Source organism: Streptomyces sp. NPDC050703, from assembly GCF_040654435.1.
Classification (GTDB): domain Bacteria; phylum Actinomycetota; class Actinomycetes; order Streptomycetales; family Streptomycetaceae; genus Streptomyces.
In genome coordinates this window covers 1-56626 of sequence record NZ_JBFAHX010000029.1, presented here as the reverse complement: position 1 = coordinate 56626, position 56626 = coordinate 1, and the positions used below count along the sequence as shown (strand labels likewise).

General features: G+C 73.4%; 52 protein-coding genes (1 of these 52 cut by a window edge). 24 read left to right on the top strand and 28 right to left on the bottom strand.

Going from position 1 to position 56626, the window contains the following annotated elements; all coding sequences use genetic code 11:
* Positions 1-1665, bottom strand: partial view of an AMP-binding protein gene (locus AB0I16_RS24735; RefSeq protein ID WP_363251717.1) — the 5' portion only. It extends 45 nt beyond the left edge of the window; the window shows 1665 of its 1710 coding nt (coding positions 1-1665); the start codon lies at positions 1663-1665; the stop codon falls past the left edge of the window.
* Between the two features lie 198 nt (positions 1666-1863).
* On the opposite strand from AB0I16_RS24735, the gene AB0I16_RS24730 reads away from it, so the two are divergent.
* Positions 1864-2694, top strand: a complete 831-nt coding sequence (locus tag AB0I16_RS24730; RefSeq protein ID WP_363251769.1) for a LuxR C-terminal-related transcriptional regulator — start codon at positions 1864-1866, stop codon at positions 2692-2694.
* A 250-nt stretch (positions 2695-2944) separates the two neighbouring features.
* Here the strand turns inward: AB0I16_RS24730 and AB0I16_RS24725 are convergent, their stop codons facing one another.
* Positions 2945-4084, bottom strand: a complete 1140-nt coding sequence (locus AB0I16_RS24725) for a winged helix DNA-binding domain-containing protein (protein WP_363251716.1) — start codon at positions 4082-4084, stop codon at positions 2945-2947.
* A gap of 253 nt (positions 4085-4337) precedes the next feature.
* Between AB0I16_RS24725 and AB0I16_RS24720 the strand changes: the two genes are divergently transcribed.
* From AB0I16_RS24720 to AB0I16_RS24695, 6 genes are all read left to right on the top strand, one after another.
* Positions 4338-5498, top strand: coding sequence for a magnesium and cobalt transport protein CorA (locus AB0I16_RS24720; RefSeq protein WP_363251715.1), 1161 nt, complete (start codon positions 4338-4340; stop codon positions 5496-5498).
* Between the two features lie 189 nt (positions 5499-5687).
* Positions 5688-6521 (top strand): CPBP family intramembrane glutamic endopeptidase, encoded by an 834-nt coding sequence (locus tag AB0I16_RS24715; RefSeq protein ID WP_363251714.1) that lies wholly within the window; start codon positions 5688-5690, stop codon positions 6519-6521.
* Positions 6521-7714: a histidine kinase gene (locus AB0I16_RS24710; protein ID WP_363251713.1), complete on the top strand. Its 1194-nt coding sequence runs from the start codon at positions 6521-6523 to the stop codon at positions 7712-7714. The genes AB0I16_RS24715 and AB0I16_RS24710 overlap by 1 nt, the downstream gene beginning before the upstream one ends.
* A complete protein-coding gene (locus tag AB0I16_RS24705) occupies positions 7711-8370 on the top strand; it encodes a response regulator transcription factor (protein WP_363251711.1) in 660 nt (219 codons plus the stop codon). Before AB0I16_RS24710 ends, AB0I16_RS24705 begins: the two co-directional genes overlap by 4 nt.
* Before the next feature lie 194 nt (positions 8371-8564).
* On the top strand, positions 8565-9869 hold the full coding sequence (locus AB0I16_RS24700; RefSeq protein ID WP_363251710.1) for a phosphatase PAP2 family protein: 1305 nt from the start codon (positions 8565-8567) through the stop codon (positions 9867-9869).
* Positions 9870-10124: 255 nt separating this feature from the next.
* Positions 10125-10595 (top strand): SPW repeat protein, encoded by a 471-nt coding sequence (locus tag AB0I16_RS24695; RefSeq protein WP_363251709.1) that lies wholly within the window; start codon positions 10125-10127, stop codon positions 10593-10595.
* A 90-nt stretch (positions 10596-10685) separates the two neighbouring features.
* Here AB0I16_RS24695 and AB0I16_RS24690 read toward each other — a convergent pair whose 3' ends face one another.
* Positions 10686-11711 carry a DNA topoisomerase IB gene (locus AB0I16_RS24690; RefSeq protein WP_363251708.1) on the bottom strand — a complete coding sequence of 342 codons (1026 nt, stop codon included), beginning with the start codon at positions 11709-11711 and terminating at the stop codon, positions 10686-10688.
* Between the two features lie 141 nt (positions 11712-11852).
* On the opposite strand from AB0I16_RS24690, the gene AB0I16_RS24685 reads away from it, so the two are divergent.
* Entirely contained in the window at positions 11853-12329 is a 477-nt protein-coding gene (locus AB0I16_RS24685; protein ID WP_363251768.1) for a DUF5709 domain-containing protein, read from the top strand.
* 108 nt (positions 12330-12437) lie between these two features.
* Positions 12438-14972, top strand: coding sequence for an ATP-dependent Clp protease ATP-binding subunit (locus AB0I16_RS24680; protein ID WP_363251707.1), 2535 nt, complete (start codon positions 12438-12440; stop codon positions 14970-14972).
* A 27-nt stretch (positions 14973-14999) separates the two neighbouring features.
* Here AB0I16_RS24680 and AB0I16_RS24675 read toward each other — a convergent pair whose 3' ends face one another.
* From AB0I16_RS24675 to AB0I16_RS24665, 3 genes are all read right to left on the bottom strand, one after another.
* A complete protein-coding gene (locus AB0I16_RS24675; RefSeq protein WP_363251706.1) occupies positions 15000-15308 on the bottom strand; it encodes a hypothetical protein in 309 nt (102 codons plus the stop codon).
* 8 nt (positions 15309-15316) lie between these two features.
* On the bottom strand, positions 15317-16975 hold the full coding sequence (locus AB0I16_RS24670; protein ID WP_363251704.1) for a catalase: 1659 nt from the start codon (positions 16973-16975) through the stop codon (positions 15317-15319).
* 109 nt (positions 16976-17084) lie between these two features.
* The gene (locus AB0I16_RS24665; RefSeq protein ID WP_363251703.1) at positions 17085-17243 is read right to left on the bottom strand and encodes a hypothetical protein; all 159 of its coding nucleotides are present in this window, start codon (positions 17241-17243) and stop codon (positions 17085-17087) included.
* 136 nt (positions 17244-17379) lie between these two features.
* Here AB0I16_RS24665 and AB0I16_RS24660 point away from each other — a divergent pair, with 136 nt between their 5' ends.
* The 4 genes from AB0I16_RS24660 to AB0I16_RS24645 all read left to right on the top strand — a co-directional run bounded on the left by AB0I16_RS24660 (position 17380) and on the right by AB0I16_RS24645 (position 20120).
* On the top strand, positions 17380-18189 hold the full coding sequence (locus tag AB0I16_RS24660) for an SDR family oxidoreductase (protein WP_363251702.1): 810 nt from the start codon (positions 17380-17382) through the stop codon (positions 18187-18189).
* A gap of 295 nt (positions 18190-18484) precedes the next feature.
* Positions 18485-19099, top strand: coding sequence for a nucleotidyltransferase family protein (locus AB0I16_RS24655; RefSeq protein ID WP_363251767.1), 615 nt, complete (start codon positions 18485-18487; stop codon positions 19097-19099).
* Positions 19096-19350 carry a hypothetical protein gene (locus AB0I16_RS24650; RefSeq protein WP_363251701.1) on the top strand — a complete coding sequence of 85 codons (255 nt, stop codon included), beginning with the start codon at positions 19096-19098 and terminating at the stop codon, positions 19348-19350. Before AB0I16_RS24655 ends, AB0I16_RS24650 begins: the two co-directional genes overlap by 4 nt.
* Positions 19347-20120 (top strand): metallophosphoesterase, encoded by a 774-nt coding sequence (locus AB0I16_RS24645; RefSeq protein WP_363251700.1) that lies wholly within the window; start codon positions 19347-19349, stop codon positions 20118-20120. The genes AB0I16_RS24650 and AB0I16_RS24645 overlap by 4 nt, the downstream gene beginning before the upstream one ends.
* A 3-nt stretch (positions 20121-20123) precedes the next feature.
* Here the strand turns inward: AB0I16_RS24645 and AB0I16_RS24640 are convergent, their stop codons facing one another.
* The 4 genes from AB0I16_RS24640 to AB0I16_RS24625 form a co-directional block, all read right to left on the bottom strand.
* Positions 20124-20924 (bottom strand): glycosyltransferase family 9 protein, encoded by an 801-nt coding sequence (locus AB0I16_RS24640; protein WP_363251699.1) that lies wholly within the window; start codon positions 20922-20924, stop codon positions 20124-20126.
* Between the two features lie 44 nt (positions 20925-20968).
* Positions 20969-22021 carry an NAD-dependent epimerase/dehydratase family protein gene (locus AB0I16_RS24635; protein ID WP_363251698.1) on the bottom strand — a complete coding sequence of 351 codons (1053 nt, stop codon included), beginning with the start codon at positions 22019-22021 and terminating at the stop codon, positions 20969-20971.
* 64 nt (positions 22022-22085) lie between these two features.
* On the bottom strand, positions 22086-22832 hold the full coding sequence (locus AB0I16_RS24630) for an SDR family oxidoreductase (protein WP_363251697.1): 747 nt from the start codon (positions 22830-22832) through the stop codon (positions 22086-22088).
* A 526-nt stretch (positions 22833-23358) separates the two neighbouring features.
* Entirely contained in the window at positions 23359-23490 is a 132-nt protein-coding gene (locus AB0I16_RS24625) for a hypothetical protein (RefSeq protein WP_363251772.1), read from the bottom strand.
* On the opposite strand from AB0I16_RS24625, the gene AB0I16_RS24620 reads away from it, so the two are divergent.
* Positions 23432-24688 carry an MFS transporter gene (locus AB0I16_RS24620; protein WP_363251696.1) on the top strand — a complete coding sequence of 419 codons (1257 nt, stop codon included), beginning with the start codon at positions 23432-23434 and terminating at the stop codon, positions 24686-24688. The genes AB0I16_RS24625 and AB0I16_RS24620 overlap by 59 nt on opposite strands.
* A gap of 25 nt (positions 24689-24713) precedes the next feature.
* Here AB0I16_RS24620 and AB0I16_RS24615 read toward each other — a convergent pair whose 3' ends face one another.
* The 13 genes from AB0I16_RS24615 to AB0I16_RS24555 all read right to left on the bottom strand — a co-directional run bounded on the left by AB0I16_RS24615 (position 24714) and on the right by AB0I16_RS24555 (position 38455).
* Positions 24714-25751: a glycosyltransferase family 9 protein gene (locus AB0I16_RS24615; RefSeq protein WP_363251695.1), complete on the bottom strand. Its 1038-nt coding sequence runs from the start codon at positions 25749-25751 to the stop codon at positions 24714-24716.
* Between the two features lies 1 nt (position 25752).
* Positions 25753-27165 (bottom strand): D-glycero-beta-D-manno-heptose 1-phosphate adenylyltransferase, encoded by a 1413-nt coding sequence (gene rfaE2 / locus AB0I16_RS24610; protein ID WP_363251694.1) that lies wholly within the window; start codon positions 27163-27165, stop codon positions 25753-25755.
* Positions 27162-27809, bottom strand: a complete 648-nt coding sequence (locus AB0I16_RS24605; protein WP_363251693.1) for an SIS domain-containing protein — start codon at positions 27807-27809, stop codon at positions 27162-27164. The genes rfaE2 and AB0I16_RS24605 overlap by 4 nt, the downstream gene beginning before the upstream one ends.
* Before the next feature lie 100 nt (positions 27810-27909).
* Positions 27910-29214: a glycosyltransferase gene (locus AB0I16_RS24600; RefSeq protein WP_363251692.1), complete on the bottom strand. Its 1305-nt coding sequence runs from the start codon at positions 29212-29214 to the stop codon at positions 27910-27912.
* Entirely contained in the window at positions 29211-30176 is a 966-nt protein-coding gene (locus AB0I16_RS24595) for a glycosyltransferase (protein WP_363251691.1), read from the bottom strand. The genes AB0I16_RS24600 and AB0I16_RS24595 overlap by 4 nt, the downstream gene beginning before the upstream one ends.
* Positions 30173-31294 carry a glycosyltransferase family 9 protein gene (locus AB0I16_RS24590; protein ID WP_363251690.1) on the bottom strand — a complete coding sequence of 374 codons (1122 nt, stop codon included), beginning with the start codon at positions 31292-31294 and terminating at the stop codon, positions 30173-30175. Before AB0I16_RS24590 ends, AB0I16_RS24595 begins: the two co-directional genes overlap by 4 nt.
* Positions 31291-31983 (bottom strand): HAD-IIIA family hydrolase, encoded by a 693-nt coding sequence (locus tag AB0I16_RS24585; RefSeq protein WP_363251689.1) that lies wholly within the window; start codon positions 31981-31983, stop codon positions 31291-31293. Before AB0I16_RS24585 ends, AB0I16_RS24590 begins: the two co-directional genes overlap by 4 nt.
* On the bottom strand, positions 31980-33068 hold the full coding sequence (locus AB0I16_RS24580; RefSeq protein ID WP_363251687.1) for a glycosyltransferase: 1089 nt from the start codon (positions 33066-33068) through the stop codon (positions 31980-31982). Before AB0I16_RS24580 ends, AB0I16_RS24585 begins: the two co-directional genes overlap by 4 nt.
* Entirely contained in the window at positions 33068-34729 is a 1662-nt protein-coding gene (locus AB0I16_RS24575) for a carbamoyltransferase C-terminal domain-containing protein (protein ID WP_363251686.1), read from the bottom strand. Before AB0I16_RS24575 ends, AB0I16_RS24580 begins: the two co-directional genes overlap by 1 nt.
* A gap of 151 nt (positions 34730-34880) precedes the next feature.
* A complete protein-coding gene (locus tag AB0I16_RS24570) occupies positions 34881-35843 on the bottom strand; it encodes an NAD-dependent epimerase/dehydratase family protein (RefSeq protein WP_363251685.1) in 963 nt (320 codons plus the stop codon).
* Positions 35844-36253: 410 nt separating this feature from the next.
* Positions 36254-36601, bottom strand: a complete 348-nt coding sequence (locus AB0I16_RS24565; protein ID WP_363251683.1) for a DUF6479 family protein — start codon at positions 36599-36601, stop codon at positions 36254-36256.
* A 276-nt stretch (positions 36602-36877) separates the two neighbouring features.
* A complete protein-coding gene (locus tag AB0I16_RS24560; RefSeq protein WP_363251682.1) occupies positions 36878-37075 on the bottom strand; it encodes a hypothetical protein in 198 nt (65 codons plus the stop codon).
* Between the two features lie 174 nt (positions 37076-37249).
* On the bottom strand, positions 37250-38455 hold the full coding sequence (locus AB0I16_RS24555; RefSeq protein WP_363251681.1) for an acyltransferase family protein: 1206 nt from the start codon (positions 38453-38455) through the stop codon (positions 37250-37252).
* An 842-nt stretch (positions 38456-39297) separates the two neighbouring features.
* Between AB0I16_RS24555 and AB0I16_RS24550 the strand changes: the two genes are divergently transcribed.
* From AB0I16_RS24550 to AB0I16_RS24515, 8 genes are all read left to right on the top strand, one after another.
* Positions 39298-40848: a pyridoxal-dependent decarboxylase gene (locus AB0I16_RS24550; protein ID WP_363251680.1), complete on the top strand. Its 1551-nt coding sequence runs from the start codon at positions 39298-39300 to the stop codon at positions 40846-40848.
* Positions 40849-40857: 9 nt separating this feature from the next.
* A complete protein-coding gene (locus AB0I16_RS24545; protein WP_363251679.1) occupies positions 40858-42435 on the top strand; it encodes a hypothetical protein in 1578 nt (525 codons plus the stop codon).
* Between the two features lie 46 nt (positions 42436-42481).
* Complete coding sequence (locus tag AB0I16_RS24540; RefSeq protein WP_363251678.1) at positions 42482-43108, top strand: hypothetical protein; 627 nt, start codon at positions 42482-42484, stop codon at positions 43106-43108.
* Positions 43109-43157: 49 nt separating this feature from the next.
* On the top strand, positions 43158-43967 hold the full coding sequence (locus tag AB0I16_RS24535; protein ID WP_363251676.1) for a hypothetical protein: 810 nt from the start codon (positions 43158-43160) through the stop codon (positions 43965-43967).
* Between the two features lie 26 nt (positions 43968-43993).
* The gene (locus tag AB0I16_RS24530; protein WP_363251675.1) at positions 43994-44428 is read left to right on the top strand and encodes a hypothetical protein; all 435 of its coding nucleotides are present in this window, start codon (positions 43994-43996) and stop codon (positions 44426-44428) included.
* A 36-nt stretch (positions 44429-44464) separates the two neighbouring features.
* Entirely contained in the window at positions 44465-45043 is a 579-nt protein-coding gene (locus AB0I16_RS24525) for a hypothetical protein (protein WP_363251673.1), read from the top strand.
* Positions 45044-45125: 82 nt separating this feature from the next.
* Positions 45126-45926, top strand: coding sequence for a polysaccharide deacetylase family protein (locus AB0I16_RS24520; RefSeq protein ID WP_363251672.1), 801 nt, complete (start codon positions 45126-45128; stop codon positions 45924-45926).
* Positions 45927-46013: 87 nt separating this feature from the next.
* Positions 46014-46466, top strand: a complete 453-nt coding sequence (locus tag AB0I16_RS24515) for an SRPBCC family protein (RefSeq protein WP_363251671.1) — start codon at positions 46014-46016, stop codon at positions 46464-46466.
* A 15-nt stretch (positions 46467-46481) separates the two neighbouring features.
* Here the strand turns inward: AB0I16_RS24515 and AB0I16_RS24510 are convergent, their stop codons facing one another.
* From AB0I16_RS24510 to AB0I16_RS24490, 5 genes are all read right to left on the bottom strand, one after another.
* Positions 46482-47633 carry an XdhC/CoxI family protein gene (locus tag AB0I16_RS24510; RefSeq protein ID WP_363251670.1) on the bottom strand — a complete coding sequence of 384 codons (1152 nt, stop codon included), beginning with the start codon at positions 47631-47633 and terminating at the stop codon, positions 46482-46484.
* A gap of 75 nt (positions 47634-47708) precedes the next feature.
* Positions 47709-49166 (bottom strand): NCS2 family permease, encoded by a 1458-nt coding sequence (locus AB0I16_RS24505; protein WP_363251669.1) that lies wholly within the window; start codon positions 49164-49166, stop codon positions 47709-47711.
* A gap of 233 nt (positions 49167-49399) precedes the next feature.
* Positions 49400-51781 carry a xanthine dehydrogenase subunit D gene (gene pucD, locus AB0I16_RS24500; RefSeq protein ID WP_363251668.1) on the bottom strand — a complete coding sequence of 794 codons (2382 nt, stop codon included), beginning with the start codon at positions 51779-51781 and terminating at the stop codon, positions 49400-49402.
* 2 nt (positions 51782-51783) lie between these two features.
* Positions 51784-52401: a (2Fe-2S)-binding protein gene (locus AB0I16_RS24495; RefSeq protein ID WP_363251766.1), complete on the bottom strand. Its 618-nt coding sequence runs from the start codon at positions 52399-52401 to the stop codon at positions 51784-51786.
* The gene (locus tag AB0I16_RS24490; RefSeq protein ID WP_363251667.1) at positions 52401-53291 is read right to left on the bottom strand and encodes an FAD binding domain-containing protein; all 891 of its coding nucleotides are present in this window, start codon (positions 53289-53291) and stop codon (positions 52401-52403) included. Before AB0I16_RS24490 ends, AB0I16_RS24495 begins: the two co-directional genes overlap by 1 nt.
* Before the next feature lie 329 nt (positions 53292-53620).
* On the opposite strand from AB0I16_RS24490, the gene AB0I16_RS24485 reads away from it, so the two are divergent.
* A complete protein-coding gene (locus tag AB0I16_RS24485) occupies positions 53621-55360 on the top strand; it encodes a PucR family transcriptional regulator ligand-binding domain-containing protein (RefSeq protein WP_363251666.1) in 1740 nt (579 codons plus the stop codon).
* 237 nt (positions 55361-55597) lie between these two features.
* Positions 55598-56359, top strand: a complete 762-nt coding sequence (locus tag AB0I16_RS24480; RefSeq protein ID WP_363251665.1) for a hypothetical protein — start codon at positions 55598-55600, stop codon at positions 56357-56359.
* Positions 56360-56626 lie beyond the last annotated feature (267 nt).

Below are 56626 nucleotides of genomic sequence, written 5' to 3'. Positions count from 1 at the left end.
GGTCGCCTCGCGCAGCTCGATCCGGCGGATCTTGCCGGACACGGTCTTGGGCAGCGTCCCGAACTCCAGCCGACGCAGCCGCTTGTACGGGGCGAGCGTCGCCCTGGAGTGCTCGAAGAGCAGCTTCGCCGTGTCGGGGCCGGGTTCATACCCCTGGGCGAGCACCACGTACGCCTTGGGCACCGCGAGGCGTACGGGGTCCGGGGCGGGGACCACTGCTGCCTCTGCCACCGCCTCGTGTTCCAGGAGCGCGCTCTCCAGCTCGAACGGGGAGATCTTGTAGTCCGATGCCTTGAAGACGTCGTCGGACCGGCCGACGTAGGTGATGTAGCCCTCGGCGTCGCGCGAACCGATGTCGCCCGTGCGGTAGTAGCCGCCCGCCATGGCCTCCGCGGTGCGTTCGGGGTCGCCGTGGTAGCCGGCCATGAGGCCCACGGGGTCCGTGCCCAGGTCGAGGGAGATCTCGCCCTCGGCGCCCCCGGGTCCGTCGGCCACCGGCTCTCCCGTGACCGGGTCGAGGAGTACGACGGTGTAGCCGGGCGTCGGGCAGCCCATGGAGCCGGGCTTCAGCGGCTGTCCCGGCGGGTTGGCGACCTGTACGGCGGTCTCGGTCTGGCCGAAGCCGTCGCGGATGGTGACACCCCAGTCGCGCCGTACCTGCTCGATGACCTCGGGGTTCAGCGGCTCGCCCGCGGCGACGACCTCGCGCGGCGGGGTGCGCAGCTGCGTCAGGTCGGCCTGGATGAGCATGCGCCACACGGTGGGCGGCGCGCAGAACGAGGTCACTCCCGCCCGGTCCATCTCCGCCATGAGCCGTCCCGCGTCGAAGCGGGAGTAGTTGTGGATGAAGACCGTGGCCTCGGCGTTCCACGGGGCGAACAGGTTCGACCAGGCGTGCTTGGCCCAGCCGGGCGAGGAGATGTTGAGGTGGACGTCGCCGGGCTTGAGGCCGATCCAGTACATCGTCGCCAGGTGGCCCACGGGGTAGGACACGTGGGTGTGCTCGACGAGCTTGGGGCGGGCGGTGGTGCCGGAGGTGAAGTAGAGCATCAGGGGGTCGCCGGCGTGAGTGACGCCGTCGGGCTCGAAGGCGTCGGAGGCGTCGTCGGCACCTTCGTACGAGGTCCAGCCGGCGCCGTGTCCGCTGCCGCCGCCCCCCACCACGACGCGTGTGTAGTCGCCGGGCACGTCGTCGAACTTCGCGGTGTCCTCGGGGCGTACGACGACATGGCGGGCCCGGCCGCGGTCGATGCGGTCGCGGAGGTCCGCGGGACCGAGCAGCGGGGTCGCCGGGATGACGACGGCGCGCAGCTTCATCGCGGCGAGGGCGATCTCCCACAGCTCGGACTGGTTGCCGAGCATCACCACGATGCGGTCGCCCGCCCGTACGCCCTGTTCGCGCAGCCAGTTGGCGGCCCGGTTCGAGCGGGTGGACAGGTGTGCGAAGGAGTGGCGGACCTCGGTGCCGTCCTCCTCGACGATGTGCAGGGCGGTCCTGTCGTTGCCTTCCGCGATGACGTCGAACCAGTCCAGCGCCCAGTTGAACCGCTCGGGCCGGGGCCAGGCGAAGCCCTCGTAGGCGGCGGCGTAATCCTCTCTGTGCCGCAGCAGGAAATCCCGTGCGGTACGGAACTGCTCCGTGGCGCTCGTCCCGGTCGTCGTCATGCGCACCCCTGCCGTGTGGTTCTGTGGTTCTCGCGGTGTTCTGCGGCTCTCGCCGTGTTCTGTGGTCCGCGCCGCGCTCTGCGGTTCTGCGGTTCTCGCCGTACTCATTGCCCGGCGCTGCTGGACATCGTGTAATTCGTGAGGCAGGTCTCACCACCCCCGAACGGGGGTGTCGCGAGGTGAAAGGGCGAGCGCGTGGTGGCTGACGGCGGCGAGACGGTGGAGATGCGGAACGCTCTGCTGCGGCTGCGCCGCGCCACGGGCGTCCCGGTGGCCTTCGGCGGACTGCTCGAAGGGCAGCGGCACGTACGGATCGGGGAGCTGAGCGGCACGGGGACGCCCGCGCTGTGCGGGCTCGCGGTCTCCACGGGCGCCGGCCTCGGCGGCAAGGCGGTCGCCCTGTCCCGGCCGTGCGCCGTCACGGACTACAGCGTGTCCCGGCACATCAGCCACGAGTACGACTCGGCGGTCGAGGCGGAGGGGCTGCGCTCGGTGCTGGCGGTCCCCGTGGTCGTGCGGCGGCGGGTGCGGGGCGTCCTGTACGGGGCGCTGCGCACCGCCCAGCCGCTCGGTGACCGGACCCTGTCGGCGGCGGTGGCGGCCGCGCGTGACGTGGAGCAGGCGCTGGTGGTCCGCGACGAGGTGCGGTCCCTTCTCGCGGCGGCGCGGGAGCCGGTCGCGGGTCCCGGGGCCTGGGAGCAGGTCCGCGAGGCACATGGCGCGCTGCGTGGCCTGGCTCCGCGGATCGTGGACCCGGCGCTGCGCGCGGAGTTGCTGGCGGTGTGCGGGCGCCTGGAGTCGGCGACGGTACCCGCGGCTGAACGGTCGCGTCCGGTGCGGTTGGCTCCGCGCGAGGTGGACGTGCTGGCCTGCGTGGCGGCGGGGGTCACGAATGCCGTGGCGGCGGAGCGGCTGGGGGTGCGGCCGGAGACGGTGAAGGGGTACCTGCGGTCGGCGATGCGGAAGCTCGGCTCGCACACCCGCCTTGAGGCGGTGGTGGCGGCTCGGAGGGCGGGACTGCTGCCGTAGCCCCGCCCTCCGAACCGCCGGGGCCGTCACTGCCGCCGTGGCCCCCTGGGGGGCCTACGGCGTGTTGCGAAAGTGGCGTCGTCCGCCCGGCGGGCGGGTCCGGCGGCGTCCGGTGCGTGCGATCGCACGGCGGAGGGCCGCCCCGGTACCGGTGGTACCGGGGTGATCCCGACAACGCCGCGCGTGTGCGTGCCAGGCGTCGCCGGACAGGCGGGACTTTCGCCACACGCCCTAGGTTTCGCAACACTCCCTAGGTGATGACGGTGCCGAAGCGGATGTCGTGCGCGGAGGACGCCTCGGCGATCCGCGCCAGCATCACCCCGGCCTCCTCGGTCACCGCGTCCCGCTCGCCCCGGCCCAGCTTCCGGAACGGCTCGATCGTCAGCACGGCGCTCCCGTCCCTCGGCTCCTCCGCCAGCCGCCAGACCCCGGCGAGGAACCCGTCGACCAGGAAGGTGCAGAACGCGACGTTCCCCTTCCATGTGCGCCCCTTGTACTCCGGAGGGATCACGCGGGCCCGGTCCGCGTGGGAGAGGAGGAGGTTGTCGAACTCGGGGAGGAAACGGGGCGGAGCCGGCGTGTCCGCGGGCGGGCGGGGCGCGTCCGGCAGGTCGAACAGCTCCACGCCGTTCGCGTCGCGGAAGGTGCGCAGCCGGGGCCGCAGCCGCTCGAACACCTCCCGGAGACGGGTGAGCCGTGCCCAGGTCTGCATGTCCTTGACGGAGGCGGGCCCGAAGGCCGCGAGGTACCGCAGGACGACGGCTTCGGGGAGGGGCGGCTCGGCACTTGGGGGCGCGTCGCCGCCCAGCCACCGCTCGACCGTGGTCAGAGCCACCTGCCCGCTGCGCCGCCAGAGCCCCCGGGGGGTCACCTGCACCAGCGGCAGCAGGCACCGCGCGGCGACCGCGAGGGACTGCGGGTCGGCGTCGGGCCACCGTACGAGCAGGGTCTCCCGGAGCTGCTTCATCGTGCGGGGCTCCTCCTCGACGGCCGCGCGCGCGAGCGCCGCGAGTTCCGGGAGGTCGACGCCGACGAGACCGTGCCGGAACCCGGCGAGCTCCCGCTCCCGCGCGTCCTGCACGAAGGGACGCAGCGTCAGCGCGTCCTCGGCCGTGTGCAGATGGATGGTGGAGCGCATGGTGACCATGCGGACCAGCTCGCGCGAGTCCAGGAGCGCCGAGAGCTCCGTGGGGTCGAAGTCGGCCAGGCGCGCGGCGAGGGCGTAGTAGGGCGGTCTGACGTTCTGCGCCTGGAGGCCGACGAGGTGGCTGACGGCACCCTCGACGGAGAGGCCGCGGGAGCGGCGCAGGAGGAGCTGCCGGTCGAGGGTGGCCCGGTTGAGCGCACGGGTGCCCAGAACGGGAACACCACCACCCCGACGGCCCACCACGCCCCCACCCGCCCCCGGGCCCCCACCCGCCCCCGCACCTCCGACCGCCTCCACGCCCCCACCCGCCCCCGGGCTTCCACTCGTCCTCGTCATGGCGCCACGGTAGCCAGCCCTGCGGACAGATACGGTCCGCGAGGCGGCATTCCGGGGGTGTGCCGGGCCCGGCCCGGTGTCGTCCGGCGTGTATATCCTGCGCGAGGGCAGGGCGGCACGCGCCACGGCCCGTACGACGGTCGGGCCGGAGGTGACGCACATGGCGGAGCGTCGGGCGCGCCCCGCGCCGGGTGCGCGGAAGCACGCGTGGCGGCGTACGGCCCGCCCCGGTTCCGCGCCGCCGCCCGAGGAGGCGGAAGCGCCAGGCCCGGCACTGCCGGGTGACGCGCGGGACGACGCGGCGAGCGTCGTACAGGCGGCCCTGTACCGCGACGGAGTCCGCGTGGCGACGCCGTCCTCCCTCGCGGACACCTTCCGGGAGCTGCGCGAGCAGCGGGACGGGATGGCGTGGATCGGCCTTGCCCGCCCGACGGAGGCCGAACTGCTGTCGCTGGCCGCGGAGTTCGACCTGCACGAGCTGGCGGTCGAGGACGCGATGGAGGCCCACCAGCGCCCGAAGCTGGAGCGGTACGGCGAGACCCTCTTCGTCGTCCTGCGGGCGGCCCGGTACATCGACGCGGCCGAGGAGGTCGACTTCGGCGAGCTGCACGTCTTCGTGGGCCCCGACTTCCTCATCACGGTCCGGCACGGCGCGGCCCCCGACCTGACGGCGGTCCGCCGCCGCATGGAGGACTCCCCCGGCCTGCTGGCGCTCGGCCCCGAGGCCGTGCTCTACGCGATCCTCGACGCGGTGGTCGACGGCTACGCCCCCGTCGTCGCCGGCGTCCAGAACGACATCGACGAGATCGAGACCGAGGTCTTCCGCGGCGACCCCGCGGTCTCCCGGCGCATCTACGAACTCTCCCGCGAGATGGTCGAGTTCCAGCGCGCCACCCGCCCACTGGTCGGCATGCTGCACGCCCTCATGGCGGGCTTCACGAAGTACGGCACCGACGAGGAACTCCAGCGCTACCTACGGGACGTCGCCGACCACGTCACCCACACCAGCGAACGCGTCGACGGCTTCCGCCAGGCCCTCGCCGACATCCTCACGGTCAACGCGACACTGGTGACCCAGCAGCAGAACGCGGAGATGCGGGCGCTCGCGGAGGCGGGCTTCGAACAGAACGAGGAGATCAAGAAGATCTCGTCATGGGCCGCCATCCTGTTCGCGCCCACCCTGGTGGGGACCATCTACGGAATGAACTTCGACCGCATGCCGGAGCTGGGCTGGGCGTTCGGCTATCCGTTCGCGATCGTCCTGATGGGCATCGTCTGCGTGAGCCTGTACTTCGTCTTCAAGCGGCGGGACTGGCTGTGACGGCGGCGGTACGGCCGCGGTGCCGCACCGCGACCGCCGCCGGAGGGCGCCGGGGCGGCTGTCCCCCGTGAGAGCTACGGCCAAGTGTCCTCTGTGAGGTGACGATTCCCGGTCCCGGGCTGCCTAGCGTTCGGTGCAGCCGCGGCGCCTTCGCCGCGGGCCGGACGAGGAACCGAGGGAAGAGTCGTCATGAGACTGGTATGGCAGGTCCTGGCCGTGGTCGCGGTCGTCGCGGCCGGTGGGCAGTGCGCCACCGCGGTGCAGGACAACCCGTGGCTCTCACTGCTGGTGGGCGGCCTGACCGTCCTGCTCTCCCTGTACGTCTACCGGTGGGTCGTGGGGCGCACCGAACGGCGCCCGGTCACCGAACTGGCCCAGGAGGGCGCCCGGGGGGCTCTCCTGCGGGGCCTGGTCATCGGCGTCGCCATGTTCGGCTGCGTCATCGCCAACATCGCCTTCCTCGGCGAGTACGAGGTCCACGGCTACGGCTCGCTGACCGGAGCGATCGGCCTGGCCGGGTTCATGGCGGGCGCCGCCGTCACGGAGGAACTGCTCTTCCGCGGGCTGCTCTTCCGGCTCGTGGAGCGGGGGCTCGGCACGTACCTCGCGCTGGCGCTGTCCAGCGTGGTGTTCGGCGCGATGCACCTGTTCAACGAGGACGCCACCGTGGTCGGTGCCCTCGCCATCGCCATCGAGGCCGGCGCCATGCTCGCCGCCGCGTACGCGGCCACCCGCTCCCTGTGGCTGCCGATCGGCCTGCACTTCGGCTGGAACTTCGCGGAGTCCGGCATCTTCGGCACCGCGGTCTCGGGCACCGGCGACACCCACGGGCTCCTCGACGCCTCGACGTCGGGCGCCGCGTGGGTCTCCGGCGGCGAGTTCGGACCCGAGGCCAGTGTGTACGCGGTGGTGTTCGGTGCGCTGATGACGGTCGCCTTCCTGTGGCTGGCGCGCCGCCGCGGCAACATCGTCCCCCGGCGGCGTGCCGAGCGCGGTGACGCCGTGGCTACACTCGCGCGGTGATGAGCCTTCAGGGGGCCGGCCAGGTGTGGCGCCGGCTCGACGTCACGGTCCGCGACCTTCCGCTCGCGCTCCTGTTCCTGGTCGCCTCGTTCCTGCCGGGACTGCGCGGCCAGGGCACGGAGTTCGGGGACCTGCCGGACCGTCCCTTCGACGCGCTCGCCCTCGGGGCACTCGCCCTGGAGTGCCTGCCGCTCGCGGTGCGCCGACGGTGGCCGGTCCTCTGTCTCACCCTGGTGGCCTGCGGTTTCGCCCTGGACCAGCTGCGCGGCTACCACTCGGCCGCGGGCACCGCGCTGCCCGTCGCGCTGATCAGCACGGGGTCCCGTCTGGAACACCACCGGCGCGCCACCATGATCCTGCTCTCCGTGGCGTACGTGCCGCTGGCCGTCGCGCTCGCCCTGCTCGGTTCGGGCGGTGAGACGCCGACCGGGTTCGTGACGTTCTACCTGGTCCTCGCCGCGGCCTGGGGGGCGGGCGCGTGGCTGCGCGCCACCCGGATCAGGGAGGACGAGCGCCGCGAGCTGGCCGCCGCGGAGATCCGCGGCGCCGAGCGCGCCCAGATCGCCCGCGAGCTGCACGACGTGGTGACCCACCATGTGACCGCGATGGTCGTCCAGGCCGACGCCGCCCGCTATCTGACGGCCGTGCCGCAGCGGCTGGAGCAGTCCCTGACCGCCGTCAGCGAGACCGGCCGCCGCGCCATGACGGACCTGCGGCATCTGCTCGACCTGCTCAACCCCGACCACGGCTCCGGCTCCGCCACCGCCACCGGCACCGGCACCGGCACCGCGGACGTCAGGGCACCGGCCGTCGGCCGGGTCCTCACCCTCGTCGAGCAGACCCGCAGGGCCGGGCAGCCGGTGGACTTCACCGAGCAGGGCACACCACCGGCGTCGACCGGCAGCGCCGACCTCGTCGCCTACCGGGTGGTGCAGGAAGCCCTGACCAACGCCCTCAAGTACGCTCACGGCAGCCGGACTTCCGTCGAGGTGCGGCACGGAGAGAGGGAGATCACCGTGGAGGTCACGACCGGCGGGACCGGCTCGCGCACCACCGCCGCCGTCGGAGGCGGCCGGGGGCTGGCCGGTCTGCGCGAACGCGTCGGCGTCCTGGGCGGCGAGTTCAGCGCGGGCGGCGGCACCGACGGCGGCTTCACCGTACGGGCCCGCATCCCCGCCCGCAGCGCCTCGTGAGCGCACCGATCCGGGTGCTGGTCTGCGACGACCAGATGCTGATCCGCACCGGTCTCGTCACCATCATCGACGCGCAGCCCGACATGGAGGTGGCGGGTGAGTGCGGGGACGGCCGGACCGGCGTCGACCTCGCCCGCGAGCTGCGGCCCGACGTCGTCGTGATGGACATCCGCATGCCGGTCCTCGACGGCCTCGAAGCCACCCGCCTGCTGGCCGGCGCGGCGGTGACCCGGCCGGTCAAGGTCCTCGTGGTGACCACGTTCAACCTGGACGAGTACGTCTACGAGGCCCTGCGCGCCGGTGCCAGCGGCTTCCTCCTCAAAGACGCGCCCCCGGACCGGCTGCTGCACGGCATCAGGACCGTGGCCTCCGGCGCCGCGCTCCTCGACCCGGACGTGACCCGCCAGCTCCTCGGCCGCTACGCCACCCGCATCCGCCCCGCGCAGGGCGCCCCCCGCGACCTCCCGCTCACCCCCCGCGAGCTGGAGGTCCTGCGCCTCATCGCGGACGGCCTCTCCAACAGCGAGATCGCCGCGGCCCTCGTGATCAGCCAGGAGACCGTCAAGACGTTCGTCTCCCGCATCCTCGCCAAGCTCCAGCTCCGCGACCGCGTCCAGGCCGTCGTCTACGCCTACCGCCACGGCCTGGCCACCTGACGGCCGCCGTACGGGTGTGGCGGACGCCGCAGGCGCGGCGGCACCGGCGCGGGCGAAACGCCGGGAAGGCACCCGCACTGCTCCGTTAGCATGATCTGGCTCACGAAGGTCACCTTGTTCCGACATCTAACACATCGGCCAAACAGTTGATATCTATGGCATCGCGAATATTTTCGCGGGAGAAGTACACAGACATGGTCACCGCCTGGCGCCGGCCGCGGGCGATGCTGTGGACCGCGGTCGTCGTGGTGGGGCTCGGTTTCCTCGTCGCGCTGGAGATCGCCGCGCGCCACTACGGACTGCCGGGCCCGATCGCCAACCAGGCGCGCGAGGTGATCTTCGCGCCCAAGTCGGGCCCGCTGCTCTACGCCAGCATGGCGTTGATGATGGTGGTGCTCACCTGGCGGCAGCGGTTCATCGCCGCCGGTGTCGCGGTCGGCATCGACGTCGTCTTCTTCCTGGTGCGCTGGGCCGTCGACGCCAAGATGATGTTCGGCAACGGCGCGCTGTGGGTGATCATCGGCGTCGCCGTCATCGCCCTCACCCGCCGCACCGGGGCGGAGCGCGTCCTGCTCCTGAAGGGCGTCGGGCTCGGGCTGCTGCTCGTGGCCGGCCGCAAGACCGGTGACACCTGGCTGCTCATCACCTCCAAGACCCGCCCCCAGGTGCTCGACCAGTACGTGGGGACCGCCGACCACGCGCTCGGGAACCCGTCGTGGGTGGTGGGGCGCATGGTCGAGGCCACGGGTCCGGTCGGTGAGCACGTCCTCGACTACGTGTACATCCAGCTCGCCGTGGCCGCGGTCGTCGTCGCCCTGTACCAGCTGCGGAACGTGGCGACCGAGCGCCGCTTCCCCGGCCACCACCTGGTGCGGACCTTCCTGGTCATCGGCCTGCTCGGCCCGGCCTTCTACATGATCTACCCGGTGGTCGGCCCGATCTTCGCGTACGGCGCCGACGGCGGGCAGTTCGCGACGGCCGACCTGTGGCCGGACGTGATGCCGCCGCTGAGCACCCCGGAGCACATGGGCTTCAACGAGATCACCCCGCGCAACTGCATGCCGAGCCTGCACACCGCGTGGGCCACCACGATCTTCATCCACTCCCGCAAGGGACCGCGCCTCCTGCGGTTCGCGGGCACGTTCTGGCTGATCGCCACGCTCGGCGCCACGCTGGGCTTCGGCTACCACTACGGCGCGGACATCATCGCGGGCGTCGTGTTCGCGTTCACGATCGACGCGGCGATGCGCGCGCTCGACCGCGGCTGGGACCGCTCGGCCGTCCAGCTGGTCGCCTACGGCGCGGCGGTCTTCACCCTGCTCCTGCTCTCCTACCGCTACCTGTCGATGACGATGGCCGAGCACCCGTACGTCTTCGGCCCCCTGATGGTCCTGTCGATGGTCTCGGTGATCTACGGCTACATGCGCACGACCAGGCTCTGGGACCCGAAGCTCGCCCCGGCCCCCAAGCCCGCGGAGGCGCAACCCGAGATGGTGTGAGCGGAGAGCCGCGGACGGTTGGGCCGGAAGGGGGAATCGCCCCCTTCCGGCCCTTGTTCCTGCCGCCTGTCCGCCATACGACAAGCCGGACTTACCCGGGTATTCTGGACGCACGGCGGCGGGGGTTTCCGCCCGCCCCGCGTCCTGGTTCGGCCGTGTGACGCCGTCGTGGCGTCGGGTCCGCGGCCCTGTCCGCACCACAGAACCACCTAGCTGGAGGTGGACGCAGTGACAACCTCTCCCAGGTCGCCGTCCATGGAAACGCACCCCGACATCGTCGACATGCGGGCCCGCCACGAGAGTGCCGAGCGCATGGCGAGCACGCCGAAGGTGCAGGCCATCGACACGATGGCCGTCCTGACGGGTCTCTATCTGGCTGCCTCGCCCTGGATCGTGGGGTTCAACGGCCTCACGCGCCTGAGCGTCGTCAACCTGATCGTGGGCATCTCCTACGCCCTGCTGATGAGCGGCGGCTTCGGCCGGGCCTACGACCGGACCCACAGCATGGCCTGGGCCGCCTGCGCGCTGGGGCTCTGGACCATCGTCGCGCCCTGGGTCGTGGCGGGTGACCAGAGCACCACACGGACCGTGGTCAGCAATGTCATCACCGGCGCCGTCGCCACCCTGCTCGCCCTGGCCGCCGCCATGGCCGCCAAGAAGGCGGAGTCGCGGGGCGGGACGGGCCACGCCCGGCGGAGCGGCTCGTTCCGTGCCGGTGCCCACTGATCACGATCGAGGAGTGACACGGCGGGAAGTACGCCACCGCGCCCCACGGCCACCACACCGCGGGGCGCGGTGGTCCTCCGCTGCCACCGGTCACGCCAGCAGTCTCCGTACCGCCTCCTCGATCGCCCCCTGGGTCGCCGGGTGGCCGAAGACGGCGCCGTCGCCCAGGTGGTCCAGGTCGCCGGCGATCGTGCGGCCCTCGTCGAAGAGCTCGATGACCCGGGGGTTGATGTACGAGGCGCGGCACACCGCGGGGGTGTTGCCGAGGTACTCGCTGACCTCGCGGACCGCCCGGGTGACGGCCCGTTTGCGCGCGGCCCTCGACTCGTCGGCGATCCGCTCCGACACGGCGAGGGCGACCGCCGCGAGGACGGTGGCGTGCCAGGTGCGGAAGTCCTTGGCGGAGATGTCGCGGCCGGCGCTCTCCCGCAGGTAGGCGTTGAGTTCACCGGCGTGGATCTCGTGCCAGGCGTCGCCGTCCCGGTAGGCGAAGAGCCGATCGCCACCGCCCTTCCTGCGCAGCAGCGAGCGCAGGACCGTGCAGGCGGGCGGGTCGGCGAGCGCGCGGGTCTGCGTCTTCGCGTACTTCGCCGGGTACGTGAGGCAGACCTCGCCGGAGCGGCAGGTGGCGTGCTCCCTGAGCAGGGTGGTCAGCCCGTACGTGCCGTTGTCCCGCCGGTAGGACTCGTTGCCGATGCGGAAGAAGCCGAGGTCGAGCATCCGCACGGCGCAGGCGAGGACCCGTTCGCGGCTGAGCCCGCGCCCGTCGAGGTCCCGGGCGACCTGTGCGCGCACATCGGGGAGGGCCGCGGCGACGTCGAGCACGTGGTCGTGTTTCGCCGCCTCCTGCTGCTCGCGGAAGCGCGGGTGGTAGAGGTACTGGCGCCTGCCCGCGGCGTCCGTGCCGACGGCCTGCAGGTGGCCGTTGGGCCAGGGGCAGATCCACACGTCCCGCCAGGCGGGCGGGATGACGAGCCGCCGCAGGCGCTCCTTCTCCGCGGGGTCGGTCACGGGACGGCCCGAGGCATCCTTGTAGCGGAATCCCCGGCCCGAACGGACGCGGGTGATCCCGGGACCGTCGATGTGGCTCGTCCGCAGTCGCCGCTTCTCGCCCATGGTCCAGAAGTGCCCCGAAAGCGGGTGATCAGACCGTGGAAGGGGGCGTTTGGCCCAGTCCGCGGCGGGCACTCCGAGTATTTGCGCGCGACGATCAAAGGGCGAAGCGCGATGTCCACGACCCCCCAGCGCGAGGCAGTGATGAGCGACCAGAACATGGCGGACGACGCCTACCAGCCCACCGGCGGCAACGAGGAGCAGGAGGACGCGACTCCGCTGGACCTCCAGGACGCGGTGGACGAGCGCACCTACGACGACATGCTCGACGAGGGCTACTCGCCGCCGGAGAAGCCCCTCGGCGTCGAGAAGACGGGTACCACGGCCCGGGAGCAGCACGAGGGCGAGACGCTCGACGAGCGGCTCGCGCAGGAGGTGCCCGACACGGAGCCGCCGGCCGGTGACGGCGTCGGCGACCTGCCCGGCGGTGAGGGCGAGCCCGTGGACCCGGAGGCCGGCGACCGCCGCGCGGGCCGCCTCGTGGCCCCGGACGAGGGCGCCCGCACGGACACCACGAAGGAGGTCGTCGCCACGGACGAGGGGATCGACGGGGGCGCGGCGTCCGCAGAGGAGGCCGCGGTGCACGTCGTCCCCGAGGAGGAGCTGCCGCCCGCTCCGTAGGGCTCTTCGGCAGGGAGTGACCTCGGCGCCGCCGGGGCACGCGAAGCGGGCACGACACGATCACGCACCAGGGTGCCCCGGCCCGGCCGGGCACCGGAACGGACGGCTATGAGCAGCGGTTTCATCGGTCCCGAAGGGTTCGGCCAGGACCCGTTCGGGGAGCTCTTCGCACGGTTCCTCGGCAGCGGCCGACGGCAGATCGACATCGGCAGGCTGATGAGCGGCCCGGCGCGGCAGCTCGTGGCGACGGCGGCCTCGTACGCCGCGGAGCACGGCAAGAGCAACCTCGACACCGAGCACCTGCTGCGGGCGGCGCTGACCATCGAGCCGACCCGCGGCCTGGTCGCGCGTTCGGGCGCCGACCCCGAGCAGATCGCCGAGGAGATCGACCGGCACTCCGCGGAGACCGAGGGCGCCGTGCCCACGCAGGCCGTCGCGCTCACCCCGGCCGTGAAGCGCGCCCTGCTCGACGCGCACGAGGTGGCGCGGGCGGTCGGCGCCGGGTACATCGGCCCCGAGCACATCGTCATGGCCCTGGCCGCCAACCCGGACTCCGCGGCCGGGCACATCCTCAACGCGGCCCGCTTCGACCCGGGCCCGCCCGCGCAGGCGCCGCAGGGCCATCAGCCGGGCTCCGCCGAACAGCGGCAGGGCGGCGGTGGCGGCGGTGCCACGCCGTCCCTCGACCGGTTCGGGCGGGACCTGACGGCGCGGGCGGCCGAGGGCGGCGTGGACCCGGTGATCGGCCGTGAGGAGGAGATCGAGCAGACCATCGAGGTGCTCTCGCGGCGCGGCAAGAACAACCCCGTGCTCATCGGGGACGCGGGCGTCGGCAAGACCTCCGTGGTGGAGGGCCTGGCCCAGCGGATCGCCGACGGCGACGTACCGGAGACCCTGGCGGGCCGCCGCGTCATCGCCCTCGACCTGTCCGGCGTCGTGGCGGGCACGCGCTACCGCGGTGACTTCGAGGAGCGGCTCAACGGCATCATCGAGGAGGTCCGCGCCCACTCCGACGAGCTGATCGTGTTCATCGACGAGCTGCACACCATGGTCGGGGCGGGCGGCGGCGGCTCCGAGGGCGGTTCGATGGACGCGGGCAACATGCTCAAGCCCGCCCTCGCCAGGGGCGAGCTGCACGTCATCGGGGCGACGACCCTGGAGGAGTACCGGCGCTACATCGAGAAGGACGCCGCGCTGGCCCGCCGCTTCCAGCCGATCCTGGTCGCGGAGCCGAGCCCGGCGGACGCGGTGGAGATCCTGCGGGGCCTGAGCGACCGCTACGAGGCGCACCACCAGGTGCGCTACGCCGACGACGCGCTGCTGGCCGCCGTGGAGCTCTCCGACCGCTATCTGACCGAGCGCTTCCTGCCCGACAAGGCCATCGACCTCATGGACCAGGCGGGTGCCCGGGTGCGGCTGCGGGCCAGCACGAAGGGCACGGACGTCCGCGCCCTGGAGCGCGAGATGGAGCAGCTGACCCGCGACAAGGACCAGGCGGTGGCGGCCGAGCAGTACGAGCGCGCCACCGAGCTGCGGGACAAGGTCGCGGCCCTGGCGCGCGAGATCGCCGGCGGGCAGGACCGCGAGCCGGGCGACGGGCGGATCATCGAGGTGACCGCCGAGGACATCGCCGAGGTGGTGTCCCGGCAGACCGGCATTCCGGTGAGCACCCTCACGCAGGAGGAGAAGCAGCGCCTGCTCGGCCTTGAGTCGCATCTGCACGAGCGGGTCGTGGGCCAGGAGGAGGCCGTCAGCGCGGTGGCGGAGGCGGTCCTGCGCTCCCGCTCGGGCCTTTCGAGCCCGGACCGGCCCATCGGCAGCTTCCTCTTCCTCGGCCCGACGGGCGTGGGCAAGACGGAGCTGGCGCGGGCCCTGGCCGAGGCGCTGTTCGGCAGCGAGGACCGGATGGTCCGCCTGGACATGAGCGAGTTCCAGGAGCGGCACACCGTCAGCAGGCTCGTCGGGGCGCCGCCCGGGTACGTGGGCCACGACGAGGCGGGCCAGCTCACCGAGGCGGTGCGGCGCCACCCGTACTCGCTGCTGCTGCTCGACGAGGTGGAGAAGGCCCACCCGGACGTCTTCAACACCCTGCTCCAGGTCCTGGACGACGGGCGCCTGACCGACGCGCAGGGGCGGACGGTGGACTTCACCAACACCGTCATCGTAATGACGAGCAACCTCGGCTCGGAGGCGCTGACCGGGCGCGGCGGCACCCTCGGCTTCCGCGCGGACGGCTCGGAGGCGGACGAGGAGGCGCGGCGCGAGCAGGTGCTGCGGCCGCTGCGCGAGCACTTCAGGCCGGAGTTCCTGAACCGGATCGACGAGGTGGTCATCTTCCGGCGGCTGACGGGCGAGCAGCTGCGGCAGGTCACCGATCTGCTCCTTGAGGAGACGCGACGGCGGCTGCACGCGCAGGACGTCACCATCGAGTTCACCCCGGCGGCGGTGGACTGGCTGGCGCGGCGCGGGCACCAGCCGGAGTACGGGGCGCGTCCGCTGCGCCGCACGATTCAGCGCGAGGTCGACAACCGGCTCTCGCGGCTGCTCCTCGACGGCCGTCTCACCCCGGGGAGCCGGGTCACGGTGGACGTCGCGGACGACGCGCTGACCATGGACACCACCGCCGGGGCACCGGCCCTCTGACCCGTCGTCGGGCCGGTGCCCGGCTCCCTATGGGCGGGGGTTCTCCCGCCGCCACGGGGGCCGGGCATCGGCCCCCGTGCGTCCGGCGACGGAGGCGCACCGCCGGCAGAGCCGCTGGACGCGGTCGGCCGCGCCGCCGGACTCGGGGATGGCGTCGGTCCACGGCACGTGGGGGAAGCGGGTGAGCTGCGAGCGGCTCAGGGAGAGTCCGCACACGGTCTCGTTGCGGCCCTGCTCCCAGGCGTGCGCCTCCCCCGCGGGCAGCCTGCGGCGGCCCTCCTCCTCGTCGACCCACTGCCCGGAGGCCGCCACCGCGTACCGCTTCCGCCGCACCATGGCCGTCCTCAGCGCGAGACGACGTGACGCTCGTCGGGGACGCAGTGCGTCATGGTCAGGCCCTCGACGTCGCGGGGCGGGTTCTCGCCGAGGTTCGCGAGCCGCTTGCGGTCCTCCTCGGTGAGGTCCTGGCTCGCCAGCGGCTGGAGTCCCGCGACGTCCTTGGGGCCGATGCCGAGGCCCTCGCCGACCTTGAGGCCGAGGTCGTTCTCGACGAGCAGGAAGTGCCAGACCATCCGCTCCTGCACCGGCCGGTTGCACTGGGAGAGCATGCCGACGAGGTTCTGTACGAGGTCGTCGCGCTCCCACTGCTCCATCAGGAGGTAGCGCTGGCCCGCCTGGAGGTAGTCGTTGGTGCGGGGGATGCGCTTGCGGGTGAGCCTGCCGCGGATCTCGGGGCCCTGCTCGTCGAGGGTGGGGTACTGCGCCTCGCGCAGGCCGCCGGTGATGGACGGCTCGTAGTTGACGATGGGGTTCTCGCCGCCGCCGTCGACGTGGTAGGCCATCTGGCCGTCGCGCTGGTTGGTGCGGACGTCCGCGTTCTTGGCCTGGTTGACGGGGAGCTGGAGGTAGTTGGGGCCGACGCGGTAGCGCTGGGTGTCGCTGTAGGAGAAGGTGCGGCCCACCAGCATCTTGTCGTCGGAGAAGTCGAGGCCGTCGACCAGGACGCCGGTGCCGAAGGAGATCTGCTCGTTCTCCGCGAAGAAGTTGGCCGGCATCCGGTCGAGCACCATCCGGCCCACGGCCTTGGGCGGGAAGTCCTGCTCGGGCCACGTCTTGGTGTCGTCGAGCGGGTCGAAGTCCAGCTCGGGGTGGTCGTGGTCGTCCATGACCTGGACGAGCAGCTCCCACTCGGGGTGGTCGCCGCGCCCGACCGCCTCGTACAGGTCCTTGGTGGCGTGTCCGAGACCCTGCGCCTGGACGTTGGCCGCGTCCTCCTCGGTCATGCTGCGCACGCCCTGCTTGGGCATCCAGTGGTACTTGACCAGGAGCGACTCACCCTGTTCGTTGACCCACTTGTAGGTGTTGACGCCGAAGCCCTGCATGTGGCGGTAGTCCGCGGGGATGCCGCGCGGGCTGAACAGGTTGACCAGCATGTGCATGGACTCGGGCGTCTGCGACATGAAGTCGAAGATGCGGCGCGGCTGCTGCTCGAAGGTGACGGGGTCCGGCTTGAGGGCGTGGATGACGTCGGGGAACTTGATGGCGTCGCGGATGAAGAAGACGCCGAGGTTGTTGCCGACGAGGTCCCAGTTGCCGTCCTCGGTGTAGAACTTCACGGCGAAGCCGCGGGGGTCGCGGGCCGCCTCGGAGGAGTCGCGGCCGCCGATGACGGTGGAGAAGCGCACGGCGACGTCGGTGCGCTTGCCGCGCTCCTGGAAGAGCTTGGCGCGGGTGAAGCGGGCGATCGGCTCGTCGCCGAAGGTGCCGTACGCCTCGAAGAAGCCGTACGCGGTGACGCCTCGGGCGTGGACGACGCGCTCGGGGATGCGTTCGCGGTCGAAGTGGCTGATCTTCTCTAGGAACTGGTAGTTCTCCAGCGTCGCCGGGCCGCGGGCGCCGACGGTGCGCTGGTTCTGGTTGTCGTGGACGGGGTGGCCCTGCCGGTTGGTGAGCGTGGCCCGGTCGTCGTCCGGGGCGGGGCCCTTGCTCGATACGTCGGTCACTGCGTCGACTCCTTCGACCCGTGATCGGCACGTGTTCCGTGCCTGGTGATGATGACTCTGCTCGCTGGCTGTCCTGGGCTGCGGCCGGTTCGGGTTGAGCGGTGCGCGCTCACCCGTCCGTGTCGCCCGTGTCCTCCTCGTCGTCCCCTTCCGCCTGCGAAGGGGTCGTGCGCGGCGGGCCGGTCCGCTCCTCCGGGGCCGTCCCGTCCACGTCGTCGGTGTCCGTGTCCCGCTCACCCTCGGCCTGCGACGGGGTGTTCTCGCTCATGCGTCACGCCTTCCATCAATCCCGGTACATTCCGGTATGTCCATGGTCACCCGGGGCGGCGGCCGTGTCCGTTCGTGTCGTGCACCCCCGGGTACCCGATCGCCCCACCGTCATCCGACAAGCCGAGGGAGACCCCATGACCGACCCCACCGCTCCCCCCGCCAGGGCGGCCGTCGTCACCGGCGCGGACTCGGGCATCGGCCGCGCCACCGCTGTCCGGCTCGCCGCGGCGGGCCTCGACGTCGGGATCACCTGGCACACCGACGAGGAGGGCGCAGAGAAGACCGCCGCGGAGGTGCGCGGCCACGGCAGGCGCGCCGAGATCGCCCGGATGGACCTGAGCAGGCTGCCCGGGGACGCGGCCGTGGTCGACCGGCTCGCCGAGCGTCTCGGCCGGATCGACGTACTGGTCAACAACGCGGGCACGGGCACCGCGACACCGTTCGTCGACCTCGGCCACGACGACATCCGGCGCGTCGTCGACGTGGACCTCATCGGCCCGTTCCTCTGCGGTCAGCACGCCGCGCGCCGCATGATCCGGCAGGGCGACGGCGGCCGGATCGTCAACGTGACCTCCGTCCACGAGCACCAGCCCCGCGTGGGCGCGGCCCCGTACTGCGCGGCCAAGGGCGGACTCGGGCTGCTGACCCAGGTGATGGCCCTGGAGCTGGCGGAGCACGGGATCACCGTCAACGCGGTGGCCCCCGGTGAGATCGCCACGCCCATGACCGGCCAGGAGGACACCGACCCGCACACCGAGAGCCGCCCCGGCATCCCGCTGGGCCGCCCCGGTGACGCCCGTGAGATCGCGGCCGTCATCGCGTTCCTCGCCGGCCCCGACGCCTCGTACGTGACCGGCGCCTCGTACGTCGCCGACGGCGGCATGGTCCGGATGGGCCCGCAGGCCGGCTCCCACCTCCACAGCGACGCCTGGCGGCGGCCCTGAACCCGTCGGGGAGGTGGCCTCGGTGACCTCGCGGTATAAGGGGAGTGAGACATCCCGCGGCCCCGCGCGTCGCGGGGCCCGGCGGCGAAGTGGCCCGTGTCGAAGCCCGCGGACCGGGTACCGGGTCTGCCTGGAGCAGGGATCGTCTCAGACGGCCGGCCCGCACCGTCAGTGCGGCGGCCGGCGTCCGGAAACGGAGCAGCAGGTGACGCGGAACGCAGAGAACGCCACTTCCGACCACGACGCTGGTGAGCGACAGCAGCCGGTCACCGAGCTGCGTCCCGCCGGCGGGCCCATCGGGGTGAACGAAGCGCGGCACGACGTCCCGGCGGAGGAACTTCCGCCCGACCTCAACCAGGCGATCCTGGAGGCGACCAAGCAGGTGGGCGCCCTCCTGAAGAGGAATGGCCACGACTTCGCCCTCGCCGGCAGCGTGGCCGTGTACGCGCACGGCGGGGCGGGGAACCTCCAGCACGACGCCGACTTCTGCATCAAGCCGGAGGACGCCGAAGCGGTCGCGGCGACACTCGCCGAAGCCGGTCTGACGGTGTACCAGCCGCCCGAGGACTGGCTGCTCAAGGCCAAGTGCCTGGGCCAGGACATCGACCTCATCTTCGAGCTGGCCCACCAGCCCGTCACCGCCGACCTGCTGGCGCGGGCCACCGAACTGCCGGTGGATTCCGTACGGATGCCCGTCCTCGCGCCCACCGACCTGATGCGGGCCCTGCTCGCCGCCTTCTCCGAGCACCACTGCGACTTCGGCGCCGTCCTGCCGATCGCGCGGCAGCTGCGCGAGATGGTCGACTGGGAGACGGTGCGCAGGGACTGCCACGACGCTCCGATGCCGGCCGCCTTCCTCTATCTGCTGGAGCGCCTGCACGTCGTCGCACCGCCGGAAGGAGCCCGATGAACGACCCCGACAACATCGAGTACCGCATCGCCCACCTGCAAGAACGGCTCGCCGCCGAGGAACAGGGCGAGCTGGGCCTGCGCGTGGAGAACCGAGGTTCGTCCGTCACGGTCGCCGGAACCGTGCCCACGGCGCACTGCCGCGAGGAACTCCTGCGCACCGTGCGCGAGGAGCTGGACGGGCTCACGGTCCACTGCGACATCGTGGTCGCCGGGACGGCGGCCCCGGACCACCCGGAGGAACTGTCATGATCCGCGTCGCAGCCGTGGGCGACATCCACATGGGCCTCGACAGCCAGGGAGTGCTCAGGCCCGCCTTCGAGACCCTGCCGGACTGCGCCGACCTGCTGCTCCTGGCCGGGGACCTCACCCGGCACGGTACGCCGGAGGAGGCCCGGGTGGTCGCCAAGGAGGTCACGGACCTGCCGGTCCCCGTCATCGCCGTGCTCGGCAACCACGACCACCACGACGAGAGGCCCGACGAGGTCACCGCGATCCTGCGCGACGCGGGCGTACGGGTCCTCGAAGGCGAGGGGACGGTCGTCGAGGTCGACGGGGCGCGCCTGGGCGTCGCGGGCACCAAGGGGTTCGGCGGGGGGTTCGTCGGGCGCTGCGGCAGCGAGTTCGGCGAGCGCATGATGAAGGACTTCATCCGGTACACCCGCCGCTGCGCCGACGGGCTGCGCACCTCCCTCACCGGCCTCGCCGAGCAGGGCTGCGAGACCCGGGTGGCGCTCACGCACTTCGCCCCGGTGCCGGACACCCTCGCGGGCGAACCCCTGGAGATCTACCCGTTCCTCGGCAGCTATCTGCTGGCGGAGGCCGTCGACGCGGTGGGCGCCGACCTCGCCGTCCACGGCCACGCGCACGCGGGCACCGAACACGGGATGACCAGCGGCGGCGTGCCGGTGCGCAACGTGGCCCAGCCGGTCATCCGCAAGGCGTTCAACGTCTACCACCTGCGGGGCCGCGACCAGGCGGAGCCCGCCACGGCCGCGGCGTCGGCGGACCGCTCGGGCTGACCCTCAGCCCTGCGGCGTCAGCAGCTCCCGCACCGCGCGGACCACGTCGGGGGTTGTGCCGCCGGGGCCGTCCTCGTCGCCGAGGAGCGCGACCGGCGTGCCCGCGGCGGCGGCGAGGGCCGCCGGGCCGGGGCTGCCGGTGACGACGGCGTCGGCGGCGCGCAGAATGCCCGACAGGGTCCGCAGGTCCGTGCGCCCGCCCAGGTCGACGGCGGTGTCACCGCTGACCCGCCGGGTCAGTCCTCTCTCCTCCGGTCCGCCGGTGACGACGACGCGTTGGCCGCTGTCGGCGAGCAGGGCGACCGCCTCGGCCGCGCGCCCGGCCCGGGCCGGGGTGCCGTTGCCCGGGTGCAGCACGATGTACGGGCCGTTGCCGGTGAGGCCGGTGGTGTCGGGGGCCGGGTGGACGCGGAGCCCGCCGTCGTCGCCGTGCCGGAGGTGGAAGCCGAGGGCCGCGGCCGTGGCGAGCGCCGCCCCGGCGTCGTACCCGCCGCGACCGTCGCCCCCGGCGCGGGGCACGTGCGCTGTCCGGGGCGGCAGTGCGGCGGGCGGCGGGCTCTCCTCGGGCGGGGTCAGTACGAGCGCGGCGTCGAACGCCGCTTCCGCGAGCCGCCCGCGCGGTCCGTCCGGGTCCGCGTCGTCCACGAGGACGTCGTCGACGCCGGGCAGCAGCCGGGCCGCGGGGGCGCCGCGGGGTCCGGACAGCACCGTCACATGGTCGGCCGAGGCCGCGACGGCGCGGACCGCCGGCCCCGCGAGAAGCACTCCGGACATGCTGTCCGGGAACACCACCAGCGCCTTCACGACCGCATCCTCCCTGTCACCACTGAGGGGTCACCGCCGAGCGGTCACCACGAACACGTATGGCGTGTGCCCCCCGCCGAGCCCGGTACGCCGCGGTGCCCGTCCACGCGGCGGGCGGCGCGGCGGTCGACGAGGTCGGCGATGGTGCGCTTCAGGCCGTCGTCCCAGTCGGTCCTCGGGGTCCAGCCGAAGAGTTCGTGGGCGAAGCCGGTCAGGGGGCGGGGCGGCTCCGGCACGTCGGTGCCGGTGTACCGCAGGGGTGCGTCGGAGCCGGTCAGGGCGAGCACCTTGCGGGCGATCTCGGCCACGGTGGTGCCGTCGTCGCCCCCGATGTCCACCGGCCGCACCGACCGGCTCGCGGCCACCAGGAGCACGCCGTCGACCGTGTCGTCGACGTAGGCGAGGGAGGGCGCGAGGCTGCCGTCGCCGGGGACGGTGAGCGGTTCGCCGTCGAGGGCCTGCCGGATCAGCTCGGGGATCATGAGGCCGTCGGCGGGCCCCATGCGCGGTCCGTACGCCGGGAAGACCCGCACGATGCCCGCGTCGGCCTCTTCCGCGCTCACGAAGGCGGTGGTCAGGGTCTCGGCGAAGCGCCGGGACTCGTCGTGGGTGCCGGGCGGGGCCGGGGCGCCCTCGGCGTGGCAGGTGGAGGCCAGCAGGAACCGGGCGCCGTCCCTGCCGGCCACGGCGAGCGCGTTGCGGGTGCCGAGGCTCGCGGCGTCGAGCGCGTCCAGGGGGCGCTGCCGCGACGCGGCGGCGGAGGCGAGACAGGCCAGGTGCAGCACGAGGTCGTAGGGGCCGGGGAGGGCGTCGGGGGTACCGGGCCGCGCGAGGTTCCGCTCCAGGTGGCGGAAGCGCGGGTACTCCGCGAGGTGGGCGACGTCGGGGGCGGCGGCGAGCGGCAGGTCGTCCACGCAGTCGACCTCGACGCCCGCGTCGAGCAGGCGCTCGCACAGGTGCGAGCCGAGGAATCCGGCACCGGCGGTCACCATGGCCCGCCGCCAGGGCGGCGGGGCCACGGGCGCCATGGAGAACATCGCCTCCGCGCCGGGGGGACCCGTGTGCCGGCTCGTGTGACGGCTCGTGGGAGGACGCATGGGAGCACCTTCTTTCGCCGATGGCCCGCCGGGGCGCCGGGCGCCTCGTGAGTGACACGGCAGCTCAGGGCCAGGACGGTTCCCTGCGGGGCACGACGACCAGTTCGCCCACCACGCTGCCCACGGGGACCGAGAGCGCGTACAGGACCGTGTCGGCCACGATGTCCGGGCTCTGGAGCATCGTGACGTCGGCGTCGGGGAAGCGCTCCAGGATGAACGGGGTCTCCATGCCGCCCGCGATGATCCCGGTGACGCCGATGCCCGTGCAGTCGCGCTGCGCCTCCTTGAAGAGGGTGTGCGTGAACGCCCGCAACCCCGACTTGGCCGACGCGTAGGGGCCCGCCTCGGTCCACGTCCGGTTGGCCGCGGTGGACAGGATGTTCACGATGTGGCCGCCGCCGCGGGCGATCATGCGGCGGTAGGTCTCCAGGCAGAGGTACATGGGCCCGAGCAGGTTGGTCTCCACGACCCGGGTCACCTCGTCGGCCGTCAGGTGCTCGATCGGTTTGGAGACGTCCACGGCGGCGTTGTTGACCAGGATGTCGACGGGCTCCCCCGTCTCGTCGAGGTCGCGGAAGGCCCCGGCCACGCCCACGGCGTCGCGTACGTCCATCTCCACGAAGCGGGCGTCGCCGCCGTCGGCGGTCAGCTCCGCGCACAGTTCCACGGCGAGGTCCTTGCGGACGTCGGCGACCAGGACGCCGGCCCCGGCCGCGGCCAGCCGCCGGGCGATCGAGGCGCCGAGGCCGCGGGCCGCGCCGGTCACGAGCGCGCGCCTGCCGTGGAGGTCGGGATCTGTAGGGGCGCCCATGCCGTGCCTTCCGTAGTCCGGGGTGCGGGCGTTTCGCGCTGGGTGACCGCACCACCTCCCACTGTGACCCGGAGGGCGCCGCACGGCACCTCGGGAGCGGTCGCGACGAGCGTCGGCGGGCTGTGTCCCGCGTCACCGCGCGAGGGGGCCCCGGGGTCCCGCGGAGGCGCCCGCGGAAGCGTGTGAGCAAGCACACCAGAAGCACCAAACAGCTTGCACGTGGCGGCAGTTGACCGTTTTCGCCGCTCCGCCCGGCAGCCGCGTCCGGCGGCGCGGAAGAAGCGCTTCGGAACCGTCTGCCACCATGGTCATCGCCGTACTCCGGAGCGATCGCGACGACGTGACGCCGGCCAGGAGACGCCCTCTCGGCGACACGGCGCCCGCACGCATCCGGTGGAGTGACCGCGCAGAGCCGCGCGTCCCCGACCTCCGCCGGCACCACGCCTGAGTCCCCGCCGACTCGCCCGAGCCCCGAGACGCCTGTGCCTTCTTCTCCCCCTGCCTCTCCTGCCCCGTCCGCCCCCGTTCACACATCGGCCCCTGACGCACCGGCCGCGGACGCCTCCCGGTCGCCGTGGCGGTCGCTGAAGTACCGCAGCATGCGCTGGTGGTCGGTCGCGAACTTCGTGTCGAACGCCGGTACGTGGATGCAGCTCACCGTGCAGAACCTGCTGGTGCTGCAGATCACCGGCTCCGCCGCGGCCACCGGCCTGTCCATGTCCGTGCAGGCCGCGCCCGCGCTCCTGATGAGCGTCGTGGGCGGTGCGGCGGTCGACCGCTGGCCCCGCAAGCTCACGGCCGCCGTCAGCCAGGCGCTCCTCGGCGCCGTCGCCTTCACCACGGCCGTCCTGGTGGCGTGCGGCGGGCTCAACCTGACCGTGCTCATGGCGCTCGCCGCCGTGACCGGCGTCATCGCCACGGTCGACGGGCCCGCGTGCGCGCTCCTCGGCAACGACCTCGTGCCCCCGCAGGACGTGCCCTCCGCCATCGGCGTGGGCTCGCTCGTGCACAGCGCGGGGCGGCTCGCGGGCGCCGCCCTCGGCGGTGTCACGGTCGGCTTCCTCGGCACGGCCGCGGCCTACGCCGCCAACGGTGTGTCGTTCCTCTTCGTGGCCGCGGTCATCCCCTTCCTGCGTCCCGCGTACGGAGCGGTGCGCGGCGCGGTGGCCGAGCGGCCCGCGCCCGCGCGGGCGACGGTGGGCGAGGACATGACCGTGCGGCAGGGCCTCGCCTTCTTCATGCGGCGGCCCCGCCTGGTGGCCCTCGCGGGCATCACCGGGATCAGCGCGGTCTTCGGCCGCAACTACAACCTCACGCTGGTCGTCCTCGTCACCGGGCCGCTGGCCGGGAGCGCCGGGGCGTTCGGCACGGTCTCGACGGTCCTCGCGGTCGGCGGCATCGTCGGCGCGGTGCTCGGCGCCCGGCTGCGCAAGCCCTCCGTGCGCCTGGTGGGCACGCTGGCCGCCGCGGGCGGACTGCTCCAGGTCCTTGCGGGCCTCTCCCCCACCTTCGCGGTGCTGCTCGTCCTTGTGCTGCCGATGGCCGTCGTGGAGTCGATCTCCGACACCGCGGGCACGACGGTCCTCCAGACCGACCCGCCCGCCCATCTGCGCGGCCGTGTCCTCGGCGTGTGGGGCAGCATCAGCACCGCGTGGGGTCTCGGCGGCCCGCCCGCGCTCGGCCTCCTCATGGAGCTGGCCGGTGCCCGCGGCGCCCTGATCGGCGGTGGCCTCCTGGTCGCCGGCTCGATCGGCGGCGGCTTCCTGCTGCGCGGGCGCCGCGGCACGGTGCCGGTACTGGTCCGCACGGACGCCCACGAGGCCGCGCCCCGGCCCGCGCTGGGCACCGCCGCCTGATCCCTCCGGCGCGGCGCGGTGGCCGCTACGGCCGTGCGGCCCCCGCCGTCCGGCGCCACCGCGGCTCCGGCGGCGCGGAGCGATCCGGGGCCGGGAGGGCCCCCACCGCCGCGACGACCTCCTCCGGGGTGATCCGCAGCAGGCGCTCGTCCGGCTCGGTGCCGTGGGCGTCGCCGGGCCGGGCCGATCCGTCGCCGTGCGGGTGCCACAGCGCCCGGTGGCGCGGGCCGGCCGGCGGGCCCCAGAGGCGTGGGGCCACCGGGCCGAACAGGACGACCGAGGGGGTGCCGAGCGCCGTCGCCAGATGGGCGAGCCCGGTGTCCCCGACCACCACGCAGCGGGCGTGCGCCACCAGCGCCGTCAGCGCGTCGAACGGCACGTCGGCCGTACCGCCGAGCACGGCGTCCGCCGGGAGCCCCGCCGCCGCGGCCACGCGCCGCGCGAGCGGCCCCTCCCCCGCCCCCGCCGTCACCACGACCCGGTGCCCGCGGGCCCGCAGCCGACGCGCCACGGCGGCGAACCGCTCGGGGGGCCAGCGGCGGGCGCCCGCGTCGGCGCCGGGGTGCACGACGGTCGCGCCGGGCGCCGGTGAGGGCGTCGCGGGCCAGGGGATGCGCACGTCGGCGGGGTCGGCGTCGATCCCGTACCACGAGAGCAGCCGGCACCACCGGTCCCGCTCGTGCTCGTCCTCCCGCCACACGGGGCCCTCGATGCCGGGCGTCCCGGGGTGCGCGTAGGCGAGGAGCCCGCGGGGGCGGAGCCGGTGGAGCAGCAGATGGCTGGGCGGGCCGTTGCCGTGGAGGTCCACGGCGAGGTCGGGCGGGGGCCCCGTCCAGGGCAGGCTCTCGGGCACCGCGCGCCCCGCGGCGGACGCCGGCAGCAGCCGGTCCACCACCCCGGTCGCGGCGGCGGGCGCGGCCAGGCGCGCGGGCCCGGCGAGCACGATCTCGTGCCCCGGCAGCCGCCTCCGCAGGCCGCGCAGCGCGGGTACGGCGGCCAGCAGGTCCCCCAGTCCCAGCGCCCGCAGCACGAGCACCCGGGGGCGGTCGGCGTCGCCGCCCACGTCAGGGGGCCTCCGCCCGGGTCGGGGACGCCGCGACGGCGGCCGCCCTGCGGGCCAGCAGCGTCGTCGAGCGGCCGTCCAGGTAGGGCAGGACCACCGCCTGGCCGCCCCACTCGCGCAGGGTCTCCGCCTCGGGCAGGTCCTGGACGGAGTAGTCGCCGCCCTTGACCCAGACGTCGGGGCGGAGCTTGGCCAGGAGGTGCTGCGGGGTGTCCTCGTCGAAGACCGCCACCGCGTCGACGCTGCCGAGGGCCTCAAGGACGCGGACGCGGTCGGACTGGCGGTTGAGGGGGCGGCCGGGGCCCTTGCGGCGGGTCAGGGACGCGTCGGAGTTCAGGCAGACGATCAGGCAGTCGCCGATGCGGCGGGCGCTCTCCAGGAGGCCGACGTGGCCGGCGTGCAGCAGGTCGAAGCAGCCGCCGGTCGCCACGACCGTGCCGCCGCGCGCCCGTACCCGCTCCACGAGGGTGAAGGCGTCGATGCCCGCGGTCTCCTCGGGCGGGGCCGCGGGCGCCGTGCGCCACAGGGCGGGGTTCGTCGCGCCGCCCGCCGAGACGAACGCGGCGGCCTCGGCGACGGCCCGTTGCAGGGCCTCCTCCGGCAGCGCGCCGTCCGCGAGCGCCGCGGCCGTGGTGGCGGCGAAGCAGTCACCGGCGCCGCACGGGTCGCCGGTGGCGCGGTAGGGGGCGGGGACGAGCATCGGCGTGCCCGTGCCGGGGCGGGTGAGCAGGACGCCGCGGTCGCCGAGGGTCACCGCGACCCCGGAGACGCGCCAGCGGTCGGCCAGCTCCGTGCCCCGCGCCGCGTAGGCGCGCAGCGTCTCGTCGTCGCCTCCGCACAGGGCGCGGGTCTCGGCGGCGTTGGGGGTGACGAGCCTGGCTCCGGGCACGGGGTCGTCGCCCCTGGGGTGCGGGTCCCACACCAGGGGCGTACGGGGGGTGACGGCCGCCAGTTGTTCGCGTACGGCGCTCGCGGTGTGCCGCCCGTAGTCGGCGACGAGGACGGCGTGCGCCCCGGCCAGCGCTTCGCGCACCGCGGCGTCGGGCTCGCCCGGTGTGCCGCCGCCCCGGTCGATGCGGACCAGCGGCCGTCCGGAGGCGATGACGCGGGTCTTCACCGGCAGGGTGCCTTCGAGCGGCAGCTCCACCAGGTGCACGCGGCCGTGGAGTTCGCGGCGCACGGCCTCGCTCGCGGGGTCGTCGCCGAGCGCGGTCACCAGGGTCACCTGGCGTCCGCCGCGGGCGGCGAGCGCGGCGGCGAGACCGGCGCCGCCGGGGTGGCGCCGGTCGACGGTGACGTCGACGACGGGGGCGCAGGCGTCCGGCGAGAGCCGGGTGGCGACGCCTTCGATGTCCTCGTCGAGCAGGACGTCCCCGACGACGACGAGCGGCTTGGGGCCGGTGTTCTTCCTCATGACACGCTCCCGTTGACCCGGAGGACACTCGGCGCGGCGCGGCCCACCGCGGCCCCGGCCGGTTCGGCGACGGCCGCGTCGAACGCCTCGCAGAGCAGATGGACGGCGACGAGGTGGGCCTCCTGCACGGTCGCCGTGGTCTCGCCGGTGACGCCGAGCCAGTCGTGGGCGGCCTCGGCGAGCGGGTTGGGTCCCGGTCCGGTGAGCGCCCAGACGCGCAGCCCGGCGGCCCGCCCCGCCACGGCCGCCGTGATGAGGTTGGCGCTGCGGCCCGAGGTGGAGAGCAGCAGCAGGATGTCGCCCGGTCTGCCGTGGGCGGTGACCTGCCGGGCGTAGACGTGCTCGAATCCGTAGTCGTTGCCGATGGCCGTCATGGCGGACGTCTCGGCGTGCAGCGAGATCGCCGAGTACGCGGGGCGTTCGCGCTGGTAGCGGCCGACCAGCTCCGCGGTCAGGTGCTGGGCCTGGGCGGCGCTCCCGCCGTTGCCCGCGGCGAGCAGCCGGTTCCCGGCGCGCAGGGCGGCGGCCAGTCCGCCGCCCCACTCGGCGATGCGGCCGAGGCCGTCCCGGCGCAGCCGGACGATCGCGCGCTCCAGGGAACGGCAGTGCAGATGTGCGGCGTCGAGTGCAGAGAATTCGCTCATGCTGTTCGGGCGTGCCGGCCGTCCATGGGGGACGGCGGCGGGCCCGCACCTCCTTCTGATGGGCCGCCGGGCTTTCTGGTCCGACGGGTCCGCTCCGGGCTCAGACCGCGCCGACGCCGGTCACGACGGGCCTCGCGTCGAGCACTTCGCAGTAGGCGGCCTCGGTGGCGGCGGCGACCCGCGGCCAGCCGTACCGGCGCAGGGTCCTGCGGCGTCCCGCCTCGCCGCCCGCCTCACGTCCGGCGGGGTCGGCGAGGAGTTCGGCGACGGCGCGGGCGAGGGCGTCGGGGTCGCGGGGCGGCACCAGGCGCCCGGTGGCCGGGTCGGCGACGGTGTCGAGCTGTCCGCCGACGGCGCTGGCGACGACGGGCCTGCCGCACGCCATGGCCTCCAGCGGGACGATGCCGAACGGCTCGTAGTCGGCGGGGCACACCACGACGTCGGCGGCGCGCAGCAGCGGCGGCACGTCCGCGCTCGGTACCCCGCCGGTGAAGCGGACCCGGTCGGCGACGCCCGCCTCGCGGGCGAGGGCGCGCAGTCTGCGCACCTCGGGGTCCTGGTCGAGCCGGTCGGCGGACGGCCCGCCGACGATCACCAGCTCGGTGTCGGGCAGCCGGGCGAGGGCGGCGACGGAGACCGCCGCGCCCTTGCGCGGGACGAGCCGCCCCAGCTGGAGGATCTGGTGGGGCAGCGGGCCGCGCCCGGCGACCGGGCCGTGCGGGGTGAACAGGTCGGTGTCGACGCCGCAGGGCACGATGCCGACCTTGGCGGCGGGTATGCCCATCCGGCCCAGCTCGGCGACCTCGTCGCGGCAGGTGGCGATGACGCGGTGGCAGCCGCGGCCCACCTCCGTCTCCAGGGCGACGCGGCGCGGCGGGCTGGGGTCGGCGAGCCGCTGGTGGCGCCGCTTCACCGTGCCGAGCGCGTGGTAGGTGTGCAGCAGCGGCAGGCCGGTCCCGCGGGTCGCGAGGAGCGAGGCGAGCCCCGACATCCAGAAGTGCGAGTGCACGAGGTCGGGCGGGCGGCTGCGCCAGCTCCTGGCCAGGTAGCGCCCGAACTCGTCCATGTGGGGCAGGAGTTCGTCCTTGGGGATCGGCTCGGACGGGCCCGCGGGCACGTGGTGCACCTCGACGCCGTCGCGCAGCGCCACCCGGTCGGGCAGGTCGCGCGCGTCGCGCCGGGTGTAGACGGTGACCCGGTGGCCGCGGTCGGCGAGGGCGCCGGCGAGGCAGGCGACGTGCACGTTCTGGCCGCCGGCGTCCACGCCGCCGAGTGCGGCGAGCGGGCTCGCGTGTTCCGAGACGAGCGCAATCGACAGGGTGCCGGGGGCGACGGGCCCGGTGCCGGGGCCGCCGGGGCCCGCGCCGAAGGTGCCGGGGTCGAAGGGGTCCAGGGACGAGGTCATGAGCGGGCCTCCGTCATCACGCGCTCCCAGTCGGCGAGGAAGCGCTTGAGTCCATACCGTTCGAGTGCCGCCTGGCGGGCGCGGGCGCCGTCCTCGGCCGCCGCCTCCGGTTCCGCCAGGTAGTGCCGGGCCGCCCGCGCCAGGACCTCGGGGCGGGTGGACAGGGTGCCGGTGCCGGGCGGGACGGCCTCGACGGCCTCGGTGGTGGCGAGCGCGACGACGGGCATGCCCAGGTGCATGGCCTCCAGGAGGGACAGGCCGAGCGACGTCCAGCGCACCGGGTGCAGGTACAGGCGGCGCCGGGCGAGCGCCGCGTGGAGTTCGCCCTGCGGCAGGTCGGCGGTGCGGCAGCGGTCCTCGGCGAGGCCGAGGTGGGCGGCGAGGCCCTCGGTGCGCATGCCGAAGACGTCGAGGGGCGCCGCCTCGCTCAGGTCGGCCAGGAGGTCGGTGCCGGTGAAACGGCCGCGTCTGACGGGTTCGTTGACGACGACCGCGGCGCGGGCCAGGGCGCCGGTGTACTGGTGGCCGGGGTCGACGATGCCGTGCTCGATGACCTCGGTGCGCGTGCCGCCGTTGTCCCAGAACAGCCGGTTGAAGTGCGTGACGTGGACGAGCGTGAGGTCGTCGCGGTCGGCGCACGGGTGCCGCGTGTCCGGCACGTCGCCGTCCGGCGCGTTGTGCTCCAGGTACACCGCGGGCACGTCGCGTCCCGGGCGGCGCCCGCCGAGCCACCGCTCGGCAAGGCCGTGCTCGTGCGGGCGCTGGAGGACGACCAGGTCCACCTCCGCGTCGCGCAGCTCCCCGGGGGTGACCTCCCGTACGGAGTCGGGCCAGGCGAAGGTGCGGGCGCGGCCGAGGCCGTCGGGGCCGCGGTCCGGTGTGACGGGGACGAGGTAGGTGTGGGGGCCCTGCACGAACGCGGTCGTCCAGGAGCCGTGCACGTGCCACAGCAGGATGTTCATACGGTCGCTCCTCGTTCCGTCCCCGGCGCGTGGCCCGGTCCGGTCGGCGGGTGGGGCAGGGCGGTCGCCGGGTCCCGGCGGCCCGCCCGGTCGGCGGGGTCGGTGAGCTCGGCCACGGCGGCGAGCACCTCGGCGTCGCCGACACCGTCGAGGCAGGGGTGGCCCGGCAGCGGGCACGTCCGGGCCCGGCTGTCCGCGCACCGCTCGCGCTGGTCGCCGAGCAGCACGTGCCGCACGCCGTAGGGGCCCCAGCGCTCGGCCGGCACCACGGGGGCGAACAGGCTGGCCACGGGTGTGCCGACGGCGGCGGCGAGATGGCCGGGCCCGGTGTTGCCGACCACCGCGGCGCGCGCCCCGGCGAGGACGCCCGCGAGGTGCCGCAGGTCGGTGGCGCCGCCGAGGTCGAGGCCGTGCCGTCCGGCCACCAGCGCGGTCAGCGCGCGCTCCCGGGGGCCGCCGGTGACGACCACGCGGTGTCCCGCGCGGGCGAGCGCCGCCACGGCACGCCGTGCCCGCTCGGGGCTCCAGGCGCGGGCGGGCACGGCGGCTCCCGGGTGGACCACGACGTACGGCTCGTGCCCGGTGAGGGCGGTGGTGTCGGGGGGCGCCGTCACGCGCAGCGCCCCGTCGTCGCCGGGCGGCAGGTCGAAGCCGCAGGCACGGGCGAGGTCGAGGGCGGCCGCCGCCTCGTGGCGGTGGGGCAGCCGGTGGTGGCGCAGGTCGAGGAGGCCGCCGGGGTAGTCCTCGCTGTCGGCGGCGGTCCGGCCGACCCCGGCCAGCTTGAGCAGCAGGGCCGTGGGCAGCGGGCTCTGGTGGTACGAGACGAGCACCAGGGCGTGGTCGAAGCAGCGGGCGGCCACGGCGTCGATCACCCGCCGCGTCGCCTCGCGGGTCACCGGCGCCGGGTCGAGGCCCACCCACGGGGCGTCGTACACGAGCACGTCGTCCACGCCGGGCAGCAGCCTGCCCGCGTCGGCGCCCTGGGGTCCGCAGAGCAGCGTGGTGTACGAGGAACCGGCCGCTGCCGCCCGCACGGCGGGCCCGGCGAGCAGCACGTCACCGGCGCTGTCCAGGCGGACCACGAGGGTGCGCGGCAGCGGGGCGCGGGAGCCGTTCATCGCCGCTCCCCCTCTCCCGGCGGCACGCCGAGCGGGCGGGCGGTCCCGCCGCCCAGGGCGAGGCCGACGGCGGTGAGCAGGTCGGGGGCCACGGCGTCCGCGGCGACGGTCTCCTCGGCGCGGGTGACCGGGGTGGGCACGAGCACGCCGCGGGCCCCGGCGGCGCGGGCGGCGTCCACGTCGGCGCCGATGTCGCCGATGACGACGGTGTGCGCGGCGGGCACGCCGAGCCGCGCGCACGCGGCGAGGACGAGGCCGGGCTCCGGTTTGCGGCAGCGGCAGCCGTCGCCGGGGCCGTGCGGGCAGATCGCCCAGACGGAGAACGGGCCGAGCAGTTCCTCCACGCGGCGCCGTACCGCGTCGACCTGGGCGCGCGACAGGAGGCCGCGCGCGACGCCCGACTGGTTGCTCACCACGCCGACGGGGACGCCCGCCGCCCGTACGGCGTCGACGGCCTCGCGGGCGCCCGGCATCAGCCGCACCCGTGCGGGGTCGCCGTTGTAGGGCACGTCGACGACGAGGGTCGCGTCGCGGTCGAAGAGGACGGCGGCGGGGAGGCCGGGCCCCGCGTCCCGCGGCCGGGCGTGCCGGGGCGGGGCGGGTCCTTCGATCAGCCACGGTCCGTCGGCGGTCTCGGCGATGGCGGTGGTGCCGGGCGGCCGGGTCCGCGCGGCCGGGTGCCGGTTCATCGGCGGACCTGCTCCCCGGCGAGGGGCCCGCGCGGCACGCCCGGCGGCACCGGCGGTCCCGACACCGGGCGCAGGGGTGCCGCCCCGAGGTGCGTGACGTGGCCGCGCAGCCAGTGCCAGGTCGCGGCGGGCGGGATGAGCGCGCTGGTCACGGCCATGGCGAGGACCTCTTCGCGGTGACGGGGCCCCGGCAGGATGCGGGCGAGGGCGAACTCGGCGGTGCCTGCGAGCCATCCGGCGGCGCAGACGGTGGCGGCCCCCGGCCTGCGCAGCGCGGCGCAGGCCAGGGCGCCCGCGGCCGCGGCGGTCACCGCGAGGTGCCGGGGCAGCCTGCCGCGGGGCGCGGCGGCGCGGGTCCACCAGCCGGGGCCGTGCAGCCGGGTCATGAGCACGTCGTCGGCGTTGCCCCGCTGGAGCCGCAGCGAGATCCAGCGGCCCGCCGGGCGCACCGGATGGGCCGTGGAGCGGGCCCCGCGAGCCACCGTCCAGCCGGCGTCGAGCACCCGCAGCGCCAGGTCGGCGTCCTCGCGGAAGGCGCGCCTGAACCGCTCGTCGAAGCCGCCGACGGCTTCGAGCGCCTCGCGGCGGTAGGCCATGTCGGCGGTGATCCACCGGGCGGTGGCGAGCCCCGCGGTGTTGCGCTCCCAGTCCGTGGGCCTGCGGTCGGCGGGCAGCGGCACGTCGATGCGGGCGGTGACGGCGCCGTTGGCGGGGGTGGCGGCGGCGAGGTCGAGGGCGAGGTCGTCGCACCAGGTGGGTCCCGGCACCACGTCGTCGTCGAGGAAGACGACCCAGGGCACCCGCAGGGCCGCGCGCCACCCGGTGTTCCTGGCCGCGGCGGGGCCGCGCGCCCTGCCGGGCACCACGGCGGTGACCTGGCGCAGGGCGGTGGGGACGTCGACCGGCAGGGGGGTGGTGCCGTGCGTGTGCGGGCGGTCGTCGACGAGGATCACGCTCTGCGGCTTCGGTCCCGTCGCGTCGGCGAGGGCGCGCAGCGTCGCGCCGAGGCTGGGCCGGCCGAGCGTGGGGATCACCACCGCGTACCGCCCTTCGGTGCCCGCGTCGTCTCGCGCACGCGGGGCCATCAGGCGCCACCGCCCTCGTCGGCGCGGAAGAGGTCCTGGCGGCGGATCACGTACGGGCCGATGGCCAGGAGGTCGACGGGCGAGGAGCCGAAGCACTCCAGGGCGTCGCGCGGATCGTCCACCATGGGGCGGCCCGCGGTGTTCAGGCTGGTGTTGACCACGACAGGCAGCCCGGTCAGCCGCTCGAACGCGCCGAGCATCCGGGCGACCAGGGGCTCGCGCGCCGGGTCGACGGTCTGGATGCGGGCGGTGCCGTCCACGTGCACGACGGCCGGGATGCGCTCGCGCCAGGAAGGGGCCACGTCGTGCACGAACAGCATGTACGGGCTGGGGAGCGGCCCGTCGAAGATCTCCGAAGCGCGTTCGGCGAGCACCATCGGGGCGACCGGGCGGAACTGCTCGCGGCCCTTGACGTCGTTGAGGCGCTCCAGGTTGCCCGCGTGCCCGGGGTGGGCCATCAGGGAGCGGTGTCCGAGCGCCCTCGGGCCGTACTCGGAGCGGCCCTGGAACCAGGCGACGATCCGGTTGTCGGCCAGCGCCCGCGCCACGGTCTCCGCGATGTCGGTGGGCCGCTCGAAGCTGACGGCGGCCGTCTTCAGCCAGGCGCCCAGTTCGGCGTCCGTCCAGTCGCGGCCGAGGTCGGCGCCGGTCATGGGCTCCGGCTCGACGCCCTCGCCCGCGGTGAGCAGCAGCGCGCCGCCGAGTGCCGTGCCCGCGTCACCGGCCGCGGGCTGCACCCACACCTGGGAGAAGGGGCCTTCCCTGGCTATGCGGGAGTTGGCGACACAGTTGAGGGCGACGCCGCCGGCGAGGGTGAGCACGCTGTCGTGCGTCGTGCCGTGCAGCCAGCGCGCCAGGTCGAGCAGGGTCTCCTCCAGGACGGCCTGGGCGCTCGCGGCCACGTCCGCGTGGGCCTGCGTCCACGGCTCGTCGGCGCCGCGGGGCGGGCAGAGCTCGTGCCAGGGCACCGCGGTGGCGCGGAACCCTCCGTCGCCGGTCGGGTACACGTGTCTGCGCAGTTCGGGGAGCATGCGCGGCGTGCCGTGGGAGGCGAGCGCCATGACCTTGAACTCGTCGGAGGAGCGGAGGAACCCGAGGTGCCCGGTCAGCTCCTCGTAGACGAGGCCGAGGGAGTGCGGCAGGTCCTGCGCGTACAGGGCCCGGAGTTCGTTGCCCACGCGCCGCGCCGCGAGGTGCGAGGCGCGCTCGCCGCGGCCGTCGAGGACGAGCACCGAGGAGTCCTCGGCGCCCGGCGCGGCGAAGGCGCTGGACGCGGCGTGCGCCATGTGGTGCGGTACGAAGCGGACGATGGCCGGGTCGAGTCCCGGCAGGGCGGCCTTGAGGAAGCCGGGCGCCTCACGGGCGTACGTCTGGCGCAGGTGGTCCCAGGGGTCGTCGAGCCCCATCGACTCGGCGGGCCTCGCGAGGCCGGGGTCGTAGGAGTAGGCGACCGCGTCGAGGTCCTGGGGGCGGAGGCCCGCCCTGCTCAGGCACCAGGCGGCGGCCTGCTCGGGCAGCTCCCAGGCCGAGAACGGCACGGGGCGCTTGCCGTGCTTGCGCCGGGAGAACCGCTCCTCCTCGGCGGCGGCGACGGTGCGGCCGTCGATGACGAGGGCGGCGGCGGGGTCGTGGAAGAGGGCGTTGATTCCGAGGATGCGCATGGGGGAACCGGGCTTTCTTCGGCGGTCCTCGGCACGCGCCCTGAGGCGGGCGCGTGGCGCGACCGGGGGGGACGGGCGACATGGCCGAGCCGGGTCGGGGCGTGCGGGCTTCCCGTAGGGGGCGCGCGGTGCCGGGGCCCCGGCCGCTCGGTCAGCGGTCCGCTGTCGCGCGGAACCAGTCGATGGTGCGCCGGAGGCCGTCCGCCGCGTCGACGCTCGGCTCCCACTGGAGCTTGTCGCGGGCCAGGGTGATGTCCGGGCAGCGGACGGCCGGATCGTCCGTCGGGCGGTCGATGAAACGGATCTCCGAACGCGATCCCGCGAGGTCGATGACGAGGCGCGCGAGCTCCAGCATCGTGATCTCGGCGGGGTTGCCGATGTTGACCGGGCCGCGCATCCCGTGGGCCGCCGCCGCGAGGATGCCGCGCACCGTGTCGTCGACATAGCAGAGGGAGCGGGTCTGGTTGCCGTCGCCGGTGACGGTCAGGGGCTCCCCGGCCAGGGCCTGGCGGACGAAGGTCGGCACGGCGCGGCCGTCGTGGCCGCGCATGCGGGGCCCGTAGGTGTTGAACAGGCGCACGATGCCGGTGTCGGTGCCCTCGGCCTCGGCGTGCGCCGTGGTCAGGGCCTCGCCGAAGCGCTTGGCCTCGTCGTACACGCTGCGCGGTCCGACCGGGTTGACGTGGCCCCAGTACCGCTCGTCCTGCGGGTTCTGCTGCGGGTCGCCGTAGACCTCGGACGTCGAGGCGAGCAGGAAGCGGGCGCCGGTGCGGTGGGCGAGCCGGAGGGCGTTGCGGGTGCCGAGGCTGCCCGTCTCCAGGGTGTGCAGGGGCAGGCGCAGGTAGTCGGCGGGCGACGCCGGGGAGGCGAAGTGGAGGACCAGGTCGGGCGGGCGGTCGACGCCGAGGCCCTCGGCGACGTTCGCCCGTATGAGCGTGAAGCCGGGGCGCTCCATGAGCGGCGCGAGGTTCTCCGGCCGTCCGGTGCTGAAGTCGTCCACGCAGGTGACGTCGGTGCCGGCCGCCAGCAGGGCGGCGCACAGGTGTGAGCCGACGAAACCTCCTCCGCCGGTGACGACGGCGTGTTCCCAGTTCCCTGACAGAGCTGTGGTCATCCAGGTCTCCTCCGTGCGCGGGGACGGCGCGTGGTGAGCTGCCGACCACCGGTCGCCGGCGTCGCAACGGCGCGCCGAGTTCTCGATCAGCCTCTGCGACACGGACGGAGACGGCTACGCGGCGTACGGCATCCGGGTGACTCGCACGGAGCGGGAAGGGCGCCGCGGGCGGCGCCCTTCCCAGCAGAAAGCCCCGCCACCGCGGGAGAGGCAGTGGCGGGGCCTTGGATCGGATTCCGCCCGGATTCCGACCGGATACCGACCGGACTCCAGAAGGATTCCTGGGAGAATTCGGGCCGCCCCTTTCGATGCCCTGGTGATGTCCTTGCGGCTATGGGTACGCGTAAGGCGGCGACGCCGCGAACAGGCGCATTCATATGCGTCCGTACGGGACGGGCGCGGCCACCGGATCAGCCGAGTCCGCCGCTGCCGAAGCCGCCGCCCCCACTGCTTTTCCTGTGGTCCTCCGGGTCCTGCGATTCGGAGGGATGGCTGCTGCAGTTGCCGTATCCCCCCTGGATCTCATGCGGGAGCAGACGCCTGCCGTCGTGCGGCATCTCGTTCGGCTCGCGGTACTCCCGCTCCTCCCTGACCGGACCGTCGTACGGACGTTTCGGCTGCTCAGCGGGGTTCGGGGGCTTGATCTGCCGCGCCTGGGCGCGCCGCCCGAAGAAGAAGGCGCTCAGCAGGACGCCGACCACGACGAGACCGGCGAGCCACATCAGCAGGTGGGCGGTGGACGATGCTGCGAGTTCCATTGTCTCCATACAGGGGTTGTACCCGCCCGGCCCGAAATATAGCTGGCGGTGTCCCTTTTCAACACGGTCGACGGTGTGGACCCGGGCCGCCTCGCGTGAATGGACGGGCAGGCGCGACCCGGCGACGCCGGAATGGCCTCGCCGGGTCGCCGCGCGTCCCTATCACGGCCGGGTCGGATAACGGCCGCACGGATTACCGCCGCGCGGGAATCACCGGTCGATGGGCATTACCGCCGGACGGTGATTACCGGCGGGCGGACATACCGCCGGTCTCGCTCAAGGGTGGTCGGGCTGCTGCTCCGGGGGCTTTCCGCCGCCCTTTCCGCCGCCTTTCGCGCCGCGGTCCGTGCCGTGCGCGCCGCCGCCCTTGCCCTGCGGGTTCCCGGGTTCGGCCGCCTTCGCGGAACCGCTCTCCTGGGGAGTGGCGCCGCCCTTCCCGCTGCGTCTCAGCTCGGGCTGCTGTGGATTCGACATTCCGGCTCCTCTCGTCGGTGACCGCGCGCCGGGGCCGCCCACGCGGGTGCCCCCTGGCCCACGCGGGTGTCCCGTACACCGGAGTTCACGCCTCCGCGGCGCGCGCGGGCGGGCCGAAGCCTCCTTCGAAAAGCTTCGCACCGCCCTCGCCGCGGGGCCATCGGAGCCGCCGGGTCACCCGGACTCGCGCAGCTCCGCCGCGTCCCGCCGGAAGGCCCACACCATCTTCGGCTCCATGGCGAAGCGGAAGAGGCGCTGCACGGGCGGGGTGCACAGGAGGGTGATCACCGCGCCGGCGAACAGCGTGACGGCGACGGCGCCGAGCGGCTGGTGCGTCCAGTCGGCCTCGTACCAGTCCCAGAAGCGGGAACCCTTGGCGAGGAAGCCGTGCAGGAGGTAGCCGTAGAGCGTGCCGGCCCCGAGCACCGTGAACCACCTGTGCCCGCGCGGCACCCACGCGAAGAAGCAGGCCACCAGGAGCACCGAGCAGCCGAACATCGCGAGCGTCATGGGGACGCCCGTCCACCCCGGAGCGGCCAGCTCCTGCGCGCTGTCGCGGCGGTAGAACCAGGCCGCGCTGATCCGCGGGGCGGCCCAGTACGCGAAGAGCAGAGCCGCGGCGAAGACCGGCAGGGAGAGCAGCCGCACCTCGCGGCGGCGCACGAGCTGGAAGTGCTCCGGCTTCAGGACGAGGCCGAGCACGAAGAACGGCAGGAACTGCAGGACCCGCTGGAGGTCCAGGTCGTCGCCGATGTCGGGCGAGACGGAGGCGAGCGCGGCCACGGCGAGGGCCGACGGCAGCGGCCACCGCACGGCCTTCCACAGGGGCGTCGAGAGCCGCCAGACGAAGAGCGCGGCCAGGAACCAGGTGAGGTACCAGGGGTCGAGCAGGCTGATCGGATACGTGGGGTCGCCGCCCGCCCGGCGCTTGAAGACGGTGTACGCGGCCTCGAAGAGGACGTACGGCACGGCGACACCGGTCACCAGGCGTCTGACGCGCCCCGGGCTCGCGTCGAAGCCGCGGGAGAAGTAGCCGGAGATGACGATGAACGCCGGCATGTGGAAGGCGTAGACGGTGATGTAGAGCGCGGCGGCCGCCCTGCTGTCGGCGCGCAGCGGCTCCCATGCGTGGCCCATGGCGACCAGGACGATGGCCAGGTACTTGGCGTTGTCGAAGAAGGCGTCGCGCTGCTTGCCCGGCTTCGGCCCGCCCGCGCCCGGGGCCTGCGCGCCCGCGGTCCGCGCCCTGCTGTGCCGTCCCCGGCCGGTGCCCCGCGCCCCCGCCGGTCTCGGCGCGGGTGCCGGGGCGGCATCGGGGAGCGGGGCGGCCCCGGGGAGCGGGGCGCGATGGCGGCCGGGCAGACGCACGGTGTCGCTCACGGCGCCTCCCGGAGGCAACCCGGAGCGGCGATCCCGCGTCTTACCAAGTTCGTGGGTACTGCGTCGGTGCGAGACATCCCTGGCACCCTAGCCACACGAGGCGTCAGGCGTACAACCGTGCCGCGTACGGGCCTTCGCGCCTCATCCGGCGCCCGCGTGACGCGTGCCGGGCCCACGCGACACCTCGGCTCCGGCGGTCGCGGCCCTGCCCCTCCGGATCAGACGGCCCGGCTCATCCGGATCGAACAGTTCCGTATCACGCGCCCCGAAAACACCCGTCCGTCGAGCCGTTTCCCTGTCCGGATCACCCGGCGACGGCGGAAAACACGCGCCACCGGCCGGGCCCGGCGGATACCGGAGGCGCATGTCCCGCAAGACGGCGGGAAGTTGGCAGAAAACTCCTTGCGGCGCCGCTCACCCCGTCGCGGTCCTGCCCCGTCCCCCTTCCCGCCGTGCACATGCCAGGGGCACAGTGTCCGAAAACCACGGACCGCATCCGGAACCCCGGATATCCATGGGGACGTGTGTGGCGAGCGAGAATTGCAGGGCCGCCAATTGGCGCGCGCCTCTTTTCGGTCAGACCCGGAGTTTCGATTTATCAGCCGATCAGCAACGCCTACGGTGTTCGCTGTGGGGGCAGGCACTGACCATGCCGGGGGGACGTCTGCCGCGTGTAGTTCTCGGAGGGGTAATCCCGTACGCACGACGTTCGACGCGTCGCGTACGGAATGACGTCGCGATCCGGTTCGACCAGCCGGATTTCGCCGCCCTGCGTGGGTGACGCATGCCCTCACCCCATACGTCGGGCACCACGGGGAATTCCAAGAAGAGGGGGGACCCCAGTGACGGAACCTCGGTCGAGCGAACCCGGATCGGAGCCGAGCGGCTTACTGCTCGAAGCGTTTGATCCGCAACTGTTCAGGGAGAGTTCGGAAACCGCCCTCGCGAAACTGGAGAAACATCTTTCGGACCTCTCGATCAGAGGGCTCGAACTGATCGACCCCGAGCAGTTGACCCGGGCGGCGAGGGCCCTGATGACGCCCCAGCGGGACACGGTCGCCGCCTTCGACGAGGAACGGCTCACGGGCATCATCGACCTGTACGTCAGGACGGGCATCCAGGTGCTCTCGCCGGGCTACATGGGCCGGCAGTTCTCGGGCGTCGTACCGCTCGCGGGCGTCATCGACTTCGTGAGCTCCATGGTCAGCCAGCCCGCGTCGTTCTACGAGGCGGGGCAGTTGCCCAACGCCGTGGAGCGCATCATGGCCGAGGAGCTGAACCGCTTCATCGGCTACGACCCCGACCGCTTCACCATGGTGACCACGTCGGGCGGTTCGCTGGCCAACCTGACCGCGCTGCTCGCCGCGCGGAACGAGAAGCTGCCCGGCTACTGGTCACAGGGCGCGTCCGCCGTCCGCGGCCAGCCGAGGCCCGCCATCGCCGTCGGCGCGGACGTGCACTACAGCGTGGCGCGGGCGGCCGGCGTGCTCGGCATCGGCGACGCGCAGCTCGTCCGCCTGCCGCTGAACAGGCGGCAGCAGATCGACGTGGGCGAGGCACGGGCGGCCCTGGCGGCGGCCGAGCGGCAGAACCTCAGGGTCTTCTGCCTGGTCGCGTCGGCCGGCAGCACGTCGGTCGGCGCCTTCGACCCGCTCGACGACCTCGCGGACCTGGCCGCGGAGCAGGACCTCTGGCTGCACGTGGACGGCGCGCACGGCGCCAGCCTGCTCGTCTCCGACGCGCTCCGCGGGAAGCTGCGGGGCATCGAGAGGGCGGACTCCCTGACCTGGGACGCGCACAAGATGATGTTCGTGCCCGCGCCCTGCACGATGCTCTTCTACCGGAACAGGGAAACGGCCCTTTCGGCCTTCCGCCAGAAGGCGAGTTACGTCTTCGAGGAAGAGCAGGACATCTACACCGCCTTCGACAGCGGGGGCAAGAATTTCGAGTGCACGAAACGCCCGATGGTCATGACCCTCTGGACGCTGTGGGCCATGTACGGAAGGTCGCTTTTCGCGGAGAAGATCGAGTATCTGTGCCGGCTGACCGGCGAGGCCCACGGCATTCTGCGGGCCGATCCCGACTTCGAGACACCGCACCGCCCCGAGGCGAACATTCTCTGCTTCCGGTACCACCCCGCCGATTTCGGGGGAAGGCCGGGAAAGAAGCCGGACACGAAGGCGCTCCACCATCTCCAGGTCGCCATCAGGAACCGGGTGAAGAGTGCGGGGAACTTCTTCATATCGAAGGTGGACATCGACGGGGTGGCCGCACTGCGCGTCGTCATGATGAACCACCAGATCACCACCGAGCACTTCAGGATGCTGCTCTCCGAGATCAAGAGGACGGGGCGGGACCTGATCGCACATGACGAGGGAACCGGTAAAGCCTAGAGAGGACGGATGTTGAGTACATCGCACGCCCCACAGGTAACACGTGTTCCACCGGCGGCCCCCGCTCCGAGCGGGGCCCGCGAGCTGGCCGAATGGCTCATCCCCGAATGGGAGCTGCGTCCGGAGTCCGTCGAGGCCGTGACCGTGCTCCCCTCGTTCGCGAGCAAGATGCGCGAGTGCGAGCGGGTCTGCCAGACCCTCTACAGCGAGATCACCCACGAGGTACAGGACGCCCTCGTCCTGCGCAGGCTCCAGCAGATGGTCAACACCGTGCTGCTCAACCCCCTCTGGCGCGAGAGGCTGCGCGGCGCCGGCCTCACGGAGGCCCCGCGCACGTACGAGGAGTGGCAGCGCGTCCCGCTGTCCGACAAGGACGTGCAGCGCGACTTCTTCATGGAGTCACGGCCCGGCATGGTGGTGCCCCTCACCCGCGGCGACTTCGAGATCGTGGCGAGCGGCGGCACCAGCGGCGGCCGCCCCCTGGAGATCGTCTACGCCCTGCGGGAGCTGCGCGACACGTACGAGATCGCGGGCCGCTTCATGGGGGCGTACCAGCTCGCGCCGCACCTCGCGGGCACCGATCCGAAGTGGCTGTTCACCACGCTGGCCGACTACCAGATGTGGAGCAGCGGGACGATGGTCGGCGGGGTGCTCCAGCAGGTGCCCGGGGTCAACTACGTGGGAGCGGGGCCCGTCACCGCCCCGGTCCTTGAACACATGTTCTCCTATCGGGGCCCGAAGGCCCTGATGGGGATCTCCGCGGGCATCGCGATCCTCGCCGAGCTGGGCGCGGGCATGCGCCAGGAGTACCGCGACAGCTTCCGCGTCGCCCTGTACGGCAGCGGCGTGCTGCCGCAGCGCAAGCGGGTGGAGCTCAAGGCGCTGTACCCGAACCTGGCGATCCTCAGCTACTTCGCGGCCACCCAGGCGGAGACCGTGGGGCTGCAACTGGACGCCGAGTCCCCCTGTCTGTCGGCCGTCCCGGGGCTGCACTTCATCGAGATCGTCGACGAGGAAGGGCGCCAGGTCGCCGAGGGCGAGGAGGGCGAGCTCGTCGTCACGCGGCTGCACGCCCACGAGACACCGCTGCTGCGCCTGAAGCTGGGCGACCGGATGGTCCACCGGCCGCGCACGGAGGGCCCCGGCCTCAAGACGCGGCAGTTCGAGTTCGCGGGGCGCACGGGCGACGTGCTGCACATCAACGACAGCCAGTACTCGGCGGTCCGGGCGTACGCCGTGCTGCGCGACGAGCTGAAGGCCGCCGAGGTGGTCGACCTGGACGCGGTGGCGCACGACGTGCAGTTCGTCAACCACCGCGAGGCCAAGCGCATCCAGCTGTACGCGTCGGTGGACGACGTGCTCGGCCTGAGCTACCGGGCCGACACGGTGCTCGGGCCCTACGGCCTCCAGCGGCTCTTCGTGAACGCCCTGCCGCGCGCCCTCTCCCTCTTCAACCACGGGGAGGCGAACGCCGCGTCGTTCGAGGCGACCGGCTACACCTTCCAGCTCACGTTCGTACCCAGGCTGTCCGCGGAGATCGAGCGGACGGCTGTCGGAAAGGTCCCGCTCGTGCGGGACCGCGGCTAGGCGCGGGGCACCGCGCGCGACCACCAGGTGCGAGGACAGGAGTGGAATGAAATCGCAGGTGAACATCATCGCCGTCGTGGACGTCATCGGGGCCCTGTCGATCAGGGGCCTGCACGACGGCAATCTCTGCATGGTGGACGACGGACCGTTCGACAGTTCCCACCAGGGGACGGCGGACCTCGTCACCATCGTCAAGCCCGGACAGGTCGTCTCGTGGACCGCGCTCGCCGTGGACCTCCAGACACCGGTCGAGATCAAGAACATCTCGTTCGCCCCGTCGAACGGCCACGCCTCCCACGACGGGAGCCACGCGGGTCCGGCCTACGCGGGCCAGGCGCAGGCGGGCCGGGCGCAGGCCGGCCAGAGCCACGGCACGGGCGGCGGCGCCGAGCCCCTGCGCGGCACCGCCACCGCCGCGGCGCCCGGCATGGGCGTGGCGGTCCCCGGCCCCGGTGTCCGGGCGCCCGGGGCCCAGGGCCAGGGAGCGTACGGCCGGGAAGCGCACGGCGAGCAGGACACGGCGGGCGAGAAGCTCGACCTCGACGTGTGGACCGGCGTGGTGCCGCACTGGATGACCCCGGGCGTCCCGTACCAGTACCGCATCGAGTTCCAGATGTACGAGGGCGCCCACAGCGTCATGCACGTCGAGACGCCCGCGCTGATGTGCCAGTAGCGGCCGTCCCGACGACGGCCGTGCCGGGAACGACGACGAAGGCGGAGACATGCCCCAACAGTTGGCGATCATCGTGCTCGTGGACGTCGGCAACGCGCTGGCGACCAGCACCCTCGAAGGCAACACCTATCTGTTCGACAACATGAAGCTGCACGGCTCCGAGAACCAGGGGACCGGCGAGCTCGTGACCGCGATCAACGGCTCCTACTGGCGCGACGGCTCCCAGGCCAGCGAGCAGGTGCTCAACTGGCTGCCGTACAGCCTGGGTTCCATCCCGCCGACCGTCCCGCGCGGCTATGAGGCCGACCGGGCGCGGCAGAGCGACGAGGAGGCCCTGGCCGAGCTGCACGACCTGGCGAACAAGTCCTCGGTGGCCGGCCTGGACGCGGCGGGCGAGCTGAACCGCATCCGCAGGAAGACCGGGACGCGCCTCAAGACGACGCGGCGCACCAGCGGCCGGATGTCCGGCGCGAAGATCCTCGACGTCACCGGCCAGGTCGTCACGGAGGACGGCACGGGCGCGCACAGCTACCCGGCCCCGGTGATCACGGACATCTACGGCGAGGCGGTCGACGCCAAGATCATGTATCCGGCGGAGTACGGCTCCCCGGACATGGTGACCGACGGCTGGTACTGGTCGGCGACCGTCGACACGTCACGCCCCGGCACGTACTCGTACATGATGCGCATCCAGCTGCACAAGCTGGCGCAGGTCAACGGCGAACTCCGGTGGGAGCCCGTGAACCTGACGTGCGCGTCGGCGCTGAAGATCTCCTCGGAGCCGCGGCGCAACGCGTTCACCAAGGCGGGTGTCGGCCCGCTGCCGATCCCGCACACGCCCCCCGGCCGGGGCGCCTGAAGATCCCACCGGACGAGGAGGAACGGATGACCACCAAAGCCAAGCCGCGGGAGACCGCCGCGAAGCGGCCCATCTCCATCACCGCCGTCGTGGACGCCGTGGGGGCGCTCGCGGCCGGCAACACGGAGGGCCACCTGTACATGTACGACACGAACCGCGCGGGCGGCTCCACGGGGTTCGGCACCGAGGAGCTGCGGACCAGGACCAAGCGCGGCGACGTCCTGCTGTGGAACTGTCTGGCGCTGGAGTGCGAGGCATACGTCAGCATCGAGAGCATCGTGATCGACCCCGAGGTCTGCGAGCCGGAGCGGAAGGTGTACCCCGGCACCGACGTCTCGTACTGGACCGGGACCGTGAAGAAGGCGGGTCCCGAACCGGTCACGTACCAGATCGCGTTCAAGCTGGGCACGCGCGACGAGCCGGTCACCGCGACCCTGTCGTCGTCCCTCGTCGGCCAGTGACCGGACAGCCATGACCGCGTACGCGAAGGAGGAGCGGTGAGCACGAGCACGCGCACGGCCACGGGCACACGCACGCACACGGGCACACAGGAGAAGCAGAACCCCGGCCAGCTGAACTCGGTCCAGCTCAACGTCGTCACGCTCATCAACATGGAGCGGGCCACGGAGACGGGCTCGCTGAGCGACGCGATGTACATGATGGACAACAGCGTCGGCGGCAAGGGCCAGGGCACGTCGTCCCTGGAGACGGTCTGCAAGCAGGGGCAGGTCATCAACTGGATCGTGCGCCCCATCGACATGGAGAAGCGCCTGGACGGCACCTGGCCCCCCATGCCGAAGATCAACAACATCGTCTTCCTCGACACCGAGCTGGGCGACGAGGAGGACGTCGCGGAGCGCCGGATCTTCAACGAACTGAAGATCTACGGGATGCCGGACCGCATGCGCGACAAGTTCACGCCCGTCTACTACTACTGGGCAGGCACGGTCATGAGCACCGCGCGGCCCGGCCTGTACCGGTACCGGCTCGTGATGGAGCTGGAGCAGGAGGGCAAGAAGGAGCGGCTCTACCTGAACACGGCGATCCACCCCTCCATCAGGGTGCTCTCGGTCTGACCGGCCTCTGCGTCCGGCTGCGGCGCACCCGGCGACGAAACCGCTATAAACTCGGTGTATACGCCGCGTGTATAGTGCTCGCATGCCCGCTTCGAACACGCCTGCTGCCTGCAAGACGACGCCCTCGTCCGGAAGGTTGCGTCGCACCGCCCCCGTCCTCGCGGCGGGGGCGGCTCTCGCCGTCGCCCTGACCGGCTGCACCAAGCTGGAGACCACGTCTCCCAGCTCCGTGCGGAAGGAGGCGTCGGAGGCGGCGCCCGCGGAGTTCGGGACGGTCGACTGCCGCAAGGCCAAGTGCGTGGCGCTGACCTTCGACGCGGGGCCGAGCGAGAACACGCCCCGGCTGCTGAAGATCCTCAAGAAGGAGAAGGTGCCCGCCACCTTCTTCACGCTCGGCAGGAACCACATCGTGAAGTACCCCGAGCTGGTCAAGCAGATGGACCGCGAGGGTCACGAGGTCGCGAGCCACACCTGGTCGCACAAGATCCTGACCAAGATCGGCAAGGCCGAGGCACGCCGGGAGCTCCAGCGTCCCAACGACGCGATAGAGAAGCTCATAGGCAAGAAGCCGACGCTGATGCGGCCGCCGCAGGGGCGCACCAACGGCGACATCCACAAGATCTCCGAGGAGCTCGGCCTCGCGGAGGTCCTGTGGACCGTCACCGCCAAGGACTACACGACCGATGACTCCGAGCTGATCCGGAAGCGGGTCGTCGACCAGACGAAGCGGGACGGCATCATCCTGCTGCACGACATCTACCAGGGCACCGTGCCGGCCGTGCCCGGCGTCATCGCCGAGCTGAAGAAGCGCGGCTACGTCTTCGTGACCGTCCCCCAGCTCCTCGCCCCCGGCAAGGCCGAACCGGGCAAGGTCTACCGCTAGGGAGGACCTCCGGGTGCGGGTGCTGGGCGCCGGGTGCCGGGCGCGTTCAGGGGGCCCGGCGGCCGGAGACCTGGCAGGCTCTGGGGTGTGGCCGTCTTCCAGTTCGCCGAGCACTCGCCCCTGTTCCCCGCCGAGGCATGGCACCGGCTGACCGAGTGGGAGCGGCACGGCGACTCCGTGCCCTTCACCCGCGTCACCGTCCGCACGCCGCCGCCGACCGGGGTGGGCACGCTCTTCGTCGCCCGTACCGCGCTCGGCCCCGCCGCCTTCGACGACGCCATGGAGGTCGTCGAGTGGCGCCCGCCGCTGGGCGGCACCCCGGGCCGGTGCCGTCTGGAGAAACGGGGCCTCTTCGTCACGGGATGGGCGGAGTTCCAGGTGCGCGAGGCGGTCACGGGCTCCACCGTGTCCTGGCACGAGGACCTGCGCGTGCGGTGGCTGCCGGGGTTCTTCGACGGGGTGCTGTCCGTCGCGGGCCGCCTCGTGTTCCGCCGGGTCGTACGACGGCTCACCGAGGGCGGGAGGGCCGCGCGGGGCTGAGCCCGCCCCGCGCCGTCACGCCACGGAGCCGATCCGCCCCGCGGGGCCGCGCCGGTCGTCCGGGTGGATGGGCGTGTGCGCCCCCGTCAGGGAGACCCCGCTGCCGCCGCGGCGGTCGGCGACGATCTCCGAGGCGATGGACAGGGCGGTCTCCTCGGGCGTCCGCGCCCCGAGGTCGAGGCCGATGGGTGAGCGCAGCCGGGCCAGTTCGAGCTCCGTGACGCCGGCCTCGCGCAGCCGGCGGTTGCGGTCCTCGTGGGTGCGGCGGGAGCCCATGGCACCGACGTAGGCGACGGGCAGCCGCAGCGCGTGGCGGAGGAGCGGCACGTCGAACTTGGCGTCGTGGGTGAGGACGCAGAGGACGGTACGGGCGTCGACGGGGGTGCGCTCCAGGTACCGGTGGGGCCACTCGACGACGATCTCGTCGGCGTCGGGGAAGCGGGCGGGCGTCGCGAAGACGGGGCGCGCGTCGCACACGGTCACGTGGTACCCGAGGAACTTGCCGACCCGTACCAGCGCCGAGGCGAAGTCGATCGCACCGAAGACGATCATGCGGGGCGGCTCCACGCCGGACTCGACGAGGATGTCGAGCGGCCGGCCGCACCGCGACCCGTCCGCGCCGATCTCCACGGTCGCGGTGCGCCCGGCGTCGAGCAGGGCCCGCGCCTCCTCCGCCACCGTGCGGTCCAGCTCCGGATGCCCGCCGAGCCCGCCCTCGTACCCCCCGGTGGGGCGGACGAGGAGGGCGCGGCCGAGCAGTTCGGCGGGGCCCGAGGTGACCCGGGCGACCGCCACCGCCTCCCCCGCGGACGCCGTGGCGAGCGCGGTGGCGAGCACCGGCCGTACCGCGTCGTCCGCGCGGACCGGGGTGACGAGGATGTCGATGACGCCGCCGCAGGTCAGGCCCACGGCGAAGGCGTCGTCGTCGCTGTAGCCGAAGCGTTCGACGACGGTCTCGCCGTCCGCGAGCGACTGCCGGCACAGTTCGTACACGGCGCCCTCCACACAGCCGCCGGAGACCGAGCCGATCGCCGTGCCCTCGCTGTCGACGGCGAGCGCGGCGCCCGGTTGCCGGGGCGCGCTCCCGCCGACCGCCACCACGGTGGCGACGGCGAAGTCGCGTCCCTGCTCGACCCACCGGTGCAGCTCGTCGGCGATGTCCAGCATGTCGGCCTCCTCGAAGGCGTTCGGCGGCCCGGCGGACCGGGCTCGGGCTCTGCGGATGTGCGGCGGGCGCGGGCGTCAGTGGACGCCGAGCCAGCTCTCGATGGGGTTGAGGGCGAAGTAGACGATGAAGACGAGCGTCAGGCCCCACATGAAGGCGCCGATCTCGCGCGCCTTGCCCTGTGCGGCCTTGATGGCGACCCAGGAGATGACGCCCGCCGCGACACCGGTGGTGATGGTGTACGTGAAGGGCATGAGCACGACGGTCAGGAAGACCGGGATGGCGGTGGCGCGGTCGGCCCAGTCGACGTGCCGTGCGTTCATCATCATCATCGCTCCGATGACGACGAGCGCGGCGGAGGCGACCTCCTGGGGCACGATCGCGGTGACGGGGGTGAAGAAGAGGCAGGCCGCGAAGAAGAGTCCGGTGACGACCGAGGAGAGGCCGGTGCGCGCGCCTTCGCCGACGCCGGTCGCGGACTCCACGAACACGGTCTGGCCCGAGCCGCCCGCCACGCCGCCGATCGCGCCGCCCGCGCCGTCGATGAACAGCGCCTTGGACAGGCCGGGCATGCGGCCCTTCTCGTCGGCGAGGTTGGCCTCGGTGCCGACGCCGATGATGGTGGCCATCGCGTCGAAGAAGCCGGCGAGCACGAGGGTGAAGACGATCATGCCGACGGTCATCGCGCCGACCTCGCCCCAGCCGCCGAACTCGACGTCGCCGAGGAGCGAGAAGTCGGGCGAGGAGACCGCGCCGCCGTGCAGCTCGGGGGCGCCGTTCGCCCACTGCTTCGGGTCGATGACGTCGAACGCGTTGAGCACGACGGCCACGACGGTGCCGGTGACGATGCCGATCAGGATCGCGCCGGGGGTGTTGCGCGCCTGGAGCATGAAGATCAGGAGCAGCGTGCCCGCGAAGAGCAGGACGGGCCAGCCGGAGAGTTCGCCGGCCGGGCCGAGGGAGAGCGGGGTGGCCTTGCCGGGGTGCACGAAGCCGCCCTTGACCAGGCCGATGATGGCGATGAACAGGCCGATGCCCATGGTGATGCCGTGCTTCAGGGCGAGCGGGATGGCGTTCATGATCATCTCGCGCAGCCCGGTGACCACCAGAAGCATGATCACCACGCCGTACATCACGCACATGCCCATGGCCTGCGGCCAGGTCATCTGGGGGGCGACCTGGGACGAGATCACTCCGGACACCGAGAGCCCGGCGGCCAGGGCGAGCGGCACCTTGCCGATGAAGCCCATCAGGAGCGTGGTGACCGCCGCGGCGAGCGCCGTCGCGGTGATCAGGGCCTTCTGGCCCATGGTGTCGCCCGCCGCGTCCTTGCCGGAGAGCAGGACGGGGTTGAGCAGGACGATGTACGCCATCGCCATGAAGGTGGTGATGCCGCCGCGCACCTCGCGCGCGACCGTCGATCCCCGCAGGGATATGTGAAAGTACCGGTCGAGCCAGGACCTGCCGGCCGGGACGCGTGAGCCGGGGCCCGCGTCCTCCGCGCCGGTCCTGGGCTCCACTGACGACTGGGTCATGGTGCCTACTCCCAAGGTTCACAGGGGCACCCGCACGAGTTGCGGGATTTGGGATGGTGCATTGGCTGCACGACCCGGGGGACGGCCCGAGACGAACGACGCTCCCGCGTGGGGAGGGGGAGGCCGACTCCGGGCGGCGCGGGCGGGGAAGTGTGACGTTCCGGGTCCGCCCGCACCGCTCGGAGAGCTTGGAGAGGGGGGAAGGGCCGGGGTGGGGCCACCCCGGCGGTGCGCTACATGCCGGTGAGGTGCTCGGGGCGTACCGGCGTCTTGTTCAGTTCCAGACCCGTCGCGTTCCGGATCGCCGCGAGGACGGCCGGGGTCGAGGAGAGGGTCGGGGCCTCGCCGATGCCGCGCAGCCCGTACGGGGCGTGCTCGTCGGCGAGTTCGAGCACGTCGACCGGGATGGTCGGGGTGTCGAGGATGGTGGGGATCAGGTAGTCCGTGAAGGAGGGGTTCCTGACCTTCGCGGTCCTCGGGTCGACGATGATCTCCTCCATGACCGCGACGCCCAGGCCCTGGGTGGTGCCGCCCTGGATCTGGCCGACCACGGACAGCGGGTTGAGCGCCTTGCCGACGTCCTGGGCGCAGGCCAGCTCGATGACCTTGACCAGGCCCAGCTCGGTGTCGACCTCGACGACCGCGCGGTGCGCGGCGAAGGAGTACTGGACGTGGCCGTCGCCCTGTCCGGTCACGAGGTCGAAGGGGACGGTGGGGCGGTGCCGCCACTCGGCCTCGACCTCGACGCTCTCGTCCTCCAGGACGTCGACGAGGTCACCGAGGACCTCGCCGCCGTCGGTGACGACCTTGCCGCCCTCCAGGACCAGCTCGGCGGTGGCCCACGCGGGGTGGTAGGAGCCGAACTTGCGGCGGCCGATCTCCAGGACCTTCTCCCGCACCAGCTCGCAGGAGTTCTTGACGGCGCCGCCCGTGACGTACGTCTGGCGCGACGCGGACGTCGAGCCCGCGCTGCCCACCTGCGTGTCGGCCGGGTGGATGGTCACCTGCGTGACGCCCAGCTCGGTCCGCGCGATCTGCGCGTGGACGGTGACACCGCCCTGCCCGACCTCGGCCATGGCCGTGTGCACGGTCGCGACGGGCTCGCCGTTGATGACCTCCATGCGGACCTTGGCGGTGGAGTAGTCGTCGAAGCCCTCGGAGAAGCCGACGTTCTTGATGCCCACCGCGTAGCCCACACCGCGTACGACGCCTTCGCCGTGCGTGGTGTTGGACAGGCCGCCGGGCAGCTGGCGCACGTCGGCGCCCTCGCTGGACTCCCACTGGCGCTCGGGCGGCAGCGGGCGGGCCTTGACGCGGCGCAGGATCTCGGCGACCGGGGCCGGCGAGTCGACGCGCTGCCCGGTGGGCAGGAGCGTGCCCTGCTCCATGGCGTTGAGCTGCCGGAACTCGACGGGGTCCATGCCCAGCTCCGCGGCCAGCTTGTCCATCTGCGCCTCGTAGGCGAAGCACGCCTGCACGGCGCCGAAGCCGCGCATGGCGCCGCAGGGCGGGTTGTTGCTGTAGAGCGCGACGGCCTCGATGTCGACGTCGTCGATCACGTACGGGCCGACCGACAGCGAGGCGGCGTTGCCGACCACGGCCGGGGAGGCCGACGCGTAGGCCCCGCCGTCCAGGACGATCTTGCACTTCATGTGCGTGAGCTTGCCGTCCCTGGTGGCGCCGTGCTCGTAGTGGAGCTTCGCCGGGTGGCGGTGCACGTGGCCGAAGAAGGACTCGAAGCGGTTGTAGACGATCTTGACCGGCTTGCCGGTGCGCAGCGCGAGGAGGCAGGCGTGGATCTGCATCGAGATGTCCTCGCGCCCGCCGAAGGCGCCGCCGACGCCGGAGAGCGTCATGCGCACCTTCTCCTCGGGCAGGCCGAGGACGGGGGCGATCTGCTTGAGGTCCGAGTGCAGCCACTGGGTGGCGACGTACAGCTCGACACCGCCGTCCTCGGACGGCACGGCGAGGCCGGACTCCGGGCCGAGGAAGGCCTGGTCCTGCATGCCGAAGGTGTACTCGCCCGTGACGATGACGTCGGCCTTCTTGGCGGCCTCGGCGGCGTCGCCGCGCACGATCGGCTGGCGGTGCACGATGTTGGGGTGCGGCACGTGACCGATGTGGTGGTCGTCGCGGCCCTCGTGGACGAGCACGGCGTCGGGAGCGGTCGCCGAGGCCTCGTCGGTGATGAGCGGCAGCTCCTTGTACTCGATGCGGATCTTGGCGGCGGCGCGGCGCGCGGTCTCCGGGTGGTCGGCGGCGACGATGGCGACCGGCTCGCCGTGGTGGCGGACCTTGCCGTGGGCGAGCACCGGGGTGTCCTGGATCTCCAGGCCGTAGTTCTTCATCGGGGCCGGCAGGTCGTCGTACGTCATGACCGCGTAGACGCCGTCCATGGCCAGGGCCTCGGCGGTGTCGATCGAGACGATCTCGGCGTGGGCGACGGTGCTGCGGAGCGTCTGGCCCCAGAGCATGTCCTCGTGCCACATGTCCGAGGAGTACGCGAACTCGCCGGTCACCTTCAGGGTGCCGTCGGGGCGCAGCGTCGACTCGCCGATGCCGCCCCTGGTCTGCGAACCCTGCGTGATCTTGGTGGGGGCTCCGGTCGTTCCCATGATCAGACGACGCCTTCCTGGGGTGCGCGGTCCTGGCGGGCGGCCGCGAGGCGGACGGCGTCCAGGATCTTCTCGTAGCCGGTGCAGCGGCAGAGGTTGCCCGAGAGCGCCTCGCGGATGTCGGCGTCGGTCGGCTGCGGGTTCTTCTCCAGCATCTCGTCGGCCGCGACGAGCAGGCCGGGGGTGCAGAAGCCGCACTGGACGGCGCCGGCGTCGATGAACGCCTGCTGGATCGGCGAGAGCGCGGCGCGCGGGGAGGCACCGCCGCCCTCGCTAGGCTGCGGGTCCCGGCCGCCGGCGTTCCACTCCCGGGCGTCCTGGAGCGAGGTGCCGCAGGCGCCGGACGCGCAGCCGCCGTGCTCGTCGCGCTGCCTGGCGAAGTCGGCGAGCCCCTCGACGGTGACGACCTCGCGGCCCTCCACCTGCCCGGCGGCCACCAGGCACGAGCAGACCGGCACCCCGTCGAGACGGACGGTGCAGGAACCGCACTCGCCCTGCTCGCAGGCGTTCTTGGAGCCGGGGAGCCCCATGCGCTCGCGCAGCACGTACAGGAGGGACTCGCCCTCCCAGACGTCGTCCGCTTCCTGCTGCCGGCCGTTGACCGTGAAGTTCACGCGCATCATGCGACTCCCTCTGTGCTGCGGCCCGCGCCGCGGTACGACTCCCAGGTCCAGCCGAGCGTGCGGCGGGCCATGATGCCGACGGCGTGCCGGCGGTAGCTCGCCGTGCCGCGTACGTCGTCGATCGGGTTGGCGGCTCCGGAGGCGAGCTCCGCGAACTGCTTGGCGATCGAGGGCGTGATGATCTTCTTGCTGTCCCAGAAGCCGCCCTCGTCGAGCGCGGCGTTCAGGAACTCCTCGGCCGCCTTCGCCCGGACGGGGGTCGGCGCGGCGGAGCCGATGCCGGTCCGCACGGTCCGGGTCGCGGGGTGCAGCGCGATGCCGAAGGCGCACACGGCGATGACCATGGCGTTGCGGGTGCCGACCTTGGAGTACTGCTGCGGCCCGTCGGCCTTCTTGATGTGGACGGCCCTGATCAGCTCGTCCGCGGCGAGCGCGTTGCGCTTCACGCCGGTGTAGAAGTCGTCGATGGGGATGCGGCGCGCGCCGCGCACCGACTCCACCTCGACCTCGCAGCCGGCGGCGAGCAGCGCCGGGTGGGCGTCGCCCGCGGGGGACGCGGTGCCGAGGTTGCCGCCGACGCCGCCGCGGTTGCGGATCTGCGGGGAGGCGACCGTGTGCGAGGCGAGCGCGAGGCCGGGCAACTCGGTGCGGAGTTCCTCCATGATGCGGGTGTACGGGACGGAGGCGCCCAGCCTGACCGTCTCCTCACCCACCTCCCACTCGTGCAGCTCGCCGACGCGGTTGAGGTCGAGCAGGTACTCGGGACGACGGTGGTCGAAGTTGATCTCCACCATCACGTCGGTGCCACCCGCAATCGGCACAGCCGTGGGGTGCTCGGCCTTGGCGGCGAGCGCCTCCTCCCAGCTGGCAGGGCGAAGGAAGTCCATGAGGCTCTCTTCTTGGTGTCGAGGGTCGTTCGCTGTGAGGGACGTCGATCAGGCCACCGGGGCCGCTGGTCCCTCGACTGCTCGTTCATGTGCTGTTCACGCGGAGTGGGGCAAGTACACAGTCCGGTGCTCCGATGGGGTCAGTCACCGAAACCATGAAGGAGTTGGCTGGCCAAGCAGCGCGTCTTGTAGATTCGTATGAAGAACGGGCCTCAGCAACCTCGCGGCATCCCCCCGGACACCGCGGGCACCCGGCGGCACAGGGTCCCGGCGTGACGGAGCGCTTTTTCTTGTACACCCCATTCGAGACAGATCGGCGGCGACGACACATGCGGCTGCGCGCACTCCTTGACACCGACGCGCTGGGCCTGCGGCTGCTCGGCGGCGAGGACGAGCTGGACCGCACCGTGCGCGGTGTGATGACCACGGACCTGCGGGACCCCAGCCGCTACCTCGCGGGCGGCGAGCTGGTCCTCACCGGGCTCGCCTGGCGCCGCGACGCCGCGGACAGCGAACCCTTCGTGCGCATCCTCGCCAACGCGGGCGTCGCGGCCCTCGCGGCGGGCGAGGCCGAGCTGGGCGCGGTCCCCGACGACATCGTGGAGGCCTGCGCCCGGCACCGGCTGCCGCTCTTCGCGGTCCACGAGTCCGTGGCCTTCGCGACCATCACCGAGCACGTCGTGCGCCAGGTCTCCGGCGAGCGCGCGGGCGACCTCGCGGCCGTCGTCGACCGCCACCGGCGCCTGATGACCTCGGGCCCCACGGGCGGCGGCCCCGATGTCGTCCTCGACCTGCTCGGCAGCGACCTGGACCTGCGGGCCTGGGTCCTCTCCCCCGCCGGACGCGCCGTCGCCGGGTCGAGCGCGGGCGGCACCGCCCTGCCGCGGCCCGTCCGCGCACGCCTCGCCGGGGAGCACCTGGCCGCCGTCCGCACCGGGCGGCGCGGACCGCACCGCGTGGTGGTGGACGGCGTCACGTACTCGCTGTTCCCCATCCGGAGCAGGGCGGCCCTGACGGCCGCGGAGGGCCGGGCGCGCGGGGCGGCGGGCGCGCGCGACGTGCGCGAGACCGTCCTGTCCGACTGGATGCTGGCCGTGGAGGCCGACGCGGGCGACTGGCCCGAGGAGCGCCTCGACCTGCTGCAGGGCGTCACCCAGCTCATCGCCGTCGAGCGCGACCGGCGCGACGCGGCCCGCACCGTACGCCGCCGCCTGGCGCAGGAGGTCCTCGAACTGGTGCAGACGGGCGCGGCCCCGGCGGAGATCGCCGCCCGCCTGCGGGTCGCGGCCCCCGTGCTCCTGCCCGGCCTCGGCGCGGCCCCGCACTGGCAGGTCGTGGTCGCCCGTGTGGAGTGGGAGGACGCGGGGATCGAGGGCGGCCCGGTGGCCCAGTCGCTCCTGGAGGAGATCCTCGTCGACCCGTCCCCGGACGCCCCGGCCGACGCGGGCAGAGGAGGCTCCCTGCCCGCCGGGCCCGAGCCCTCCGACCGCATCGCCGTCGCGCACACGGGCGACGAGGCCGTCGCGCTCGTGCCGCTCCCCGCGGTCGCGGCCGAGCACGACGGCTCGGAGACGGGCCTGCTCGCCGACTCGCTCCTGGAGGCGGTGCGCGCCCCGCTCTCGGCGGGCCTCGACGGCGACGGCCGCCTCACCCTCGGCGTCAGCGCCTCCGTGCACTCCGCGGAGGGCCTGCGCGGCGCCCTGGAGGAGGCGCGGCACGCCCGCCGGGTCGCCGCCGCCCGTCCGGGGCGGGTCTGCGCGGCCGGGCACCAGGAGCTGGCCTCGCACGTCCTGCTGCTGCCGTTCGTGCCGGACGACGTGCGCCGGGCCTTCACCGCGCGCCTCCTGGACCCCCTGCGCGAGTACGACAAGCGCCACCGGGCCGAGCTGATCCCCACCCTGGAGGCGTTCCTCGACTGCGACGGCTCCTGGACGCGGTGCGCCGCGCGGCTGCACCTGCACGTCAACACCCTGCGCTACCGGGTGGGCCGCATCGAGCAGTTGACGAGCCGTGACCTCTCGCGCCTTGAGGACAAGCTCGATTTCTTCCTCGCCCTGCGCATGAGCTGAGGAAAGACCCCGCGAGCGGGTCCCGGCGGCCGGACGCGCCCGTCCGCCGGGGCCCGTTTCCTCCCCCGCCCTTTGTGAAAACTTTCACCCGGCCTCTTGGCCCGGTGCCGCCATCCATGCTGAGATTCGCCCACGACCCAGTGCCTGTGTCATCACTCCGCGCCCGGCCGGGGTCATGACGCAGGCACCCAACAGCTCAATGGTGTGCTCGGGGAGGGCAACGTGGCGCATACCGCCATGTCTGGTACCGGAACGACCGCGGGGGACGATCCACTCCAGACCGCGGTATGGCGGCTGCGCTCGCGCGGCTGCTGGACCGACGCGGCAGCCCTCCTGGCCCCGCACCCCGGAGCCGGCCCCGCGGTGCAGCGGACGGCGCTCCTCGTCGAGCGCTGCCTGTTCACCGGGGACGGCTGGGGCGAGGCCGAGGACAGCCTGCGCACCGCGGAGGCCCTGGCCGAGGACGACGACGACCGCGGCGCGGCGGCCTGCGAACGCGGCCAACTCGCGTACGCGTCAACGGTGTTGGGGGTACGCGACCGGGCCGACGAGGCGCGGACCGCGCTCGGCAGGGCCGCCGCGCTGCTCGCCCCGAACGCCGAGCGGCGCCCCCTGCTCGACTTCCGCCGCGGCCTCATCGCCGAGCACATCGCCCATTCCCCGCAGGCCGCGAAGGCCGCGTACCGCAGGGCCCACGCCGGCGCCACGGCGCACGCCGACGCGCTGCTCCTGTCGTTCACGTGGCGGCACCTGGCCGGACTCGCCCTGCGCGACGGGGAGTTGGCGGAGGCGCGGCACGGCTTCGCGGAGTCCCTGCGCATCCGCGAGGAGCTGGGCTACCTGGTCGGCACGGCCCCGGCGCTCGCGGCCCTCGCCGAGGCGGAGCCCGAGCCGGAGGCTACCCGGCTGCGCGCGGAGGCCACCCGCCTCTTCCGCCTGCTCGGGGGCGTGCCCGCCTGGCTCTCCCAGCACCTGACACCACCGGCGCCCGCGGTCTGAAGCGGGCGGAGGCGTCGTCCGCCCGGAAGGCGGGTCCGGCGGCGTCCGGTGCGTGCGACCGCACGGCGGAGGGTCGCCCCGGTACTGGTGGTATCGGGGTGATCCCGGCAACGCCGCGCGTGTGCGTGCCGGACGCCGCCGGACAGGGGGGACTTGCGCCACACGCCCTAGTTGTATTGATCACGAGCGTTGTTAACAGGGCTGGGTCTTGATCATGGCGAAGACCTCCGGTGTGGTGGAGGTGTCTAGGCTCCACACCACACACGG

Coding starts and splice junctions, on each gene's coding strand:
- AB0I16_RS24720 (WP_363251715.1), top strand. CDS start 4,338: ATGGCGGAGCGTCGGGCGCGCCCCGCGCCGGGTGCGCGGAAGCACGCG.
- AB0I16_RS24715 (WP_363251714.1), top strand. CDS start 5,688: ATGAGACTGGTATGGCAGGTCCTGGCCGTGGTCGCGGTCGTCGCGGCC.
- AB0I16_RS24710 (WP_363251713.1), top strand. CDS start 6,521: ATGAGCCTTCAGGGGGCCGGCCAGGTGTGGCGCCGGCTCGACGTCACG.
- AB0I16_RS24700 (WP_363251710.1), top strand. CDS start 8,565: ATGGTCACCGCCTGGCGCCGGCCGCGGGCGATGCTGTGGACCGCGGTC.
- AB0I16_RS24695 (WP_363251709.1), top strand. CDS start 10,125: ATGGAAACGCACCCCGACATCGTCGACATGCGGGCCCGCCACGAGAGT.
- AB0I16_RS24690 (WP_363251708.1), bottom strand. CDS start 11,711: ATGGGCGAGAAGCGGCGACTGCGGACGAGCCACATCGACGGTCCCGGG.
- AB0I16_RS24685 (WP_363251768.1), top strand. CDS start 11,853: ATGAGCGACCAGAACATGGCGGACGACGCCTACCAGCCCACCGGCGGC.
- AB0I16_RS24680 (WP_363251707.1), top strand. CDS start 12,438: ATGAGCAGCGGTTTCATCGGTCCCGAAGGGTTCGGCCAGGACCCGTTC.
- AB0I16_RS24675 (WP_363251706.1), bottom strand. CDS start 15,308: ATGGTGCGGCGGAAGCGGTACGCGGTGGCGGCCTCCGGGCAGTGGGTC.
- AB0I16_RS24665 (WP_363251703.1), bottom strand. CDS start 17,243: ATGAGCGAGAACACCCCGTCGCAGGCCGAGGGTGAGCGGGACACGGAC.
- AB0I16_RS24660 (WP_363251702.1), top strand. CDS start 17,380: ATGACCGACCCCACCGCTCCCCCCGCCAGGGCGGCCGTCGTCACCGGC.
- AB0I16_RS24650 (WP_363251701.1), top strand. CDS start 19,096: ATGAACGACCCCGACAACATCGAGTACCGCATCGCCCACCTGCAAGAA.
- AB0I16_RS24645 (WP_363251700.1), top strand. CDS start 19,347: ATGATCCGCGTCGCAGCCGTGGGCGACATCCACATGGGCCTCGACAGC.
- AB0I16_RS24635 (WP_363251698.1), bottom strand. CDS start 22,021: ATGCGTCCTCCCACGAGCCGTCACACGAGCCGGCACACGGGTCCCCCC.
- AB0I16_RS24630 (WP_363251697.1), bottom strand. CDS start 22,832: ATGGGCGCCCCTACAGATCCCGACCTCCACGGCAGGCGCGCGCTCGTG.
- AB0I16_RS24620 (WP_363251696.1), top strand. CDS start 23,432: ATGCGCTGGTGGTCGGTCGCGAACTTCGTGTCGAACGCCGGTACGTGG.
- rfaE2 (WP_363251694.1), bottom strand. CDS start 27,165: ATGAGGAAGAACACCGGCCCCAAGCCGCTCGTCGTCGTCGGGGACGTC.
- AB0I16_RS24605 (WP_363251693.1), bottom strand. CDS start 27,809: ATGAGCGAATTCTCTGCACTCGACGCCGCACATCTGCACTGCCGTTCC.
- AB0I16_RS24600 (WP_363251692.1), bottom strand. CDS start 29,214: ATGACCTCGTCCCTGGACCCCTTCGACCCCGGCACCTTCGGCGCGGGC.
- AB0I16_RS24595 (WP_363251691.1), bottom strand. CDS start 30,176: ATGAACATCCTGCTGTGGCACGTGCACGGCTCCTGGACGACCGCGTTC.
- AB0I16_RS24590 (WP_363251690.1), bottom strand. CDS start 31,294: ATGAACGGCTCCCGCGCCCCGCTGCCGCGCACCCTCGTGGTCCGCCTG.
- AB0I16_RS24585 (WP_363251689.1), bottom strand. CDS start 31,983: ATGAACCGGCACCCGGCCGCGCGGACCCGGCCGCCCGGCACCACCGCC.
- AB0I16_RS24580 (WP_363251687.1), bottom strand. CDS start 33,068: ATGGCCCCGCGTGCGCGAGACGACGCGGGCACCGAAGGGCGGTACGCG.
- AB0I16_RS24575 (WP_363251686.1), bottom strand. CDS start 34,729: ATGCGCATCCTCGGAATCAACGCCCTCTTCCACGACCCCGCCGCCGCC.
- AB0I16_RS24570 (WP_363251685.1), bottom strand. CDS start 35,843: ATGACCACAGCTCTGTCAGGGAACTGGGAACACGCCGTCGTCACCGGC.
- AB0I16_RS24565 (WP_363251683.1), bottom strand. CDS start 36,601: ATGGAACTCGCAGCATCGTCCACCGCCCACCTGCTGATGTGGCTCGCC.
- AB0I16_RS24560 (WP_363251682.1), bottom strand. CDS start 37,075: ATGTCGAATCCACAGCAGCCCGAGCTGAGACGCAGCGGGAAGGGCGGC.
- AB0I16_RS24545 (WP_363251679.1), top strand. CDS start 40,858: ATGTTGAGTACATCGCACGCCCCACAGGTAACACGTGTTCCACCGGCG.
- AB0I16_RS24540 (WP_363251678.1), top strand. CDS start 42,482: ATGAAATCGCAGGTGAACATCATCGCCGTCGTGGACGTCATCGGGGCC.
- AB0I16_RS24535 (WP_363251676.1), top strand. CDS start 43,158: ATGCCCCAACAGTTGGCGATCATCGTGCTCGTGGACGTCGGCAACGCG.
- AB0I16_RS24530 (WP_363251675.1), top strand. CDS start 43,994: ATGACCACCAAAGCCAAGCCGCGGGAGACCGCCGCGAAGCGGCCCATC.
- AB0I16_RS24520 (WP_363251672.1), top strand. CDS start 45,126: ATGCCCGCTTCGAACACGCCTGCTGCCTGCAAGACGACGCCCTCGTCC.
- AB0I16_RS24510 (WP_363251670.1), bottom strand. CDS start 47,633: ATGCTGGACATCGCCGACGAGCTGCACCGGTGGGTCGAGCAGGGACGC.
- AB0I16_RS24505 (WP_363251669.1), bottom strand. CDS start 49,166: ATGACCCAGTCGTCAGTGGAGCCCAGGACCGGCGCGGAGGACGCGGGC.
- pucD (WP_363251668.1), bottom strand. CDS start 51,781: ATGGGAACGACCGGAGCCCCCACCAAGATCACGCAGGGTTCGCAGACC.
- AB0I16_RS24495 (WP_363251766.1), bottom strand. CDS start 52,401: ATGCGCGTGAACTTCACGGTCAACGGCCGGCAGCAGGAAGCGGACGAC.
- AB0I16_RS24490 (WP_363251667.1), bottom strand. CDS start 53,291: ATGGACTTCCTTCGCCCTGCCAGCTGGGAGGAGGCGCTCGCCGCCAAG.
- AB0I16_RS24485 (WP_363251666.1), top strand. CDS start 53,621: ATGCGGCTGCGCGCACTCCTTGACACCGACGCGCTGGGCCTGCGGCTG.
- AB0I16_RS24480 (WP_363251665.1), top strand. CDS start 55,598: ATGTCTGGTACCGGAACGACCGCGGGGGACGATCCACTCCAGACCGCG.